The organism is Actinacidiphila bryophytorum (assembly GCF_016916835.1).
Taxonomy (GTDB): domain Bacteria; phylum Actinomycetota; class Actinomycetes; order Streptomycetales; family Streptomycetaceae; genus Actinacidiphila; species Actinacidiphila bryophytorum.
This window is the reverse complement of the sequence record NZ_JAFFIX010000040.1, coordinates 1-41,764: the sequence shown is the minus strand read 5'-3', so window position 1 is coordinate 41,764 and position 41,764 is coordinate 1. Positions and strand designations below refer to the sequence as shown.

Sequence of the window (41,764 nt, the reverse complement as noted above, 5' to 3'; positions counted from 1 at the left end):
CAAGACGAAAGCACGACAGGAGCACCGCCGTGACCACCACAGCAGAGGGACCGGTCGGCCGACTCGGCCGGACCGCGGCCGTCGTCGAGTCCACCCGCCAGGTCGGTTCGTACCTGGCGCTGACCTTCGACGACGGGCCGCACCCGGTCCACACCCCCCACCTGCTGTCCGTGCTGCGCGAGCACGGGGTCACGGCGGTCTTCTGCCTCTGGGGCGCGCATGCGCTCGACCACCCGGAGACCGTCAGGGCGATCGTCGCTGACGGCCACCAGCTGGGCAACCACGGCATGCACCACGACGACATGACCGACTGGCCGGCCGAGCGGGTGCGGGCCGACCTGGAGGAGACCACCGCGGCGATCAGGGCCGCGGTGCCGGGGGTGCCGATCCCGTACTTCCGCGCCCCCTTCGGCCGCTGGGGGTGCACCCCGGAGGTCGCCCGCGGGCTCGGCATGGTTCCGCTGGGCTGGCGGGTCGCGGCCGAGGACTGGGAGCCGCCCGGCACCGCGGAACTCGTCCACCGGGTGGAGAGCAGGCTGACCCCCGGTTCCGTGGTGCTGCTGCACGACGGCGGCGGCGACCGCTCGCAGACAGTCGAGGCGGTCGAGGCCCTGCTCCCCCGGCTGACCGCCCGCGGCTGGCACTTCACCGGGCCTGCCCGGCGTGCCTGAGCCGCGGCACGCGGGACGAAACCGCAGGTCACGTCGGCTTCCTTCACCCGGATGGCCCCCGGCGGCTGTCGTGCCGCCCGCATCGGGCCGAGGGTGGGGGGCATGCGACCGCACAGCGTCAAGCTGGTGTCGTCGCTTCTGTCGCTGGCCTTTCTGGGGGCCTGCTCGGCCCCTGATCACCCGGTGCAGAGGCCACGGCACACCCGCGCCGTCCTGCACACGGCGGTGCTGCGGCCGGTGGTCATCGGGCGTACGGCCTGGCACGCCGACGAGGTGTCGGTGCGCAAGGGCCTGGTCTACGACCACTCGGTCAAGGCGGTGTTCGTGCACCACACGGACAACCCCAACGACTACGACTGCACCAAGGACGTCCCGGCGATGCTGCTCGCGCTGGAGCAGCAGCACATCGCGATGGGCTGGGACGACCTCGGCTACAACTTCGTCGTGGACCGCTGCGGCGGCATCTACGAGGGCCGCACCGGCAGCGCGGAGCGCGACACCCGCGGGGCGCACACCGAGGGCTTCAACACCGACACCATCGGCATAGCGGCGCTCGGCAACTTCGGCCGGGGCCGCAAGGTGCCGCGCGCGATGCTGCAGGCCATCGCGGAGATAGCCGCATGGAAGCTGGACCCGTCGGTGGACCCGATGGGCAAGGTCGAGCTGGTCTCCAGCAACGGCGGCAGCCGCTACCCCAAGGGCGCGACCGCCACCCTCAACGTCATCTCGGGCCACCGCGACGTCTACTCGACGACCTGCCCGGGCCAGGCCCTCTACGACGCCCTGCCGTGGATACGCAAGACCGCCGCAGCGCTGCGGCAGAAGGCGACCTGGGCGGGCTGACGGCGCGCAGGCCCCGTACGCCGCCAGGCCGGCCCGCGGCGGTGCGGACCGGCCTGACAGGGGCTTACGCGGCTACCGCAGGGCGATGGAGTAGAGCCCGCGGCCGTGCGTGGCCGCGTAGATCCGCCCGTCGGGACCCGACTTGAGCTGGAGCACGGCGACGGCCGGCAGGTTGCCGACCCGGCTCCACCCGGTGCGGTGCGGGGCGCGGTAGACCACGCCGAGGTCGGTGGCCAGCGCCAGGCCGCCGCCGGGCAGCGCGAGCAGCGCGTCGGTGGGCACGTCCGGCAGGTTCGCCGAGATGTCCCGCCAGGTGGTGCCGCCGTCACGCGACTCGAAGACGTGGCCGATGCCGGCGCCGGGACCCTCGGTCCAGTGCCGGGAGAAGCCGTTGACCGCGAGGTAGACGTGGTCGGAGTTCGCCGGGTCGATCGCGAAGCCCGACAGGTAGCGGTTCGGCACGGTGCCGTCGACGGGCAGCGTGACCTGGTGCCAGCCGGTGCCGTCGGCGTTGCCGACCGCGATGCCGCGGGTGAAGCCCTGGTTGTTGCAGGGCCCGCACCATGCCGCGTAGACCTTGCCGCCCTGGGCGGCGACGGCGGTCGCGGTGTGGCCCTCGCCGAGGTCGAAGGCGTCCGTCCATTCGTCGCCGCTGCGGATGGCGTAGCCGTGGGTCTGCACCCACACGTGCCGGCCGCCCGCGATCCAGGTGTCGGCGTCGCGGGTGTCGGCGGTCAGCGGGGCGATGAAGCGGGCTTCCGCGGTCTCGTTGTCGGGCGGCGCCACGTCGTAGCTGGTGATCTTCGTCGGGTCCTCGACCCATGCCCCGTCGTTGACGGCGCAGTTCTGGGTCACGTTGACCGCGAGGTAGACGTACTCCTGGGCGATGTTGCAGCCGTCGGCGGGGTCGGTGAGGGTGTCGCCGCCGTCGCCGCCGAAGTTGGAGCCCATCACCTTGTCGCCCGCGCGCAGGATGGACTGGCCGTTGTCCTGCAGGCCGCCGTTGACGGCGAGGCCGTGGCCGGCCGGGTCGCGGCCGATGCCCACCGAGTAGTACTGCAGGGTGTCGATGGTGCCGTCGTTGGTGGACACCCAGTCGGTGCCGTGCCCTGCCGCGTCCTTGCTGCCGCTCAGCGGGCGCTTGTAGACGCCGCCGTCGTCGCCGACGTAGACGTAGGGCTTGCCGTGGTAGCTGCCGACGGCGACCGCGTGCTGGTCGGCGTGCACGGTCTGGTGGCAGTCGCCGGTCTGCTTGGCCGGGTCGATGCTCCAGCAGTCGAAGCCGAAGTTCCAGTAGGGGCCGACGGCCGACCAGTTCGCGCCCGCGTCCCCGGTCTCGAAGACCTCTTCCAGGCCCGCGTAGACGTGGTCGGGGTTCGTCGGGTCGACCTGGAGGAACTCGTTGTACCAGGCCTGCACGCCCGGCATGAAGCCCGGCTCGTCGAGCGCGGAACCGGCCGCGGCCAGCGCCTCGGTGTCCGCGGTCTTGGTCCAACTGCCGAACGGGTCCCCGTTCTTGGAGACGTAGATTCCGTCGAGGTTGCTGTCGGGGTCGGTGTTCAGCGCGGTCGGCGACTGGTTGATCGCGTAGTAGCGCGAGCCGTCGGCGGAGCGGGCGAAGGTGACGTTGCCGACGGTGCCGGCGTCGGTCGGCAGCGCGCCGAGCGAGGTGACCCGGGTCCAGGTGCCGTGCACCTTGCGGTAGAAGCCGTTGTAGTCGTCGCCGCTGCGCCAGCCCACCGCCAGCATCACGTCGGCCGGGTTGCGCGGGTCGATAGCCACGTCGTTGGCGATGTTCTTGTACGGCGCGTCCGGGTCGGAGGCCTGCGAACCGCCGGGCAGGAAGTCCGGGTTGGGTGCGAACTCCAGCTTCCACGGGCCGCGCAGGTCCTTCGTGGAGTGGCTCCACACGCCCTTGCTGGTGGACGCCCACACCGTGCTGCCGCCGAAGCGCAGCGTGTGGATGGTCGTCGAGTCCAGTTCGCTGCCGCCGACCCGGTCGCGCGCGGTGAAGGTGCCGTTGCGGGGGTGCGCGAGCACGTAGACGCCGCTGCCGAGGTAGGCGTCGGCGTTGGTGGTGGCCTCGCCGGTGCCCAGCCACAGCCGGCCGCCGCCGTCCAGCGCGAGGGCGCCGGTCGCCTGCGTCGGCAGCGCGTCGCTGATCGGCGTCCAGTGCCCGCCGCCGGTCGCCGAGCGCCACACACCGCCGCCGGCGCTGCCCTCGTAGACGTAGCCGCCGTCGTCCGCGGCGAGCGCGGCGGCCCGCCCGGTCACCAGGCCCGCCCCGCCGCTGGAGTTGGAGTCGAAGTCGCGGTAGCGCGGGTCGTCGGAGTTGTACGGCAGCCCCGTCAGGTGCTGCCACTTGCCGCCGGTGGACGGCAGGTTGTTCAGCTGGTCCCATGCCGCGGCGAACGCCCCGGGGGCGATCGTGCCGGGCGAGGTGCGCGCCTCGGCGAACTGGTCGGCGCCCTCGGCGATCTCGTCGGCCTCGCCGCCGCCGTCGTCGTCCCCGCCGCCGTCCCGGTCCTGCGCGGTGACGGCGGTGAAGGCGTGCGGCCTGGCCTGCGGGTGGCCGGGGGCGGCGCCCGCGGGCATCGAGACGAGTGCGGCAAGTGCGGTGAAGGCTGAGATCGTCAGCCAGTGTCTTTTGCGGGTGGACACGTGCACGGAACCTCCCGGGACGAACCTGGATGGGGGTCGTTCGGAGGTCAACCGATCATGCGGGCGGCCGCCCGGTCCCAGGTGGCACGAAGTCTTGGTCAAGATTTTGACCAGGACCTGCCACCAATGGCCGGGGTGTCAGCTTTCCGCCGCCACGTAGTGCGACCAGATCGCCGCCGGATAGCTGCTGCCGGTCCCCTCCGGGACCCGGCTGCCGGTGGTGCCGGTGAGCGGCTCCAGCTGCTGGGACCTGGGCTCGACGCGGAAGAGGGCCACCGACGTCGAGACCTCGCGGGTGTAACCGACGTACCAGGCCGAGGTGTTGTCGACGGCGGTGCCCGCGGTGCCGGCCCGGCCCGGCGCCTTGGTCAGCGCGTCGGTCACCTCACCCGCCACCTCGGCGGTGAAGGGGCGGGTGACGGCCGGGGGCTCCAGGGGGACGCGGTCGCCGTCGCGGGTGATCCGCAGCACCGAGTAGGGGTCGGTGTGGACGCCGCCCGCGGCGAAGGTGGCGTACGCGCCGGCCATCCTGATCGGGCTCGGCGTGGCGGTGCCCAGCGAGAAGTCCGGGGTCTGCGAACCGAAGGCGGTGTCCGGCAGCAGCCCCGCGTCGATCGACGCGCGCCGCACCCGGTCCAGGCCGACGTCCATCCCGAGCTGCTCGACCGGCCCGTTCACCGACGACGCGACCGCCTCCCGCAGGGTGATCTGCCCGTACGAGCGGTGGCCGTCGTTGGCCACCTTCACGATCTTCCCGTCCCGGTTCCAGTACGGTCCCTCGGGGGTGCGCACCGGCGCCTTGTCGTCGCCGTCGTAGAGGGTGCCGGGCGTGACGGGGGTACGGGGCGCGTCGCGGGTCAGCAGGACGCCGTCCCGCAGGCCCGCCGCGTACACCAGCGGGGCGAAGGCCGTACCCACCGGGACGATGCCGATGTTGGCGTCGTCGAAGCCCTGCGTGACGTAGTCGGGGCCGCCGTACAGGGCGAGGATCCGGCCGTCGGTGCCGACCGAGGCGGCGCCGACCCGCACATCGCGGTCCGCGGGCCGCTGCTTGGGCCGCAGGTCGGCCAACTGCCCCTGCACCGCGGTGGCCAGAGCCGTCACGCGGGGCCGCTCGAAGGTGGTGTAGATCTGGTAGCCGCCCCGGTCGAACTCCTCGTCCGAGATGCCGCTGTGCGCGGACACGTACGCCCTCGCGGTGTCCACCAGGTAGCCGGTCTGGCCGCTCAGCCCCGCCGGGCGCGGCGGCGGCTTCGGCTCCGGGAAGACCGTGTACGTGGCGCGCTGCGCGGGCGAGAGCCGGCCGATCGCCACCATCCGGTCCAGCACCCACTTCCAACGGGCCACCGCCCGCGCGTGGTTGGCGGGACCGACAGCCGGGTCGTAGAGCCCGGCGCCTTTGAGCAGCGTGGCCAGGAAGGCGCCCTCGCTCGCGTCGAGCTGCCAGACGTCCTTGCCGTAGTAGGCCTTGGCCGCCCGCTCCACCCCGTAGGCGCCGCGCCCGAACCAGCTGGTGTTGAGGTAGCCGTCGAGTATCTGCTGCTTGCTCATCTTGCGGTCCAGCTTGACCGCGATGAACATCTCGGTGACCTTGCGCGAGAGCGTACGGCTCTGGCTGAGGTAGACGTTCTTCACGTACTGCTGGGTGATCGTCGAACCGCCCTGCGTGTCACCGCCGGTGGCCATGTCCTTGACCGCGCGGGCGATGCCCTTGAAGGAGATGCCGGAGTCGGAGTAGAACGACGCGTTCTCGGCGGCCAGCACGGACCACTGGACGGACACGGGGATCCGGTCCAGCGGTACGGACTGGCGGTCGACCGGGCCGACCCGGGCCATTTCCGTGCCGTCGGCCCAGTAGTAGACGTTGTCCTGCTGCGTGGCGAATTCGTTGAGGTCGGAAGGGATGCGGGTTCGCTCGTACGCGAACCCGATCAGGCCGATCAGCAAGGTCAGCGTCCACCCGAGGGCCAGGGTGGCCCTCCACCACCCGCGCCTGCGCGGCCGCAGCCCCGGCAGGTCCCGGCCCCCCGGCTCTCGACGGCCGTGGTGTGGGGACGGCCGCCACCACCCCGGGGGCGCGGGGAACTGGGCGCGCAACCCACCACCCGCCGGTGGTCCGGATGCGACAGAAACAGCCCCTTTCGGCCGGTGGCGACGTGCAGGCCGTCGACGGCTGGGCGCGCAGTTCCGCCCCCAGAGCTTCGCCTGGGGGTACCCCCAGCGCCTCCTGATGGGCGCCCACCGACGCAGTTGCACCATGCTCGACCCCCTCCCGCGGGGGCTGTGCCCCGGCGACGGCCACCGTAGGGAGGGGAATGGGGCGGGATCGGGATCGGACTGCGACAGGTGTGTAACAGCGGTGAAGCCAGGGGCAGTTGCTGTTCTGTGACAGATTGGGCCAACGGCCGTCACGTGGGGATCCCAGGGTCGAGGCCATGAGCGCTGCCCGGATACGACGCCTCCTGCCCGCCGCCGGCGGCCGGCGCCGACGCAGAATCGCCCTGGTCTGCGGTGTGGTGAGCACCGCACTGGTCGGTACGGTCGCCGTCGTGGCCGTCGCGAGCCGCGGCGGCGGCACCGCCGCCCGCGCCGTGCCGGCGCAGGAGCGGGCGGCGCTGACGCCGCCCCCGAAGGCGCCGCAGAAGAAGGCGGCCACTCCCGAGTGGGACGGCAAGGTGCGGGTGATCGGCGACGGCTCGACGTCGTACACCGGGCCGCAGCCGCACCAGCCGGTGCCGCACAAGCTCAAGCCGGGTGAGAAGCCGCCGCAGTTCGTGGTCTTCTCCTGGGACGGCGCCCTGGAGAACGACGACCACCTCTTCTCGCGCTTCCGCAAGCTCGCCGAGCAGAACAACGCGCACATGACGTTCTTCCTGTCCGGCATCTACCTGCTGCCCGACGGCAAGCGCAGCCTGTACAAGCCGCCGCAGCACTCGCCGGGCGCGTCCGCGATCGACTTCCCCACCGACGAGCACATCAAGTGGACGCTGGCCGAGCTGCGCAAGGCCTGGGAGGACGGGGACGAGATCGGCACCCACTTCAACGGGCACTTCTGCGCGCCCGACCCCGGCGGCGGCGGGAACTGGAGCACCGCGGACTGGGACAGCGAGATCGCCCAGGCCTACTCGTTCGTGGAGCACTGGAAGACCAACACCGGCTTCACCGGCATCCCGCCGCTGCCCTTCGACTACTCCCAGGAGCTGGCCGGCGGGCGCGCCCCCTGCCTGGAGGGGCAGAAGAACCTGCTGCCGGCCGAGAAGGCCAACGGGTGGCGCTACGACGCCAGTTCGCCGGGCGACTTCCAGATCTGGCCGGCGAAGAAGGACGGGGTGTGGGACTTCCCGCTGCAGCTGATGCCGTACCCGCAGAAGGACTTCCAGGTGCTGTCGATGGACTTCAACTTCCTCTACAACCAGTCCGGCGGCGACGTCACCGAGGGCGACCCGGCCAAGTACCCGGCGTGGGAGAAGCAGGCCAGGCAGGGCTACCTCAACGGCTTCGAGCGGGTCTACAACGGCAGCCGCGCCCCGCTCTTCGTCGGCAACCACTTCGAGACCTGGAACGGCGGCATCTACATGCAGGCCGTCGAGGACGTCGTCAAGGACGTGTGCCACCGCAAGGGCGTGCAGTGCGTGTCCTTCAAGGAGCTGAGCGACTGGCTCGACGTGCAGGACCCGGACGTGCTGGCCAAGCTGCGCACCCTGGACCCGGCCGAGTCGCCCGACTGGTCCACGTTCGTGAAGTGATCACCTCGCGCAACCCCGACCGCGGTTATGTGATCGTCCCGTAACAATTCTCCGGGTCCCGGCCGAGCGTGCGGATACTGAGGTCATGCCACGACTGCTGCTCATCGAGGACGACCGCGCGGTCCGCGAGGGCGTCGAGCTGGCACTGCGCAGGCAGGGCCACGACGTCGCCGCGGTCGCCACCGGCGAGGACGGGCTCGACCGGCTGCGGTCCTTCCGGCCCGACGTGGTCGTGCTGGACCTCATGCTGCCCGGGATGACCGGTCTCGACGTCTGCCGCCGCATCCGGGCCGACAGCCAGGTGCCGATCATCATGGCCACCGCCAGGGGCGACGACGTCGACATCGTCGTCGGCCTCGAAGCCGGCGCCGACGACTACGTCGTCAAGCCGGTGCAGGCCAGGGTGCTGGACGCCCGGATACGTGCGGTGCTGCGCCGGGTCGGGGGACCCGACGGGAGCGAGGGGCTGCCGCAGCCCGAGACGCACGGCGACCTCACCATCGACCGGGCGGGCCTGACCGTGGCCCGGCAGGGCGTTCCGGTGCCGCTCGCACCCTCGGAGCTGCGGCTGCTGCTGCTCCTGTCGGCGGCGCCCGGCCGGGTCTTCAGCCGCCAGCAGCTGCTGGAGGCGGTGTGGGAGCACAGCTACCACGGCGACTCGCGGCTGGTGGACGCCTGTGTCAAGCGGCTGCGCACCAAGCTGGGCGAGCCGCCGGGGCAGCCGCGCTTCATCCGTACCGTGCGCGGTTTCGGCTACCAGTTCAGCAGGTCCACCGAGCCCGCGCGGCCGGCGGCGCCGTGAGGCGTCTCCCGCTGCTGCGCGGCGGCCTGCGGATGCGGCTGGTGGTGGCCTTCGCGCTGGTCGCCGTCGTCGCGACCGTCACGACCGGCGCGCTGACCTTCAGGGCCGCCCGCACCGACCTGCTCCAGCAGGGCCAGGACACGGTGATCACGCAGTTCAGGGACGAGGTGGACGGCGCGGCCCCCGCGGTGTCCTTCCCGCCGAGCCGCACCGACCTGGTGGCCTTCGCGAGCTCGGTCTCACACTCCCAGCGCACCGCCAACTGGCGGGTCATGGCCACCTACGGCGACCTGACCGGCACCTCGCGGCCCGGCGACACCTTCGCCGAGCTGACCCGTGAGATGCGCGACTCGGTGCGCACCAAGGCCGCCACCGTCTTCCAGCGGGTCTCCACCGACCACGGCCCGGCCCTCGTCGTCGGCATCCCGGTCCGCTTCGGCAGCACCGCCTTCGACGGCTCCGCGGGCTCCTCGGGCCTGGCGGTCTTCCTGACCGTCTCGCAGGACAGCGAGCAGGGCTACGTGGACGCGCTGGTCGCCGCCGTCGAGCGGGCCACCGTACCGGCGCTGGCCGTCGCGGTGCTGCTGGCGCTGCTCGCGGCCCGCGGGGTGCTGCGCCCTGTACGGGCGCTCCGCCGGGCCACCCGGCGGATCGCCGAGGGCCACCTGGAGACCCGGCTCGCCGTGCACGGCTCCGACGAGCTGGCCGACCTGTCCCACACCTTCAACGACACCGCCGCCGCCCTGGAGGAGTCCGTCGCCGAGTTGCGCCGCATGGAGGCCCGCGCCCGGCGCTTCGCCGCCGACGTCTCGCACGAGCTGCGCACCCCGCTGGCCGCGATGGCCGCGGTCACCGACGTGCTGGACGAGGACGCCGCGCAGCTGGACCCGGACACGGCCACCGCGGTACGGCTGATCAGCGAGGAGACCGTGAAGCTCGCCCGGCTCGTGGACGACCTGATGGAGATGTCCCGCTTCGACGCGGGCGCCGCGGGGCTGCACCTGGACGAGGTCGACCTCGCCGAGTCGGTCCGCCGCTCGCTGGCCGCCCGCGGCTGGCAGGACACCATCGGCACCCGCCTGCCGCCGCCCGACACGGCCCGCGGCCGGGTCGACCCGCGGCGGCTCGACGTGATCGTGGCGAACCTGGCGGGCAACGCGCTCAAGCACGGCGGGGAGCCGGTGAGCGTCGCGATGTCCGTACAGGAAGCGCCGGGCTCCGGTCCTGTGGCCGTCATCGAGGTCATGGACAGCGGTCCCGGCATACCCGAGGACGTCCTGCCGCACGTCTTCGACCGGTTCTACAAGTCCGACACCTCCCGCACCAGGACCGAGGGCAGCGGCCTGGGCCTGTCCATCACCGCGGAGAACGTCCACCTGCACGGCGGCACCGTCACCGCGGGCAACCGCCCCGGGGGCGGCGCCGTCTTCACCGTGGCGCTGCCGCTGCGGAGGGACGCGTGAGCGCCCGCGCCGCCCGGGCGGCGGCCGTCGCGGCACTGCTGGCGGGCTGCCTCGCGGCCTGCGGCATACCGACCACCGGCGTGGTCGAGGCGGGCGAACCGGCAGCGGGCATCCACCAGCAGGTGACCCTGTACTTCGTCCGTGCCGAGGACGGGGCGCTGGCCACCGTCTACCGCACCGCCGACACGCATGTCGACGCGGGCGTGGCCGTCGGGATGCTGCTCAAGGGCGTGGGCGTCCCCGAGGCGAAGGTCCTGGGGGTGACCACGGACCTGCCGCCGGCCGGCGCGACCGTGCGCACCCGGGGCAACACCGTGACCGTGGACCTGGCGGCCTCGGCCGGCGTGGTCAGCAGGACGGCCGTCGACCAGATCGTCTGCACCGTGCGGGCCAACCCCGACACCACCGGCCCCGCCGAAGCCGACCCCCCGCAGGTCGTCGTGACCGCGCAGGGCGCCCCGGTCCCCTGGCGCCCCGGCGGCGTGGACTGCTCGACCGCGGCCGACCCCTGGCCCGACAAGCCGGGGCGGCCGAGCGCCGCCGTGACCGGGGGACGCGTCACCGGCGGGTGAACAGGGAGATCATCAGCTCCCGCTCCTCCTCGGTGAACGGCGGGTCCTGCGGCGGCTCCGGGTGCCCGGGGTAGAGCACCGAAGCGAGCACGTCGGGCCGCAGCAGCGCGGCCTGCCCGGCCGACAGGCTCAGCACGTCGAGCAGCGCGCGGGCCGGGCGGCCTCGGTGGGTGGCCGCGTGCATCAGCCGGTCGGTGTAGCCGGTCATGAGGCCGCCGAGCGGTCCGGGGCTGCGACCCTCGGCCCCGGGGTAGCGCAGGTCCTGCGTGCCGGCCAGCACCCATGCCGCGTCGGTGGCGCGGGCCGCGGCGCGCTGCACCCGGCGGGCGAGCCCGGGTCCTGTGCCCCGCTCGGCCTGCCGGCGCAGCGCCAGCGCGTGCCGGGCGGCGACCGACATGCCGTGCCCGTACAGCGGGTTGTACGTGGCCAGGGCGTCGCCGAGGACCACCAGGCCGTCGGGCCAGACCCGCATCCGCTCGTAGCGGCGGCGCCGGTTGGCGGTGCTGTGCGAGACGGTGACCTCGGTGAGCGGGGTGGCCCGGGTGACCAGGTCGCCGATGACGGGGTGGCGCAGGCTGCGCGCGAAGTCCTCGAAGTCCGCGGTCTCGCCGGTGGGCTGCCCGCCCCTGGTGCCGGACAGGGTGACCAGCCAGCGGCCGTCCTCGACCGGCAGGATCGTGCCGTTGAGCCCCGGCACGTGCTGCCGCGGGTCGGCCTGCACGTTGACGGCGGGGAAGCCGGCGGTGCCGGGCGGGGCGTGGAAGAGCCGGCTGGCGTAGCCGAGTCCCGAGTCCACGACGTCGGTGCGCACCGCGGGCAGCCCGAGCCGGTCCAGCCAGCGCGGCATCGCCGAGGCCCGCCCGCCGGCGTCGACCACCAGGTCGGCCTCCAGCGTCTCCTCGCGCCGGCCGCCGTGCACCAGCACCCCGGTGACCTGCGTGGTGGTGCCGCGCAGGCCCAGTGCCGCGTGCCCCGGCAGCACACGGACCCTGGGCCCCGCGGCGACCATGTCGCGTACGACCCAGTCGAGCAGGTCGCGGGTGCAGGACAGGAAGTGCTGCTGCTCGGGGAAGCGGGTGAGCCAGCCGCCGGAGGTCAGCACGACCAGGTCCCTGGGTACGGCGATGTGCCGGGCGCCGGCCGCGAGCAGCCGTTCCGTGGCCCCGGGCACCAGCTCCTCGATCGCCCGGGCGCCGCCGGACCACAGCAGGTGCGCGTGCCGTGCCTGCGGTACGCCCTGCCGCGGCAGCGGGCCGTGCGGGAGCGCGTACCGTTCGAGGACGGTGACCTGCATCGTGTCGGCCAGGGCGGCTGCGGCGAGCATCCCGGTGAGGCTGCCGCCGATCACCAGTGCCTTGCCGCGCGGACCGCGGTCCACCCCCATCCGGCCTCCCCCTCCTCGTGCCTCCCGCCTGCCCCAACGTTCGCACCCGCGGCCCTCGGGCGGCAACCCTGGGGCGGGCGCGGCCCGGTGTCCCGGCCGGGGACGCGGACCGGCCCGGCGGAGGTGGACTCCGCCGGGCCGGGGTGGTGCGGGTGCGGGCAGGGTTACCTGCGGCCGCCCGTCAGGTACGACAGGGTCGGCGTGCCGAGGCCCGTCGCGTCGTCGTAGCCGCGGACCGCGTTGAGCGAGGTGTCCTGGCCGAAGGCGACCAGGCGCGCGGTCAGCGCACCGTTGATCTCGCCGAAGTCCACGATGCTGCTCAGCGGGGTCTTGGCGTGGTGGGCGGCGTTCTCGTCCACCACGTCGCGCAGCCGGCCGGGGTTGGCGTACAGCAGCGGGTTGGCGAAGCCCAGGGCGTGGTGCCTGGCCTGGATCGCGTCGGCCTGCACCGCCGCGAACTCCGGGGACGACACGCTGGTGCCGCCGTAGCCGGCCTCGCTGTAGTCGGCGCCGTCGGAGATGCCGACCAGGACCGAGGTGTAGAGGTCGCCGACCATCGACACGTCGGGCGTGACGCGCTTGGCCGTCCGGCTGTGCGCACCCGTCATCAGGGTGTGCGACAGCGAACTGGGGACCGCACGCCGCTGGTACGCCGGCTGCGCGAAGTCCTCGCTGGTGCCGCCGCCACCGCCGAAGTAGAACGGCGCCGGGACCGCGGGGACCCAACTGGTGCCGTCCGCCGACAGGTTGGAGCGCAGGGTGCCCATGTCGGTCTCGAAGCCGTAGCTGCCCGACTTGCTGCTGATGCCCAGCGCCGTACCGCCGACCGAGGTCACCCACGGGTCGGAGTCGGGCCAGTTGGCCTGCGCGCGGGCCGTGTCGGCCTGGCAGTTGGCGCCGGTCGCGGCGGCCAGCGGGCTGCTGTCACCGCAGTCGCCCGCGGAGAAGCCGATGCCGATGCCCTCGGCCGCGGCCTGCTTGAACACCTGCTCGTAGGCGGCGATCTCGGACGCGGAGACGTCCAGGTTGTCCGTGGTGTGCATGATCTCGCCCCACGAGTTGGAGACGACATCCGCCAGGTGCTGGTCGACGATCGTGGTGATCGCGCTCAACAGGTCGTCGTCGTTGCAGGAGTTGGCCCCCACGTAGACGACGTCGGCGTCGGGTGCGAGCCCGTGCGCCATCTCGACGTCGAGCGCCTCCTCGGGCGCCCAGCCCTCGGGGCCGCCGCACAGGTCCTGGTCGCGCCACTGCGTGGCGTCGACGTGCTCGGTGTACTGGCCGCTCCTGAAGGCCTTGTCACCGTGGTTGACCGCGTACTGGTTGGCGTCGGCGAGCATGGTGGAGCTGCCGTACGCGTCCACGATCGCGATCGTCGCGCCCTTGCCGGTCAGTCCGGAGGCGGTGATGCCGTAGGCCTTGCGCAGTTGCGAGGGGTAGAACGAGCACTGGTCGAACGGCGTCGCGCCCTTGGCGTAGCCCGCGGGGCCTGCCGTCGTGGTCTTCTGGCCCCAGTAGTCGGAGCAGGTCGCCGTGGTCGGCAGGGTGCCCTGGTCCTTGGCCGGCTGGACGCCCTTGGGACCCTTGGTGACCACGCCGGAGGCGTCGTCGACCCGGATCGAGTCGGGGGTGGCCCTGGTGGCGGCCGAGCTGAGGCCGTTGACGCCGAGGATCGCGGAGGACACCGACGCGGGGACGGTCACGTCGCGGGCCGGGGCGTGCCGCAGCTGCCCGCCCACCCGGTACTGGTGGATCGCGGTGCCGAAGGCCTTGGTGATGGCCGCGTCGGTGCCGCGGACGGTGATCGCGTGGTCGGTGCTGCCGACCACCTTCAGGCCCGCGCCGGTCGCCCAGTCGGTGACCGCGCGGATCTGGGCCGCGGTGGCGCCGAACTGCGCCTTGTACTGGGCGGGGCTGAGGAAGTGCCCGTATGCGGCGTTCGCCGGGTCGGAGACGGCGGTCGCGTAGGCGGTCAGGCCCGCCGGGTCCTGGCCCGCCAGGTACACGGTGCCGGTGATCTCGGTGCTCGCCGGTACCGCGCCGGCGTCGCCCGCCGGGGTCGCCCACGCGGGGTGGGTGCCTGCGATGGTCTTCGCGGTCGGCGCCGCGGCACCGGCGGCCGCCTGCGAGGGACCTGCGGCCAGCAGTGCGCCGGACGCCAGGGCGAGTGAGGCCGCCGCGACGACGGCGGCCCGCACTGCACGGGGTTTTTGTATGTCGGTGATGACTACTCCAACGTGTGGCTCGGTACGGGACTTGACCGTTCATGACCGTTTACGGGTCACCGGGCTGTAGTGTGCACGCCACACGAAGGCGGAGGGAACCACAGAACGTGGTCCTTAGCTGGACCTTTACCTGCAAGCCTTACTTGTAGACCTTCCCCGGCTGCGGAGTGCCGGGCGCCAGCAGCTGCTTGACGGTGACGAAGGTGTAACCGCGGGCCTGGAGGGTGGAGATGACCGCAGGAACGGCCGCGATCGTCCCGTTGTAGCCCTTGTCCGTCGGGTCGACCAGGTCGTGCAGCAAGATGATGCCGTCCCGTTTGGTCTTGTCGAGGATCCGCTGCGCTATCAGCTTCGGGTCGGTGGTCCGGTAGTCGGCGCCGTCCGCGCTCCACACGACCTCGGACATGCCGAGGTCCTTCACGATCGCGGTGACCGTGCTGCTGGTGCGGCCCTGCGGCGGGCGCAGCAGCGTCGGGCGCACGCCGATGACCTTCTCGACCGCGTCCCGGCCCTCGGTGATCTCCTTGCGGACCTCGTCCTTGCTGATCTTCGTCAGGATCTGGTGCGACCAGGTGAGCGTCTCGACCTCGTCGCCCTGCGCGGCCATCGCCCTGACCATCTCGGGGTGCTTCATCACGTGGTTCTTGCCGAGCGTGAAGAAGGTCGCGCGGATGTGGTACTTCTCCAGCAGGGCCAGGATCTGCGGGGTGCGCACGCTGGGACCTGCGTCGAAGGTCAAAGCCACGCACTTGGCCTTGCGGCAGTCGACCGTGCCGCCGCCGGCTCCCGGGGCGAAGGCGGCGGCGCCGGTTGCCGCGACGTGCTCGCGCGCCTTCGCCGGGGACGTGGCGTCGTATCCGTTGCAGCCGGTCAGCGCGGCGGCCAGCACCGCCGTGGTCAGCAGCGCGGCCGCCGTACGGACCCGGCGCGCGGTGGTGGTGCTCCGCATGCCCAACTCGCCCCTCCTCGTGGTCGATCGCCCGTTCGGGCAGACCGCGAGGAACTATACACATCGCGTATAGCTCGCCCGCTCGGGGGGGGGACCCGCACGCGGGCGGACCTCAGACCGCGTCCAGCTCGGCGACCGCGTCGGCGGGCAGGACCAGGTCCGCGGCGGCGATGTTCTCCCGCAGGTGCGCCACCGAGGACGTACCGGGGATCAGCACCATCGCGGGGGAACGCTGCAGCAGCCAGGCCAGCGCGGTGGCCTGCGGCGACGCGCCGACCCTGGCGGCGACCGCCTCAAGCGTCGCGGACTGCAGCGGGGTGAAGCCGCCCAGCGGGAAGAAGGCCGCGAAGGCGATGTTCTCGGCGGTGCAGCGGTCGACCAGGGCGTCGTCGGCGCGGTTCGCGATGTTGTACAGGTTCTGCACCGTCACCACAGGGGCGACGGCCTGCGCCTCGGTCAGCTGCTGCGAGGTGACGTTGCTCAGGCCCAGGTGCCGGATCAGGCCCTGCTCGCGCAGCTCGGCCAGCACACCGAACTCCTCGGCCAGCGGTACGTCGCTGGGTCCCTCGGCATGGCCGACCCGCAGGTTGACCACGTCGAGCGCGTCCAGGCCGAGCCGCTGCAGGTTGTCCTTGACCTGCTGCCGCAGCGACTCCGGCTCCAGCGACGGCAGCCAGGCGCCCTTGTCGTCGCGGCGGGCGCCGACCTTGGTGACCAGGTGCAGGTCGTCGGGGTACGGGTACAGCGCCTTCCTGATCAGCTCGTTGACCACGTGCGGGCCGTAGAAGTCGCTGGTGTCGATGTGCGTCACGCCCAGCTCGACGGCCGTGCGCAGCACCGCGACCGCCTCGTCCGGGTCCTTCGGCGGCCCGAACACACCGGGTCCCGCAAGCTGCATGGCGCCGTATCCCATACGGCTGAGGGTCAGGCCGGGAGCGGGGGTGAAGTCCCCGCCGGAAATGGTGCCGGTCATGGGTACTGCCTTTCGTGGTGTCCCGGGCGTCTCCCCGGACCCCTCCACTCTCACGCGCCCGCGATCGGCGGGGCAGTACCCCGCCGATCCTGGGAGTGGCAGTCCCCCCTTCGGGTGCCCCCGGCCGGCAGCCCGCGTCAGTCCCGGTGGTGCAGCACGAAGCGCAGGGCGTCGCCGCGGATCCGGCGGCGCACGGTCAGCCGGTTGACGCCGTGATGCGCGGCCGGCTCGGGCTCGCTCGGCAGGGGGGAGGCCGCGGGGTCAGCCGAACGGTACGGCCCCGCGGCGCGGCAGCCGCTGCTCCACCCAGATGATCTTCCCGGCCTTGGTGTAGCGGGTGCCCCAGCGCTCGCCGAGCTGGGCGACCAGGAAGAGGCCGCGGCCGCCCTCGTCGGTGGTGGCCGCGTACCGCAGGTGCGGGGAGGTGCTGGAGGTGTCGGCGACCTCGCAGATCAGGCTGCGGTCCAGCAGCAGGCGTACGTCGATCGGCCCTGTGGCGTAGCGGATCGCGTTGGTGACCAGCTCGCTGAGGATCAGCTCGGTGGTGAAGGACAGCTCGTCGAGACCCCATGCGGCCAGCTGGTCGTTGGCGCCGTTGCGCACGGTGCCGACGGCCGCCGGGTCGGTGGGCACGTCCCAGCGGGCGATGTGGTCGTCGGGCAGCGCGCGGGTCTCGGCCACCAGCAGCGCGATGTCGTCCTTGGGGGCGGCCGGCATCATCGCGGCGATGACCGCGTCGCAGGTCTCCTCGGTCGTACGCCCTGGCGGCCCGGTCAGCGCGGACCGCAGCAGGTCGAGGCCCACGTCGATGTCCCTGGTGCGGTCCTCGACCAGGCCGTCGGTGTAGAGGACCAGCCGGCTGCCCTCGGCCAGCTGGTGCTCGGCCGCCTCGAAGGGCAGCCCGCCCAGCCCCAGCGGCGGCCCGGCCGGCACGTCCAGCAGTTCCACGCTGCCGTCGGGTGCGACCAGCGCGGGCGGCAGGTGCCCGGCCCTGGCCAGCTGGCAGCAGCGGGTGACCGGGTCGTAGATCGCGTACAGGCAGGTCGCCCCGGCGATGGGGGCGCCGGCGCCGGGCTCGCCCGCCCCGCCGGGCGCCGCCTCGTCCTTGTCGATCCTGCCGACCAGGTCGTCCAGGTGCGCCAGCAGGTCGTCGGGCGGCAGGTCGAGCATCGAGAAGTTGAAGACGGCCGTCCGCAGCCGCCCCATGGTGGCCGCCGCGTGCATGCCGTGCCCGACGATGTCGCCGACGACCACCGCGACCCGGGCGCCCGCCAGCGGGATGACGTCGAACCAGTCGCCGCCGACCCCGGCCTGCGCCGGCAGGTAGCGGAAGGCGACGTCCAGCGCGTTCTGCTCGGGCGGGCCGTGCGGCAGCAGGCTCTGCTGGAGGTTGACGGCCATCGCCGTGTTGCCGGTGATGGCCGCGTCGATCTGCTCCTGGGTGCTGTACTTGGTGTCGAACAGGCCGGTGTTGCGGCCGACCCGCAGCACCGCCATCCGGTCGGCGACCGCCCGCACCTCGTCCATCTCGGGGCTGACCAGCAGCACCCCCAGGTGCTGGTCGCGCAGCCGCTGCACCAGCTCGAGCACCCGGGCGGCCTGGGTCGGCCCGAGTGCGGCGGTCGGCTCGTCGAGGATGATCAGCTGCGGCTCGCCGATGAGCGCCCTGGCGATGGCCACCCCCTGCCGCTGGGCGCCGGACAGCGAGGCGACCGGCACGCGCAGGCTCTCGATGTTGATGGACAGCCCGTCCAGCAGGGCGCGGGCGCGCTTTTCCATCTTGATCTCGCTGAGCATGCCCAGGGTGCGCAGCTCGCGGCCGAGGTAGAGGTTCTCGACGGTGTCGAGGTTGTCGCACAGGGCCAGGTCCTGGTGGATCGTGGCGATGCCCAGTTTCAGGGCGTCCTGGGGTCTTCGCAGGTCGACGGGCCTGCCGCGCCACTCGATGACGCCCTCGTCAGGCTGTGTCACCCCGGCGATGACCTTGACCAGCGTGGACTTGCCCGCGCCGTTGCTGCCGACCAGGCCCAGCGCCTCGCCCTCGTTGACGGTCAGGTCGACGTCGCTGAGCGCCTGCACCGCGCCGAACCGTTTGGAGACGCCGCGCACGGTCAGCAGCGGACTGCCGCTCACGCAAACCACCTCCTGCCCCCGGGCGGACGCTGCCCCGGTTACCGAGTCTGCCCGGCGTACCGCCCCGCCGCGATACGGCGGACGGCCCGGGATACGGCGGACGGCCCCGGGCGGTCGGGCGCGAGCGCCTCAGGCGGTCGGGTGCTGGTGGTCGTGCGCAGCGGGCTGACCGTACTGCGGCTGGGGCTGCGGCTGCTGCACACCGGCCAGCAGCTGGTCGGCCTGCTCCTTGGACAGCTGCTGCGCGGCACCGCAGAAGGTGCACTGCGTCGTGTACTTGGTGTTGATCGGGAAGAGCGGCACGAAGAACAGCGAGAACTTGGTGACGCGCTTCTTGAGCGAGTGCGCTGCCGGGTTGCCGCAGCGCCCGCAGACCAGCGTGATCATCGCGAGCGTGTAGAGATAGCCCTTGGTACCGAATATGATCATGCGTTTTCCCCCTCGGCTCTGTGTGCTGTCCGTGGAGAGTGTGCCGCATGGAAACACCGCGCCGGTATCCGGGTGCGGCACCCGGATACCGGCGCGGCAGGGCGGTTCCGCCCGGCTACTCCGTGCGCAGGCTCACCGCCGTGGACGTACGCGCCGCCCACATCGCCGGAAGCAGCGCCCCGGCCACCGCGATGACCAGCCCCGACAGGGCCAGCAGCAGCACCGGCAGCGGGTGGTAGACGTGCAGGTCGACCGGCGGGATGTGGGTGCCGGCCGCGTTGCCCATCGCCGGGATCACGTAGCCGTGCAGCGCGACCCCCAGCGGGACCCCGGCCAGGCCCGCGACGGCGCCGATCCCGGCGACCGACGTCACGACCATCGCCACGGTCTGCCGCGGCGCCATGCCCAGCGCCTTCATCACGCCCAGGTCGTGGACCCGCTCCCGGGTGTCGAGCACCACGGTGTTGAGCACCCCGAGCCCCGCGACGGCCACCAGCATCACCGTCAGCATGGCGATCATCGTGTCCATGGCGATCACCGTGGCGCTCAGCTCGCTGTCCTGCGCGAAGGCCTCGACACCCAGCGGCTGCAGCGCGCTGTTGAGCGCCCGCAGGTAGTCGCCCCGGTCCGTGCCGGGGGCCAGCTCGACCGCGAAGGAGTCAGGCCGCACCGCGACGCCCACCGCGGTCAGCGCCCCGGCGTCGGCCGCGACCTCCATCCCGCTGTCGCCGACCGTCAGCGCCTCGCCGACGATACGGACCGCGGCGCTGCGCCCGTCCCCTTCGAGGGTGACGCTGTCCCCGACGTGCTTGCCCGTCGCCTCCAGGAAGCGCCGGCCGACGACGATCTGCCGCGGCCCGTCCAGCCAGTGGCCCGACACCATCTGAAGGCCGCCCCACGACGAGTCGCCCTGGTAGGCGGTGACGCTCACCGCCCCCGGGACACCGGCGAAGGCCAGCTCCTTCTGCATGGTGCCGAAGGAGCCCGCGGTGCCGGGCTGCGCCGCGACGGCCCGGGCGACGGCCGCCGTGTCGGCCTGCGCGGGCCGGCCCGGCTGCGGTGCGGCGCCCGGCCCCGCCTCCATGCCCGCGCCCGTGCCGTCGCCGGGGCCGGGCGGCGGGGCGAAGGTGTTGACGGTGACCTGGCCGGGAGAGTCCTGGTTCAGGCCGTCCTGGATCGCCGAGAGCGACGAGCCGAGCCCGAAGGCGAAGGTCACCCCGACCGCGCCGAAGGCGACCGCCGCCCAGATCGTCGCCGAGCGGGCCGGCCGGGCGAAGGGTCCCGCAAGGCCCAGCGTCACCGCCCGGGACAGCGGCAGCCGGGCCGCCGCCCTGGCCGCGAAGCGGCCCCTGCCCACCTGCGGGGTGCGGCCGATCGCGAGCGCCTGGACCGTACGCAGCCGGGCCGCCCGCAGCGCCGGCGCCAGCGCGCTGGCCACCACCAGCGCCAGCACCCCGGCGGGCACCGCCAGGTCCAGCCACCAGGCGACGGTCAGCGACGCGGTGCCGTACGCGTCCGAGGCCTGCGCGAGCAGCGGCACCGAGGCGATGTTGCCGAGCACCACGCCCAGCACGGTGCCCACCGACGCGGGGATCAGCGCCTGCCCGACGTAGGCCCTGCCGACCTGGCCCGGGGTCAGGCCCAGCGACTTGAGCACCCCGATCCGCCGGGTGCCCGCGCTGACCGCACCGCTGACCACGATGCCGATGATCAGCACCGACATCACCAGGCCCAGCACCCCGAAGGCCACGATGAAGGGCACGAAGGTCGCCGTCTCCTGGTCGGCGGTGTGCTTGGTGGCCAGGTACGACACGGTCCCGCTCAGCGCACCCGGCGGCACCGCGGCGGCCAGCGCGTCCTTGCCGCGGCCGAGGTCCGCGCTGCTGCGGGCCTGCGCGAAGCGGTAGAGCATCTCGTACGCCGGTGCCGCACCCGGCTTGGTCAGTGCGGCGATCTCGGCGGGCGCCACCCAGGCGTCCGCCGTCCTGCTGACCGAACGCGCGATGCCGACGATGGTCAGCGACGGGCTGCCCGGCAGCGCCGGGAAGCTCAGCGTCTGGCCGACCCCGCCGAACCGGGGGCCGTTGTCGGTGGCGGCCAGCACGATCTGCCCGGTGCCGGTCACCCAGTGGCCCTTCTCCAGGGTCACCGCGTCGACGGGGCCGCCGCGCTCGGCGCGGCCCGCGATCGTCAGCGGCGGCAGGCCGTTCATCACCACATGGCCGGAGCCGAGCTGCGGGCTCGCGGTGACCACCGCGAAGGGGCCGGCCGCCGCGGTCACCCCCGCGGTGTGCGCGGTCGCCGCGACCTGCGCCGCGGTGGCCCTGCCGCCGTCGAAACGGCCGGTCAGGTGCGCGCCGTGCTGCCGCGCGAAGGCGTGGTCGAAGGGCGCCTGCGAGGCCACGACCAGGCCGCCCGCCATGATCGAGGCGGTCACGGCCATCATCGTGGTCAGCACCATCACCACGGTCTGCACCCGGCGCCGCCCGACCCCGGCCCGCACCACCTTGCCCAGCGCGCTCATCGGGCCACCACCGAGCCGCCGGCCGTACCGCCCAGGTGGCCGCTCACGTCGCGCACGATGCGCCCGTCGACCAGCTCGATGGTGCGGGTCGCGCACGCCTCGGCGAGCGCCAGGTCATGGGTGACCAGCAGGATCGTCTGCCCGTCGGCGTTCAGCTCGGTGAGCAGCCTGCGCACCTCCGCGCCCGACGCGGTGTCCAGGGCGCCGGTCGGCTCGTCGGCCAGCAGCAGCGCGGGCCGGTTCATCAGCGCCCGCGCGACCGCGACCCGCTGCCGCTCGCCCCCCGACAGCCGCCCCGGGTAGGCGCGGGCGTGCCGGGCGATGCCCAGGTGGTCGAGCAGTTCCGCGGCCCGCGCCCTGGCCTGTGCCCGCCCGGCGCCGACCAGTTGCGAGGGCAGCAGGACGTTGTCGGTCACCGTCAGGTCGTCCAGCAGGTTGAAGAACTGGAAGACCATGCCGATGCGCTCCCGCCGGAAACGCGCCGAGCCGGTCTCGCTCAGCCCGTCGACGCGGACCCCGTCCACGGTGACGCTGCCCTCGGTCGGCCGGTCCAGGCCCGCGACCAGGTTCAGCAGCGTCGACTTGCCGCTGCCGGACGGGCCGAGCACCGCCAGCGCCTCGCCCGCCCGCACGGTCAGCGACAGGCCGTCGAGCGCGGCGGGTCCTTCGTCGTAGGTCTTGCGCACCTCGCGGATGTCGATGACGTTCGCGGTACTGCTCACGTGGGTCCTCCCCCGTAACGGGCCGGTTGTGCGGTACGCCGACGCTAGGGTCGGCGCGCCGGGCACCGCGTCGCCCGGCCTGTGGACCGCGGATACCGCAGCGGGCGGACGGCCGCAGGCGTCATCCCAGGGGTGTACGCGCATGGCGTACGCCGCCGCCCCCGCGCCGGTCGGCAGGGGGATGTACCAGGTCACGCCGGTTGTGCACACTGGGCCGGTGACCACCCCGACCCCCGCCGCCCGGATCAGGGCCGCCCTGGCACCCCTGTGGCGCCCGGCGCCGCCCGCACCCGGCAGCGACCCGCGGCGCCTGTCGCGCTGGGCCTGGGTGGCCGACGCGGTGCTCGCGGTCTTCCTCGCCGCGACCACCGTCTACGCCACCGCCCACGGCGTCGACGGCACACCCGACGGCCCGGTCGGAGGCGGCCGGTTCGGCCCGCCCTGGCCGCCCGCGCCGCCGGTTCCCCCGCTGCCACGGCCCGGCGCGGCCAAGTACCCCTTCAACGTGGTGCCCGACCACGCGGTGCTGGCCTCCGCGCCCCTGTGGCTGCTGGTGCTCGCCGCACTGACCGCGCTGCCGCTGGCACTGCGCCGCCGCTACCCGGTGGCCGCCTACACCGCGGTTCTGACCGCCACGCTGGTCTTCCACGGCGCCCAGCAGCACACCTGGCGGCTGCACGAAGCCGACACCCCCACCGTCTTCACCTTCACCGCCTGCGTCATCGCCGCCTACAGCGCCGCCCTCTACAGCCCCTACCGGCGGCTCACCGTCGTCGCGCTGATCGCCGGCGGCATCCTCATGGGCGCCTTCCACGACCTCACCGTCCCGGACATCGCCACCGGCTTCGTGCCCTTCGCGGTGCTCGTCCCCGTCGGCCTCGCCGCCAACACCGTCCACACCTGGCGGCAGCGGCTGCACGCCATGGAAGCCGAGAAGGAAGCCGCCACCCGGCTCGCCGTCGACCTGGAACGCGCCAGGATCGCCCGCGAACTGCACGACGTCGTCACGCACAACGTCAGCATGATGACCGTGCAGGCCGGGGCCGCCCGCACCGTGCTCACCGCGGAACCCGAACTCGCCCGGCAGGCGCTGCTCGCCGTGGAGTCCGCCGGCCGGGCCGCGATGGCGGAACTGCGGCACGTCATGGGCCTGCTCGCCATGACCTCCGACCCCGCCGACGCGCACACCGCGGACCTCGCACCGCAGCCGGGCCTCGGACAGGTCGGCGTCCTGGCAGAACGGGTCCGCAGCACCGGCGTCCCCGTCGACCTCGCCGTCACCGGCGCCCCCGTCCCGCTGCCCGCGGGCGTCGACCTCGCCGCCTACCGCGTCGCACAGGAAGCCCTCACCAACACCGTCAAACACGCCTCGGGCGCCAGCGTCACCATCCACGTCGACTACCTCCCCGGCGAGGTCCGCATCGAGGTCGCCGACACCGGCGGCACCCCCTCCCCCGCCGCCGCGTCCGGCAACGGCCGCGGCCTCATGGGCCTGCGCGAACGCCTCGCCGTCTACGGCGGCACCCTCGACGCGGGCCGCCGCATCACCGGCGGCTACCGGGTCCGGGCCGTCATCCCGGTAGGAGACGCATGAACCCCCCGCTGCGGGTCGTCATCGCCGACGACCAGGGCCTCGTACGCACCGGCTTCCGCATGATCCTCACCGCCGCGGGCATCGAGGTCGTCGCGGAAGCGTCCGACGGCGAACAGGCCGTGGAAGCGGTCCGCCGCACCCGGCCCGACCTCGTCCTCATGGACATCCGCATGCCGGGCCTCGACGGCCTCGAAGCCACCCGGCGCATCCTCACCGGCCGCGCGCCCGACGAGCCGCGCGTCGTCATCCTCACGACCTTCGACCTCGACCAGTACGTCTACGCTGCGCTGGCGGCGGGGGCGAGCGGGTTCCTGCTCAAGGACGTCACGCCGGAGTACCTCGTCGCCGCGGTGCGGCTCGTCCGCGCCGGCGACGCGCTCCTCGCCCCCGCGATCACCCGGCGCCTCGTCGAACGCTTCGCGGCCGGCGCAGCCGGCACCACGGTCCACCGCGACCTCGCCGCGCTCACCCCGCGCGAACTGGAGGTCCTCCGCCTGCTCGCGGGCGGCCTCAGCAATGCCGAGCTCGCGCGGGCGCTCGGGGTGAGCGAGGCGACGGTCAAGACGCACGTGACCCGGATCCTCTCCAAGCTCGGCCTTCGCGACCGCGCGCAAGCGGTGGTCGCCGCCTACGAGTCCGGCCTCGTCACCCCGGGTGCCGTGTAGAAAGCCGCCCACCTTCCCCCCGGCGGGGGGGTGCGCATTGCCCCTTGCGGTGAGCTTGCACCTTCCGGCGCGTCGTGGCTTGTCGCGCAGTTCCCCGCGCCCCCAGGTGATTGCCACCTGCGGTGAGCTTGCACCATCCGGCGCATCGTGATGGGGCGCGCAGTTCCCCGCGCCCCTTAAAAACGCTCACCCTCCTCCCCACAGGGCACCCCCCTGAAAAACGCTCCCCCTCGCAGGCCGGCGGCACCGCCTGACAGCGCTCACCTCTGCGCGAGAGGGCACCCCCAGGGGCGCGGGGAACTGCGCGCCCAGCCTGAGACGCGGGAAAGAAAGCAACGCCACGGCAAGTGGCACCCACCCAGGGGCGCGGGGAACTGCGCGCCCGATCACTCACGCACCCAAAGGTGCAAGCTCACCGCAGGTGGCAATCACCTGTGCACCCCCGAAGGGGAAAGCCGACCGCCTACTGCAAGGGGCAATCACCGAGCGTCAGCCCCCACCGGGGGAAGGTCGGGAGGGGCGCCGCAAGGGGCAATCGCCAGGCGCTCGGCCCCCGCCGGGGGGAAGGTCGGGAGGGTGCCGCATGGGGCAGGGGCTAGGCCGTGTTTTGGAAGTAGCGCCGTCCGCCCCCACAGGGCGGGCCCCGCGGCGTCTGGTGCGTGCGATCGCAAGGCGGAGGGTCGTCCTCGTAGTGGGCCTGCTCGGACGACTCCGACAACGCAGCGAGCGTGCGTGCCAGGCGTCGCGGGGCAGGCGGGACTTCCACAACACGGACTAGGTGGTCCCGGCGCGCCGGAGGCGGGCGGCGAGGACGGCCACGTCGTCTTCCGCGCGGGACGCGGCGACATGGGTGAGGATGAGGTCGAGGAGGTCCTGGGGCGCAGCCCCGGGCGGAACGCGCAGGGCTGCAAGGCGGGCGAGGGACACGTCGATGTCCTCGCCCCGCCGCTCGACCAGCCCGTCCGTGAAGAGCACCAGCGTGTCCCCCGGCACGAGCCGCTGCTCGGTGAGCGCGTACCCGCCGACCCCGGTGCCGAGCGGCGGCCCGACGGGCAGGTCGAGCAGCCGCCCGGCCCCGTCGGCGGAGAAGAGGACGGGCGGCAGGTGCCCGGCCGTGGCGATCGCCGCGTTGCCCCTGGCCGGGTCGACCCGGGCGAGCAGGCAGGTCGCGGGCCGCCGCGTACTGTCCTCGGCGACGGCCGCGTCGAGCTGCCGCAGCACCCGGTGCGGCGGCAGGTCCGTGGAGGCGACGTACCGCAGTGTGGAGCGGTAGGCGTTCATGTCGACGGCGGCGTCGAGGCCGTGCCCCATGACGTCGCCCATGACGAGCAGGGTGCGCCCGAAGTGCAGCCGTACGGTCTCGTACCAGTCGCCGCCGACGAGGGTGCCGCCGCCGACGGGCAGGTAGCGCGTGGCGATGTCGAGGTTGGGGTGCGGCCGGCCGGGTTCGGCCAGCAGCGCCCGCTGCAGGTTGAGCGCGGCGCTGTGGACCGCGGTGTGCTCGCGGTCGTGCCCGAGGTGGACGGCGGCGAGGCGGGCCACGTAGTGCAGCGTGGCGGTGTCGTACGCGCTGAAGGGCGCCCCGCTGCGTACGGCGAGCAGTGCGCCGTAGAGCCTGCCGTGGGCGAGCAGGGGGACGGTCATGACGCTGCGGGGCACCCCGCCGACGAGCTGGGTGTCCGCGGTGATGGGGTGCCCTTCGTCGAGTGCGTGCACTTCGAGTGCGCCGCCGCTGCGGGACATGCCGGTGTCCAGCAGGTCGGCGCGGCCTTCCGTGGCGGTGCGGGTGAGGGCGGCTGCGGGCGCGTCCCCGTCGGCGGGGGCTTCCTCGGCGAGCAGGTCGACGGCGGCGGCGTCGCATCCGTGCCGGCACAGGAAGCGGACGACTTCCGTGCACGTGGTGTGCTCGTCCAGCGTGGTGCCGATGGAGTCGACCGCGTCCTCGACGACCCCGTAGGGCGCCCTGACGACGTGGTGGCCCGCGGTACCCGCTTCGCCGTGCCCGCTCACCGCACCACCTCCGCCGCCGGGTCGCCGGGGACGCCGCCTGCTGCCGTCTGTCCATCGACGCATCCCGGCGGCGGTCCCGCCACCGTTGCGGGGCTCAGCGGGCGGCGTTCTCCAGGGCCTGGAACTCCTCGTCGGTCAGTTCGATGCCTGCCGCGGCGGTGTTCTCCTCCAGGTGCGCCACGGAGGAGGTGCCGGGGATGGGCAGCATGGCGTGCGAGCGGCGCAGCAGCCAGGCCAGGGCGAGCTGGGAGGGCGCGGCCCCGCGCTCCGCGGCGATCCGGGTGAGCGGGCTGTCGGGGCCTGCGAGGGCGCCGGTGGCCAGCGGGAACCAGGGGATGAAGGCGATGCCGTGGGCCTCGGCGTAGTCCAGGACGTCCTCGGAGGCGCGGTCGGCGAGGTTGAAGCGGTTCTGGACGGAGGCGATGGTCGCGGTGGCGCCGGCCTCCTCGATCTCGGCGACGGTGACCTCGCTGAGGCCGATGTGCCGGATCTTGCCCTCGCTCTGCAGTGCGGCCAGTTCGCCGACCTGCTCGGCGACGGGGACCTTGGGGTCGATGCGGTGCAGCTGGAGCAGGTCGATGCGCTCCAGGCCGAGGTGCCGCAGGCTCAGCTCGACCTGCTGGCGCAGGTACTCGGGCCGCCCGACGGGCACCCACTGGCCGGGCCCGGTGCGGGTGAAGCCGGCCTTGGTGGCGATGACCAGGTCGTCGGCGTAGGGGTGCAGGGCCTTGCGCAGCAGCAGGTCGGCGGTGAAGGGGCCGTAGGCGTCGGCGGTGTCGATGAAGTTGATACCGAGTTCCGCGGTGCGGCGCAGCACCCGCAGGGCCTCGTCGGGGTCGGCGGGGTCGCCCCAGACGCCCGGGCCGGTCAGCTGCATCGTGCCGTAGCCGAGCCGGGTGACGGGCAGGTCCCCGCCGAGCAGGTAGCTCCCGGAGGCGAGGGCCGCCGCGGCGGGGTGGGTGGTGCTTTCTGGCATGGGGGGCTCCCGGGGGTGACGCGGGTGGTGCGCTCTGACGAATACTGGGCAACCGCCTCGGTGCCCGCCGTATTTCCGGTCCGACCTGCGCGGTTACGCGCGCGGCCCCTCGAAGCGGTAGCGGGCGCGGTCCAGGACCGAGGTCAGGGCGACGCGCTGGCCGGGGGTGAGGTCGCCGGCGAGGGCGGTGTCGCGGATGCGGGCGTGCTGCAGGAAGTCGTGCGAGTCGAGCACGGTGATGCCCGGCAGGGCGCGTACGAGCCCGGAGACGGGGATGCCCGCCGCGTCGGTGTCGCCGGCCGCGGCCCTGCGCAGGACCCGGAAGAGCCCGTCGGGGCCTTCGGCGGCCACCTCGCTGAGCACCAGGGCACGCCGGTGCTCGGCGTCGGGGTCGGCGGCTTCCATGGGGTCCATGGGGTCCATGGCGTCCATGGGGTCCTGTACGGGTGGGCGCCGCGTTCCGAACCTCGTCATCGTCGCACCTCCGCCCGTTTTGCCCGGCTTTCGTACCACGTACGAGCGTACGCCCGCCCCCGGTGCCCGCAAACCGCCGCGGAACCGTCAAGAGCACGTCAATGGCCCGGGCGCCCGCGCCAGGGAAGCGTTAACGGACGCGGCCGCACGCGTGTGCGGGGTGACCGTATGGGACGGGGCCGCATCCGGCCCCGCTCCGTACATCACCACCTGGGGTGCCGCCGAAAATGTCCGATCTCGTGTTCATCGCCGTGACGATCGCGGTCTTCGCCGTGCTCGCACTCGTCGCCAAGGGGGTCGGGCGGCTGTGAGCGTGGAAAACGTCGTCGGCCTCGTCGTGGCCTGCTGCCTGCTCGGCTACCTCGTGCTGGCCCTGATCTTCCCCGAGAGGTTCTGAGGTGAACGACACCCTCGCGGGCTGGCTCCAGATCACCGTACTGATCGCGGCGCTGGCACTGACCTACCGCCCGCTGGGCGACTACATGGCCCGCATCCTGACCGCGACCCGGCACCTGGCGGTCGAGAAGGGCCTGTACAGGCTCGGCGGCGTGGACGCCGAGGCCGACCAGCAGTGGGGCGCGTACCTGCGCAGCGTGCTGGCCTTCTCGGCCGTCTCGGTGCTCTTCCTCTACGGCTTCCAGCGGCTGCAGAACCACCTGCTGCTCTCGCTTGGCTTCGCGCCGGTCAAGCCCGACCAGGCCTTCAACACCGCCGCCTCGTTCGTGACCAACACCAACTGGCAGTCCTACAGCGGTGAGGTCACGATGGGCCACCTGGTCCAAATGGCCGGCCTGGCGGTGCAGAACTTCGTCTCGGCGGCCGTGGGCATCGCCGTGGTCGCCGCCCTGATCCGCGGCTTCACCCGCAGGCGCACCGACCGGGTCGGGAACTTCTGGGTCGACCTGACCCGCATCGTGGTGCGGCTGCTGGTCCCCATGGCGTTCGTCTTCGCGATCGTGCTGGTCGCCATGGGTGCGGTGCAGAACTTCCACGGCATCCACGAGATCGGCACCCTGGTCGGCGACAAGCAGTCGCTCACCGGCGGCCCGGTCGCCTCGCAGGAGGCCATCAAGGAGCTGGGCACCAACGGCGGCGGCTTCTACAACGCCAACGCCGCCCACCCCTTCGAGAACCCCAACGGCATCAGCAACATCCTGGAGATCTACCTGCTGCTGGTGATCTCCTTCTCGCTGCCGCGCACCTTCGGCAAGATGGTCGGCGACCACCGCCAGGGCTACGCGATCCTTGCCGTGATGGGCCTGATCTGGGCCGCCTCGGTCGCCCTGATCACCGTCAACGAGCTGCACAGCGTCAGCAGCACCGCGGGCCACAGCGCCGGCGGGATGCTGGAGGGCAAGGAGCAGCGCTTCGGGATCTGGGCCTCTGCCCTTTTCGCCGCGTCCACGACGCTGACCTCCACCGGCGCGGTCAACTCCTTCCACGACTCCTTCTCGCCCGGCGGCGGCGGGATGACGATCTTCAACATGATGCTGGGCGAGATCGCGCCCGGCGGCACCGGCTCGGGCCTGTACGGCATCCTGATCCTGGCGGTCATCGCGGTGTTCGTGGCCGGCCTGATGGTCGGACGCACCCCCGAGTACCTGGGCAAGAAGCTCGGCGCCCGGGAGATGAAGTTCGCCTCCCTCTACATCCTGGCGACCCCCGCGATCGTGCTCATCGGCACGGGCGCCGCGATGTCGCTCAAGGGCGAGCGCGCCGCGATGCTCAACTCCGGGCCGCACGGCTTCTCCGAGGTGCTGTACGCCTTCACCTCCGCCGCCAACAACAACGGCTCGGCCTTCGCCGGCATCGGCGTCAACACCCACTGGTACAACACCGCGCTGGGCCTGGCGATGCTCTTCGGCCGCTTCCTGCCGATGATCTTCGTCCTGGCACTGGCCGGCTCGCTGGCCAGGCAGCAGCCCGTGCCCGTCACCGCGGGCACCCTGCCCACCCACCGGCCGCAGTTCGTCGGCCTGCTCACCGGCGTCATCGTGATCGTCGTCGGCCTCACCTACTTCCCCGCCCTCGCGCTGGGTCCGCTCGCGGAAGGTCTGCACTGATGTCCCTGACCACCGACCGCCCCCCGGTTCCGACCGGGCCCGGCGTCCCCGCACCGGAACCGCACCGGGTCTCCGGTGGGCTGCTCGACCCCAGGCAGCTGCTCACCTCCTTCCCCGACGCGTGCCGCAAGCTCGACCCGCGGGTCATGGCCAGGAACCCGGTCATGTTCGTGGTCGAGGTCGGCGCGGTGCTGACCACGCTGTCCGCGGCCAAGGACCCCAGCGTCTTCGCCTGGGTGATCACCGTGTGGCTGTGGCTGACCGTGGTCTTCGCCAACCTCGCCGAGGCCGTCGCCGAGGGCCGCGGCAAGGCGCAGGCCGAGACCCTGCGCAAGACCAGGACCGAGACCGTCGCCCGCCGCCTGACCGGCTGGCGGCACGGGGACCGCGCGCCCGCCGAGGAGTCCGTACCGGCCGCGAACCTGCGGCTCGGCGACCATGTGGTGGTCGAGGCCGGGCAGGTCATCCCCGGCGACGGCGACGTCGTCGAGGGCATCGCCTCGGTGGACGAGTCGGCGATCACCGGCGAGTCCGCCCCGGTCATCCGCGAGTCCGGCGGCGACCGCTCGGCGGTCACCGGCGGCACGAAGGTGCTGTCCGACCGGATCGTCGTGAAGATCACCTCCAAGCCGGGCGAGACCTTCATCGACCGGATGATCGCCCTGGTCGAGGGCGCATCCCGGCAGAAGACGCCCAACGAGATCGCGCTGAACATCCTGCTGGCCTCACTGACCGTGGTCTTCCTGCTGGCCGTGGTGACCCTGCAGCCGATGGCGGTCTACGCGGGCGCCGAGCAGTCGCTGGTCGTCCTGGTGGCCCTGGTGGTCGCGCTGATCCCCACCACGATCGGCGCCCTGCTGTCCGCGATCGGCATCGCGGGGATGGACCGCCTGGTGCAGCGCAACGTGCTGGCCATGTCAGGGCGTGCGGTCGAGGCCGCGGGTGACGTCAACACCCTGCTGCTGGACAAGACCGGCACCATCACCCTGGGCAACCGGCAGGCCGCGGAGTTCCTACCGGTCAGCGGGATCGACGTCGGTGAACTCGCCGACGCCGCCCAGCTGTCGTCGCTGTCCGACGAGACCCCCGAGGGCCGCTCCGTCGTGGTGCTGGCCAAGGACAAGTACGGGCTGCGCGGCCGGGAGCTGGGCGGGCACGCCGAGTTCGTGCCCTTCACCGCCCAGAGCCGGATGAGCGGCGTCGACCTGACCGAGGACGGCGACCGGCGGGAGCTGCGTAAAGGCGCGGCCTCCGCGGTCATGCACTGGATCAGGGAGAACGGCGGCCACCCCACCGCCGAGGTCGGTCCGATGGCCGACGCGATCGCCGCGGGCGGCGGCACCCCGCTGGTCGTCGGCGAGGTCGTGCACCGCGACGGCGAGACGATCGCGACGGTGCTGGGCGTCATCCACCTCAAGGACGTCGTCAAGGCCGGTATGCGCGAGCGGTTCGCCGAACTGCGCCGGATGGGCATCCGCACCGTGATGATCACCGGCGACAACCCGCTGACGGCCAAGGCCATCGCGGAGGAGGCGGGCGTGGACGACTTCCTCGCCGAGGCCACCCCCGAGGACAAGATGGCCCTGATCAAACGCGAGCAGGCCGGCGGCAAGCTGGTCGCGATGACCGGCGACGGCACCAACGACGCCCCCGCGCTGGCCCAGGCGGACGTCGGCGTGGCCATGAACACCGGCACCTCGGCCGCCAAGGAGGCCGGGAACATGGTGGACCTGGACTCCAACCCGACCAAGCTCATCGAGATCGTCGAGATCGGCAAGCAACTCCTCATCACCCGGGGCGCGCTGACGACCTTCTCGATCGCCAACGACGTCGCCAAGTACTTCGCGATCATCCCGGCGATGTTCGCGGTGGCCTACCCGGGCCTGGACAAGCTCAACGTGATGGGCCTGCACAGCCCGACGTCGGCCATCGCCTCCGCGATCATCTTCAACGCGCTGATCATCGTGGTGCTGATCCCGCTGGCGCTGCGCGGGGTGCGCTACCGCCCCTCGTCGGCCTCGAAGCTGCTGAACCGCAACATCCGCGTCTACGGCGTCGGTGGGCTGATCCTGCCCTTCGTCGGCATCAAACTCATCGACCTGGTCATCCAGTTCATCCCAGGACTGCGCTGACCCCGGCGGACCTCCCGACCAGAACAGAAAGAAGGTGTTCGACATGGCCTCCTACCTCCCCCCGGCCGTCCGCCGTCATCTGTCGGCGCTGCGGATGCTGCTGGTGCTCACCGTGATCACCGGTGTGCTCTACCCGCTGGCCGTCACCGGCGTCGCCCAGGCGGCCTTCCATCACCAGGCCAACGGCTCGGTGGTGACCCAGAACGGCATGAGCGTCGGCTCCAGCCTGCTGGGCCAGAGCTTCGACCTGCCGAAGAAGAACCCGAACAACCCGGACGAGGCCGCCCGCCCCGACCCGAAGTTCTTCCAGCCGCGCCCCTCCGCGGGCTCCTACGACCCGCTGGCCTCCGGCGCGTCCAACCTCGGCCCCAACAGCCCCGACCTGGTCAAGGCGATCGACGACCGCAGGGCCGCGGTCGCCGCCTTCGACGGCGTGAGCCCCGAGGACGTGCCCGCCGACGCCCTGACCGCCTCCGGCTCAGGGCTCGACCCGGACATCTCCACCGCTTACGCCTACGAGCAGGTCGACCGGGTCGCCGCCGCCCGCGGCCTGTCCCCCCGGCAGGTGCACACCCTGGTCGCCGACCACGTCCACGGCCGCGACCTGGGCTTCCTCGGCGAGCCGCGGGTCAACGTCCTGGACCTGAACAGGGCGCTGAACGCACTGTCCGGCTGAGCCCGCTGCACCGTCACGCCCCCGGTCCTGCTCCCGCGCGGAGCGGGCCGGGGGCGTCGTAGCATCGGGCACATGGAACAGCGTGTACTGGGCAGGACCGGCCGTGCGGTGTCCGTCGTCGGTCTGGGGACGTGGCAGCTCGGCGCCGACTGGGGCGACGTGGAGGAGGCCGACGCGATCGCGGTGCTCGACGCCGCCGTCGAGTCCGGCGTCACCTTCTTCGACACCGCCGACGTCTACGGCGACGGGCGCAGCGAGCAGCTGATCGGCCGCTACCTCAAGGACCGGCCGGACGCCGGGATCTTCGTCGCCACCAAGATGGGCCGCCGCGCCGAGCAGCGGCCGGAGAACTACTCCCTCGACAACTTCCGCGCCTGGAACGACCGTTCGCGCGCCAACCTCGGCGTCGACACCCTCGACCTGGTGCAGCTGCACTGCCCGCCCACCGCCGTCTACGACTCGGACGCGCTCTACGACGCGCTCGACACGATGGTCGCGGAGCAGCGCATCGCCCACTACGCGGTCAGCGTCGAGACCTGCGACGAGGCGCTCACCGCCATCGCGCGGCCTGGCGTGGCCAGCGTGCAGATCATCCTCAACCCCTTCCGGCTCAAGCCGCTGGAGAAGGTGCTGCCCGCGGCGGCCGCGGCGGGCGTCGGCATCATCGCCCGGGTGCCGCTGGCCTCCGGGCTGCTCAGCGGCAAGTACACCCGCGAGACGGTCTTCGCCGCCGACGACCACCGCGCCTACAACCGGCACGGCGAGGCCTTCGACCAGGGCGAGACCTTCTCCGGTGTCGACTACGAGACCGGCCTCGAAGCCGCCGTCGAGTTCGCCGCACTGGCCCCCGAGGGCGCGACCCCCGCGCAGACCGCGCTGCGCTGGATCATCCAGCAGCCCGGGGTGACCTCGGTGATCCCCGGGGCCCGCTCGGTCGAGCAGGCCAGGGCCAACGCGGCCGCCGCGGCCCTTCCCGAGCTGCCGCCCGCGGTGCTCGACGGCGTACGCGACCTGTACGACCGGCGGATCCGGGCACAGGTGCACCACCGCTGGTGACGGCCCGATAGCGTCGGGGCGTGACGACTTACACCGACAGCCACCCCGAATTCCCCGGCGCCGCAGGCCCGTACGCCACCACCGAGGCAGAGCCGCGCGAGGTGGGCCGGGTGCGTACCGAGTACGCCCCGGCCCACGACGGCGACCCCGACCCCGGCGAGATCGTCTGGACCTGGGTGCCCTTCGAGGAGAACGACGGCCGCGGCAAGGACCGCCCGGTGCTGGTCGTGGCCCGCGAGGCGGCCGGCACGCTGCTGGCCGTCCAGCTCTCCAGCAAGCGCCACGACCACGACCACGAGTGGGTCGCGATCGGCGCGGGGCCCTGGGACCGCGAGGGCCGCGACTCCTGGGTCGACGTCGACCGGGTGCTGCGGCTGCACGAGCAGGGCATGCGCCGCGAGGCCTGCGCGCTGGACCGCGGCCGCTTCAACCTGGTGGTCAACCGGCTCAAGGAGCTGTACGGCTGGCGCTGAGCCCGTGTCCTGCACCGACGGAGGTGCGTACCCGTAAGCGGCGCGGGTGCGTACCCGTAAGAGAAGCGTCAGGACCGCGGGCGGCGGCGTCAGGGCGGTGTCAACGGGCGGCCGTACGGCGGCCGCGGTGCCTAGCGTCGGAAGTGTGCAGCGCGGATACTCCTCCCCACCGGTCCGCCGCCCCTCACGAGGGCGCGGTGCCGGGCCGGTGCGCGGCTCCGACCGCGACCGGCCCGCCCGGCTGCGGCTCGCCCTCGCCCTGCCCGGCGGCCTGCTCGCCGCGGCCCTGGCCCTGGACGCCGCCGCGGGCACCCTGACGGTGCTCCGCGCCCTGCTGTGGACGGGCCTGGCCGTCGCGCTCTCCGCCGTGCTGGTGCCGCCGCGCATCACCGCGGGCGGCGGCCGGCTCGCCGTCCGTACGCTGCTGCGCACCCGCCGGATACGCATCGACCGCCTGGTCGGCGCCCGCCTCGAAGGGCACACCGCCCGGCGCCTGCTGCTGCGCGACGCCGCGGGGCGCCGCATCGAGGTCGACGCCGCGGCCGTCGCCGCGAGCCCCCTCCTGCGGCACGAGCTGGACGCCGGCGCCCGCCACTCGCACACCGCGGGCCTGCTGGCCGACCCCTCCCCGGTGAGCGGCCCTGCCGCCGCGGCCGACACCGCGCAGGCCCGCGCCCTCTTCCGCGCCTGTGGCCTCGACTGAACGGGCCTCGGCGGGTGCGTCAGCCCACGTGGACCTTGGGCCTGCGCGCCCGGTTCGGCTCCGCCTCGCGCAGCACCTCGCGGGTGACCGGGGCGACCTCGCCGTGGCCGAAGAGGAAGAAGCCCAGGAAGTTCGCGAAGGGGCTGCCCTCGGTCCACTCGAAGTAGATGTGCGGCTTGCACCCGGTCAGGTCCCGTACGTGCAGCAGCAGCGCGGCCAGCGCGTTGGGCACCGACGCGCTCTCCAGCGACAGCACCCGGTATTTGCCGTGCAGCACCGTGCCCTGCACGGTCAGCGCCGACTCGAACTCCGACGCGTCGGGCACCGTGACCTCCACCAGGACCAGGTCGTCCTCCGGCGGGATGTCGTTGTCCATCCGGATCTGGTGCAGCTTGTCGCGGTATTCGGCGGCGTCCCGCAGCCCCGGCTCGTTCGCGACGAAGCGGACCTGGCGGGTGGCGATGTCCCGTACGAAGCGCTCGGCCATCGGGTCCAGCTGCACGCCGGTCACCCGCAGTTCGAAGGCCCTGGCCAGCCGGGACAGGAACGACACCAGCATGATCCCCGCGATGAAGCAGGCGCCGATCTTCACACCGTCGGGCCGCTCCAGCACGTTGACCACGGTCGTGTAGAGGAAGACCACGGCGATCACACCGAAAGCGACCGTCCACCGCCGCTGCCGCGCCTTGCGGGCCGCGATGGTCACCGCGATGGCCGCAGAACTCATCAGCACCAGCACACCGGTGGCGTACGCGCCGCCCTGCTTGTCGACGCTCGCGTCGAAGATCCACGTCACCAGGAAGGCGACCAGCGTGAAGACCAGCACCATCGGCCGCACCGCCCGCGCCCAGTGCGGCGCCATCCCGTACCGCGGCAGGTAGCGCGGCATCAGGTTGAGCAGACCCGCCATCGCCGAGGCGCCCGCGAACCACAGGATGGCGATGGTCGAGAAGTCGTAGACCGTGCCGAAGCCGGACCCCAGGTTCTCGTGCGCCAGATACGCCAGCGCGCGGCCGTTGGCGGGGCCGCCCGCCTTGAAGTCGTCCTTCGGAATCAGGACGGTGGTGATGAAGCTGGTCGTGATGAGGAAGACGCTCATGATCAGCGCCGCGGTCGTCAGCAGCTTCTTGGTGTCCCGGATACGCCCCGTCGGCCGCTCCTCCGTGTCGTCCTCGCCGCCCCGGACGTGCGGCATCACCGCGACCCCGGTCTCGAAGCCGGACATGCCGAGCGCGAGCTTGGGGAAGATCAGCAGCGAGACGCCGATCATCACGAAGACGTTGCCGCGCTCCGCGGTCAGCCCGTTCGTCCAGTCCGTGACCAGGTGCGCGGCAGTCAGCACGTGCCAGAGCCCGTTCACGACCACGACCACGTTCAGCGCCAGATAGATCCCCACCAGGACCACCGCCACGCCGACGGCCTCCAGGAAGCCCTTGAGGAAGACCGCGCCCAGCAGCGCGATCAGCCCCAGGGTGATGATCATCTGGTGCCCGCCGAGAGCCGAGGTGAAGTGCGGGTTCTCCACCAGGTGGGTCGAGGCGTCAGCGGCGGACAGCGTGATGGTGATCAGGAAGTCGGTCGCCGCGAAGCCCAGCAGCGCCAGGACGAACAGCTTGCCCTTCCAGAAGGACAGCAGCCGCTCCAGCATCGCGACCGAGCCCGCCCCGTGCGGGCTCTCCTCCGCCACCCGGCGGTAGACCGGCAGCGCGCCCGCGAGCGTCACGATCACCAGCACGACCGTCGCGATCGGCGAGAGCAGCCCGGCGGCCAGCGCCGCGATGCCCGGCTGGTAGCCGAGGGTGGAGAAGTAGTCGACACCGGTCAGGCACATCACCCGCCACCAGCGCTGCCCCTTGTGGGCGACCTGCTGCCCCTCGCTCCCCGGCTGCTGGTTCTGGTGCCTGGCCATGTCGGACAGGCCTTCGAGGAGCCATGAGCGGAACCTGCCGCGTTCTGCCCCGGCGGTGATGGACATGGACCGTGCTCCTGTCGTGCGGCGCCGTCGCCGGGCGACAAGGCGTGGTGAGGCAGGCCACCGCAACAGGATGGCCTGGTCAGCGTACGCAATCTGGTCGCCGTCGACCGTGCGCGCCACCGCACCCCCGCGGCCCGGTCGGGCCGCGGGTGATCAGGTGCGGGAGCCTCGGTCAGGGTGCGGCGCCCGGGGAGTCCATGGGGCGCCGCACGGTTTTTCCATACGCGTTCTTAACGCGAGCGGGCGAGTCTTGACGCCGTGCGGGCTACCGCGGCGGCGGTTTTCATGCGTCGGCGTCGGATTTGGCCTCGGCTTTGGCCTCCGCCTCGTCTTCGGCCTCGTCTTCGCCCTCGGTGCCGTCCTCGGCCTCGATCTTGTCCTCGGCCTCGGTGACGGCGTCCGGCTCGGGGTCGGCGGCCGCCTTGACGTCGGCCTTGGTGTCCTCGGCCTTGTCGTCCGGGTCCTCGAAGTGCTCGTCGAGTACGGCGTCGAGCTCGGCCGCCCACGTCTTGAGCAGGCCGCGGGACTTGGCCTCGACGTGCGCCTCGAACCAGCGGCGCGGACCGGTGTAGACGGTCACCGCGAACCGCTTGCCGAAGCGGGGCGTGTCGATCTCGACGGCGCCGATCTCGTCCCAGGTGAAGTCGGCCTCCTCGCCGTCCAGCCGGAAGACGATGCCGACGCGGTCGGCGAGGATCGTGGCGCGGCGGTCGGAGACCTCGAACAGCGGCTCGCCGCGGTCCTCGTCCTCTTCTTCCTCCGCGTCCGCTGCCACGTCCGCCTCGGCTTCGGGCGCCGCTACGGCCCCGGGGTCGGCTTGTGCGGCGTCGGCCGCTGTCGCGTCCGCGTCCTCCTCGGGCGGGGCGGCCTCGGCCGGGTCCGAGGCTTTCACCTCGTCCGCGGCAGGACGCGGGGGCAGGAGACCTGGCACGAATGCCGGATCGGTCCCTGCGGGGTGTATCGCCGGTGTGATCGAACCTGTGCGCTGCTCCACGGCGGGCAGTATGGCCGATAAACCTGTGCTGTCAACAGCCGACCCGCCCCCGTGGCTTCACCGGACCGGCACCTAGGCCGTGTTTTGGAGGTCCCGCCTGCCCCGCGACGCCTGGCACGCACGCTCGCTGCGTTGTCGGAGTCGTCCGAGCAGGCCCACTACGAGGACGACCCTCCGCCTTGCGATCGCACGCACCAGACGCCGCCGGGCCCCCGCCCTGTGGGCGGACGGCGCTACTTCCAAAACACGGCCTAGACGACCTTGCGCCGCACCAGGGCGCCGAGCGTCAGGGCCGCGGGCAGCAGCGGCAGCCACGCGGTGATGATCCGGTAGCCCAGAACCGCGCTGGTGGCCGCGCCCGCGGGCGCCCCGGCCGCGACCAGCGCCAGGCCGAGCGCCGCGTCGACCGAGCCGACGCCGCCGGGCGTCGGAACCCCCGCGGCCAGGCAGGTCGCGGCCAGGTAGGCGATGGCCACGTGCGCCGGCGGCACCGGAAGGGCGAGGGCGTGCGCCACCGCGACCAGGCCCGCGGCCTGCAGCGCGGGGAAGGCCAGCGAGCCGCCCCACAGGGCCAGCGCCCGTGCGGGCCGCATGTGCAGGGAGCGGGCGTCCGCCAGCGCCGTCGCGAGGAAGCCGCCCACCAGACGGCGGGCCGGGCGTACGGCCACGACCAGCACGGCGGCCCCGGCCGCCACGACCGCCAGCGCGGCGACCGCCACCTCGACGGTGCCGCGGTCAGGCACCAGCCCGTGCACCCGCAGGGCGTGCGGGAAGGCGAGCAGCATCACCACGAGCAGGGTGACCCGGCCGATCGACTCGGCGAGCGAGTACAGCGCGAGCGCGGCGGAGGTCCGCGCGAGCGGCAGCCCGCAGCCGCGCAGGAAGCGCAGGTTCACCGCCCCCGCGCCGATGCCCGCCGGGGTGAGCTGGTTGGCGGCCGTCGCCGCGAACTGCGTGGCCAGCAGCCGCCCCGCGGGCAGCGGCTCCAGCACGGTGCCCTGCCGGGCGACGGCGATCGCGACCCACCCGAGCGCGGTCGCCCCGAGCGCGGCCAGCAGCCAGGACCTGTCGGCCCCGAGCAGGTCCCGCCCCCCGGCCACCAGCAGCTCCCGGTGCCAGGCCCCCCACCCGACCACCACCGCCAGCGGCACGCCGGCCCCGACGACCCGCCACGTCTTCCCCACCCCCCGACCTTCCCCCACCGGCCGTACGCCCGGGCGTCCCCGAGGTGACGTCCCCGCTACCGCCGGACGGCGGCCGCGCTCAGCGGCTTCAGGAAGCCGGGTCGAAAAACCTCCAGCGGCCTTCGGAGACGACCTCGACGGCCCCGTCGACCACCGTGAGCGCCGTCTGGTCGTCGGTGGCGTACGCCCGGTGCCCGATCCCGGCGGCCCACTTCTCCGCGGCGGCCGTGGTGTTCTCGGGGCAGGCCGGATGGTCCAGGTGCGGGAAGATGCAGAAGTCCACGACCCCCAGCGTGCTGTCACCCCCGGAGGGCGGCCGCCAGCCCACGAAGTCCTCCCCGACGCGCGGGGCCATCACCATGCTCCCGGCGCTGAGCCCCACGTAGACCGTGTCGTGCAGCGACGGCAGGAGTGCGGCCAGCCCGGACTCCCGCATCCAGTGCGCCAGGTACAGCGGGTCCCCGCCGTTGACGAGCAGGACGTCGGCCTCCCGTACCCAGGAGACCCAGCGCTCCCGGTCGATGCCGGGCAGCGCGGTCAGCTCCAGCACGCCCACCGACTTCCACCCCAGGTCGGTCATGTGCAGCTCCGACCGCCCGCTGACGAACCGCCACGGCCCCCGCGGATCGGCCCCCGGCCCCCCGTACCCCGCGGTCGGAATGCACAGCGCGTCGGCCTCGGCGACGGGCTTGCCCAGCAGGCCGACCAGCGCGTCCTGGATGCTCGCGTTCTTCACACCCGAGTCGGTGAGCAGAAGCTTCATGATGTCCCTTCCCCGCCGGCACCCCACCCCGCCACGACGGCGCCGGCCCCGCCGGGCCGCGCCGTCGAGGATGGCCCCGCACCGGCCGCACTTCCACGGTCCTTGCCCCCCCCACCCTCCCAGAACCCCGCCCCCGCCGGGCCCCACCCCACCCGATCCACCCCGCAGCCCGGGCGGCGGGGCTTGCCATGGAGCGTGCTCCAAGGTGTTGGCTGGCGCGTATGAGATACACGCAGTTGGGACGGACGGGACTCAAGGTCGGGCGGCTGGTGCTCGGGACCATGAACTTCGGGTCGGAGACCGTGGAAGCCGACGCGCACAAGATCATGGACGCGGGGCTCGACGCGGGCGTCAACTTCTTCGACACCGCCAACATCTACGGGGGCGACAACCGCAAGGGGCTCACCGAGGAGGTGCTCGGGCGGTGGTTCGCGCAGGGGGGCGGGCGGCGGGACAAGGTCGTGCTGGCCACCAAGCTGTACGGGAACATGACCAATGACGGGACGCCGTGGCACGAGCAGTCGTGGCCCAACCACGACCACCTGTCGGCGCTGAACATCCGGCGGGAGGTGGAGGCGAGCCTGCGGCGGCTGGGGACGGACCACATCGACGTCTACCAGTTCCACCACATCGACCGGGCGACGCCCTGGGACGAGATCTGGCAGGCCATGGACGTGCTGGTCACGCAGGGGAAGATCCTCTACGCCGGGTCGAGCAACTTCGCCGGGTGGCACATCGCGCAGGCCAACGAGGCGGCGCGCAGGCGCGGTTCGCTCGGCCTGGTCAGCGAGCAGTGCTTCTACAACCTCGCGCAGCGCACCGCCGAGATGGACGTGATCCCGGCGGCGCAGGCGTACGGTCTCGGCGTGATCCCGTGGTCGCCGCTGAACCAGGGGCTGCTGGGCGGCGCCTTGCGCAAGGAGCGCGACGGCGGGGGGTCGCGTACGTCGATGGGGCGGTCGGCCGCCGGGCTGGCGGATCCGGCGATGCGCGCGAAGGTCCAGGCGTACGAGGAGCTGTGCGACGACCGCGGGCTGGAGCCGGGCGAGGTCGCGCTGGCGTGGCTGCTCACCCGGCCCGGGGTGACCGGTCCGATCGTCGGCCCGCGCACCGCGGAACACCTGGAGTCGGCGCTGCGCGCCCTGGACCTGGACCTGGACGCGGAGCTGCTGGCGGAGCTGGACGCGATCTTCCCGGGTCCGGGTCCCTCGCCCGAGGCCTTCGCCTGGTGAGAGCGCCCGTGCGCACGGCGGACACAGCGGCAGGGGCCGATATTCGGGGGCGGCGGGGCGCGGCGTCCCCGTAGCGTGGCCGCATGCTGCGTACCCTGCTGCCCTTCCTCGGCGCCTGCACGCTGATCGCCGCGTCGCCCGGGCCGAGCACCATGCTCATCGTGCGGCAGTCGCTGCGCAGCCGGCGGGCCGGCTTCCTGACCGTGCTGGGCAACGAGACCGGCGTCTTCGTGTGGGGTACGGTCGCCGCCCTCGGCCTGACCGCGCTGCTGGCGGCCTCCGAGGTGGCCTACGACGTGATGCGGGTCGTCGGCGCGGTCACGCTGATCGGCTTCGGCGTCAGGACGCTGCTGGACGCCCGGCACGGAAGGCAGCAGGAGGGGGAGGGGGACGGGCCGCAGGCCGTACGGACCGGCGCGGCCTCCTACCGCTCGGGGCTGCTGCTCAACCTCGCCAACCCCAAGGCCGCGGTCTTCGCGATGTCCTTCCTGCCGCAGTTCGTACCGGCGGGCGCACCGCGGCTGCCGGCGATGATCGGGCTCGCGGCGCTGTGGGCGGTCTTCGAGGTCGGCTACTACGGGCTGTACGTGTGGTTCGTCGGCCGGCTGCAGCACGTGATCTCGCGGGCGGCCGTACGCAGGCGGCTCGAACAGGTCTCGGGCGGCGTCCTGCTGCTGCTCGGGGCCCGGATGGCCGT

The 41,764-nt window shown here is 73.0% G+C and carries 33 protein-coding genes and 2 pseudogenes; 17 read left to right on the top strand and 18 right to left on the bottom strand.

Annotation, left to right across the window (positions count from 1 at the left end; genetic code table 11):
* Positions 1-29: 29 nt before the first annotated feature.
* Positions 30-671 carry a polysaccharide deacetylase family protein gene (locus JT723_RS33280; protein WP_205048616.1) on the top strand — a complete coding sequence of 214 codons (642 nt, stop codon included), beginning with the start codon at positions 30-32 and terminating at the stop codon, positions 669-671.
* A gap of 102 nt (positions 672-773) precedes the next feature.
* Positions 774-1,514 (top strand): N-acetylmuramoyl-L-alanine amidase, encoded by a 741-nt coding sequence (locus JT723_RS33275; protein WP_205048615.1) that lies wholly within the window; start codon positions 774-776, stop codon positions 1,512-1,514.
* A 72-nt stretch (positions 1,515-1,586) separates the two neighbouring features.
* Here JT723_RS33275 and JT723_RS33270 read toward each other — a convergent pair whose 3' ends face one another.
* Complete coding sequence (locus JT723_RS33270) at positions 1,587-4,181, bottom strand: beta propeller repeat protein (RefSeq protein WP_205048614.1); 2,595 nt, start codon at positions 4,179-4,181, stop codon at positions 1,587-1,589.
* 132 nt (positions 4,182-4,313) lie between these two features.
* On the bottom strand, positions 4,314-6,122 hold the full coding sequence (locus tag JT723_RS33265; RefSeq protein ID WP_307794008.1) for a transglycosylase domain-containing protein: 1,809 nt from the start codon (positions 6,120-6,122) through the stop codon (positions 4,314-4,316).
* A gap of 488 nt (positions 6,123-6,610) precedes the next feature.
* On the opposite strand from JT723_RS33265, the gene JT723_RS33260 reads away from it, so the two are divergent.
* The 4 genes from JT723_RS33260 to JT723_RS33245 all read left to right on the top strand — a co-directional run bounded on the left by JT723_RS33260 (position 6,611) and on the right by JT723_RS33245 (position 10,758).
* Positions 6,611-7,921 carry a polysaccharide deacetylase family protein gene (locus JT723_RS33260; RefSeq protein WP_240166581.1) on the top strand — a complete coding sequence of 437 codons (1,311 nt, stop codon included), beginning with the start codon at positions 6,611-6,613 and terminating at the stop codon, positions 7,919-7,921.
* Between the two features lie 85 nt (positions 7,922-8,006).
* Positions 8,007-8,723 carry a response regulator gene (locus JT723_RS33255; RefSeq protein WP_205048612.1) on the top strand — a complete coding sequence of 239 codons (717 nt, stop codon included), beginning with the start codon at positions 8,007-8,009 and terminating at the stop codon, positions 8,721-8,723.
* Between the two features lie 32 nt (positions 8,724-8,755).
* Positions 8,756-10,186, top strand: coding sequence for a sensor histidine kinase (locus JT723_RS33250; protein ID WP_205048618.1), 1,431 nt, complete (start codon positions 8,756-8,758; stop codon positions 10,184-10,186).
* Positions 10,183-10,758 (top strand): GerMN domain-containing protein, encoded by a 576-nt coding sequence (locus JT723_RS33245; RefSeq protein ID WP_205048611.1) that lies wholly within the window; start codon positions 10,183-10,185, stop codon positions 10,756-10,758. Before JT723_RS33250 ends, JT723_RS33245 begins: the two co-directional genes overlap by 4 nt.
* Here JT723_RS33245 and JT723_RS33240 read toward each other — a convergent pair.
* The 9 genes and pseudogenes from JT723_RS33240 to JT723_RS33205 form a co-directional block, all read right to left on the bottom strand.
* On the bottom strand, positions 10,745-12,142 hold the full coding sequence (locus JT723_RS33240; protein WP_205048610.1) for an FAD-dependent monooxygenase: 1,398 nt from the start codon (positions 12,140-12,142) through the stop codon (positions 10,745-10,747). The two genes, JT723_RS33245 and JT723_RS33240, sit on opposite strands and share 14 nt — an antisense overlap.
* A gap of 164 nt (positions 12,143-12,306) precedes the next feature.
* Positions 12,307-14,340 carry a S53 family peptidase gene (locus JT723_RS33235; RefSeq protein WP_205048609.1) on the bottom strand — a complete coding sequence of 678 codons (2,034 nt, stop codon included), beginning with the start codon at positions 14,338-14,340 and terminating at the stop codon, positions 12,307-12,309.
* A gap of 166 nt (positions 14,341-14,506) precedes the next feature.
* Complete coding sequence (locus JT723_RS33230; protein ID WP_205048608.1) at positions 14,507-15,316, bottom strand: polysaccharide deacetylase family protein; 810 nt, start codon at positions 15,314-15,316, stop codon at positions 14,507-14,509.
* Between the two features lie 112 nt (positions 15,317-15,428).
* The gene (locus JT723_RS33225; RefSeq protein ID WP_205048607.1) at positions 15,429-16,289 is read right to left on the bottom strand and encodes an oxidoreductase; all 861 of its coding nucleotides are present in this window, start codon (positions 16,287-16,289) and stop codon (positions 15,429-15,431) included.
* Between the two features lie 261 nt (positions 16,290-16,550).
* Positions 16,551-17,705: pseudogene (locus tag JT723_RS35650) on the bottom strand (ATP-binding SpoIIE family protein phosphatase); the annotation flags it as partial.
* A 213-nt stretch (positions 17,706-17,918) separates the two neighbouring features.
* A pseudogene (locus tag JT723_RS35645) lies at positions 17,919-18,368 on the bottom strand (ATP-binding cassette domain-containing protein); the annotation flags it as partial.
* A gap of 183 nt (positions 18,369-18,551) precedes the next feature.
* Positions 18,552-18,851 carry a zinc-ribbon domain-containing protein gene (locus tag JT723_RS33215; protein WP_205048605.1) on the bottom strand — a complete coding sequence of 100 codons (300 nt, stop codon included), beginning with the start codon at positions 18,849-18,851 and terminating at the stop codon, positions 18,552-18,554.
* Positions 18,852-18,966: 115 nt separating this feature from the next.
* A complete protein-coding gene (locus JT723_RS33210; protein WP_205048604.1) occupies positions 18,967-21,375 on the bottom strand; it encodes an ABC transporter permease in 2,409 nt (802 codons plus the stop codon).
* Positions 21,372-22,097, bottom strand: coding sequence for an ABC transporter ATP-binding protein (locus tag JT723_RS33205; RefSeq protein WP_251513329.1), 726 nt, complete (start codon positions 22,095-22,097; stop codon positions 21,372-21,374). Before JT723_RS33205 ends, JT723_RS33210 begins: the two co-directional genes overlap by 4 nt.
* Positions 22,098-22,314: 217 nt before the next feature.
* Between JT723_RS33205 and JT723_RS33200 the strand changes: the two genes are divergently transcribed.
* On the top strand, positions 22,315-23,691 hold the full coding sequence (locus JT723_RS33200; protein ID WP_251513328.1) for a sensor histidine kinase: 1,377 nt from the start codon (positions 22,315-22,317) through the stop codon (positions 23,689-23,691).
* Complete coding sequence (locus tag JT723_RS33195; RefSeq protein ID WP_205048602.1) at positions 23,688-24,356, top strand: response regulator; 669 nt, start codon at positions 23,688-23,690, stop codon at positions 24,354-24,356. Before JT723_RS33200 ends, JT723_RS33195 begins: the two co-directional genes overlap by 4 nt.
* Before the next feature lie 774 nt (positions 24,357-25,130).
* Here the strand turns inward: JT723_RS33195 and JT723_RS33190 are convergent.
* From JT723_RS33190 to JT723_RS33180, 3 genes are all read right to left on the bottom strand, one after another.
* Positions 25,131-26,366 (bottom strand): PP2C family protein-serine/threonine phosphatase, encoded by a 1,236-nt coding sequence (locus tag JT723_RS33190; protein ID WP_251513327.1) that lies wholly within the window; start codon positions 26,364-26,366, stop codon positions 25,131-25,133.
* Positions 26,367-26,460: 94 nt separating this feature from the next.
* Positions 26,461-27,342, bottom strand: coding sequence for an aldo/keto reductase (locus JT723_RS33185; RefSeq protein ID WP_205048600.1), 882 nt, complete (start codon positions 27,340-27,342; stop codon positions 26,461-26,463).
* Between the two features lie 93 nt (positions 27,343-27,435).
* Positions 27,436-27,816: a hypothetical protein gene (locus JT723_RS33180; protein WP_205048599.1), complete on the bottom strand. Its 381-nt coding sequence runs from the start codon at positions 27,814-27,816 to the stop codon at positions 27,436-27,438.
* A gap of 307 nt (positions 27,817-28,123) precedes the next feature.
* On the opposite strand from JT723_RS33180, the gene kdpF reads away from it, so the two are divergent.
* The 7 genes from kdpF (at position 28,124) to JT723_RS33145 (ending at position 34,919) form a co-directional block, all read left to right on the top strand.
* Positions 28,124-28,213: a K(+)-transporting ATPase subunit F gene (gene kdpF, locus JT723_RS33175; RefSeq protein ID WP_205048598.1), complete on the top strand. Its 90-nt coding sequence runs from the start codon at positions 28,124-28,126 to the stop codon at positions 28,211-28,213.
* Position 28,214: 1 nt separating this feature from the next.
* Entirely contained in the window at positions 28,215-29,879 is a 1,665-nt protein-coding gene (gene kdpA, locus JT723_RS33170) for a potassium-transporting ATPase subunit KdpA (protein ID WP_205048597.1), read from the top strand.
* Positions 29,879-32,011, top strand: coding sequence for a potassium-transporting ATPase subunit KdpB (gene kdpB, locus JT723_RS33165; RefSeq protein ID WP_205048596.1), 2,133 nt, complete (start codon positions 29,879-29,881; stop codon positions 32,009-32,011). The genes kdpA and kdpB overlap by 1 nt, the downstream gene beginning before the upstream one ends.
* A gap of 43 nt (positions 32,012-32,054) precedes the next feature.
* Entirely contained in the window at positions 32,055-32,687 is a 633-nt protein-coding gene (kdpC, locus tag JT723_RS33160; protein WP_205048595.1) for a potassium-transporting ATPase subunit KdpC, read from the top strand.
* Between the two features lie 72 nt (positions 32,688-32,759).
* A complete protein-coding gene (locus JT723_RS33155) occupies positions 32,760-33,743 on the top strand; it encodes an aldo/keto reductase (RefSeq protein WP_205048594.1) in 984 nt (327 codons plus the stop codon).
* A gap of 20 nt (positions 33,744-33,763) precedes the next feature.
* A complete protein-coding gene (locus tag JT723_RS33150) occupies positions 33,764-34,216 on the top strand; it encodes a type II toxin-antitoxin system PemK/MazF family toxin (RefSeq protein ID WP_205048593.1) in 453 nt (150 codons plus the stop codon).
* 208 nt (positions 34,217-34,424) lie between these two features.
* Complete coding sequence (locus tag JT723_RS33145; RefSeq protein WP_205048592.1) at positions 34,425-34,919, top strand: hypothetical protein; 495 nt, start codon at positions 34,425-34,427, stop codon at positions 34,917-34,919.
* Positions 34,920-34,938: 19 nt separating this feature from the next.
* Here the strand turns inward: JT723_RS33145 and JT723_RS33140 are convergent, their stop codons facing one another.
* From JT723_RS33140 to JT723_RS33125, 4 genes are all read right to left on the bottom strand, one after another.
* Positions 34,939-36,894: an APC family permease gene (locus JT723_RS33140; protein ID WP_205048591.1), complete on the bottom strand. Its 1,956-nt coding sequence runs from the start codon at positions 36,892-36,894 to the stop codon at positions 34,939-34,941.
* Between the two features lie 283 nt (positions 36,895-37,177).
* A complete protein-coding gene (locus JT723_RS33135; protein WP_251513326.1) occupies positions 37,178-37,825 on the bottom strand; it encodes a hypothetical protein in 648 nt (215 codons plus the stop codon).
* 314 nt (positions 37,826-38,139) lie between these two features.
* Entirely contained in the window at positions 38,140-39,072 is a 933-nt protein-coding gene (locus tag JT723_RS33130; protein WP_205048589.1) for a lysylphosphatidylglycerol synthase transmembrane domain-containing protein, read from the bottom strand.
* An 88-nt stretch (positions 39,073-39,160) separates the two neighbouring features.
* Positions 39,161-39,835 (bottom strand): Type 1 glutamine amidotransferase-like domain-containing protein, encoded by a 675-nt coding sequence (locus tag JT723_RS33125; RefSeq protein WP_205048588.1) that lies wholly within the window; start codon positions 39,833-39,835, stop codon positions 39,161-39,163.
* 221 nt (positions 39,836-40,056) lie between these two features.
* Between JT723_RS33125 and JT723_RS33120 the strand changes: the two genes are divergently transcribed.
* On the top strand, positions 40,057-41,067 hold the full coding sequence (locus JT723_RS33120; RefSeq protein WP_205048587.1) for an aldo/keto reductase: 1,011 nt from the start codon (positions 40,057-40,059) through the stop codon (positions 41,065-41,067).
* An 83-nt stretch (positions 41,068-41,150) separates the two neighbouring features.
* A partial coding sequence (locus JT723_RS33115; protein ID WP_205048586.1) for a LysE family translocator occupies positions 41,151-41,764 on the top strand: 614 nt, incomplete at its 3' end.

What these genes read in the sequence shown, in the direction of transcription:
- JT723_RS33230 (WP_205048608.1), bottom strand. Translation starts at nt 15,316, where the DNA reads ATGCGGAGCACCACCACCGCGCGCCGGGTCCGTACGGCGGCCGCGCTG.
- JT723_RS33125 (WP_205048588.1), bottom strand. Translation starts at nt 39,835, where the DNA reads ATGAAGCTTCTGCTCACCGACTCGGGTGTGAAGAACGCGAGCATCCAG.
- JT723_RS33120 (WP_205048587.1), top strand. Translation starts at nt 40,057, where the DNA reads ATGAGATACACGCAGTTGGGACGGACGGGACTCAAGGTCGGGCGGCTG.
- JT723_RS33260 (WP_240166581.1), top strand. Translation starts at nt 6,611, where the DNA reads ATGAGCGCTGCCCGGATACGACGCCTCCTGCCCGCCGCCGGCGGCCGG.
- JT723_RS33185 (WP_205048600.1), bottom strand. Translation starts at nt 27,342, where the DNA reads ATGCCAGAAAGCACCACCCACCCCGCCGCGGCGGCCCTCGCCTCCGGG.
- JT723_RS33275 (WP_205048615.1), top strand. Translation starts at nt 774, where the DNA reads ATGCGACCGCACAGCGTCAAGCTGGTGTCGTCGCTTCTGTCGCTGGCC.
- JT723_RS33215 (WP_205048605.1), bottom strand. Translation starts at nt 18,851, where the DNA reads ATGATCATATTCGGTACCAAGGGCTATCTCTACACGCTCGCGATGATC.
- JT723_RS33210 (WP_205048604.1), bottom strand. Translation starts at nt 21,375, where the DNA reads ATGAGCGCGCTGGGCAAGGTGGTGCGGGCCGGGGTCGGGCGGCGCCGG.
- JT723_RS33255 (WP_205048612.1), top strand. Translation starts at nt 8,007, where the DNA reads ATGCCACGACTGCTGCTCATCGAGGACGACCGCGCGGTCCGCGAGGGC.
- JT723_RS33180 (WP_205048599.1), bottom strand. Translation starts at nt 27,816, where the DNA reads ATGACGAGGTTCGGAACGCGGCGCCCACCCGTACAGGACCCCATGGAC.
- JT723_RS33240 (WP_205048610.1), bottom strand. Translation starts at nt 12,142, where the DNA reads ATGGGGGTGGACCGCGGTCCGCGCGGCAAGGCACTGGTGATCGGCGGC.
- JT723_RS33250 (WP_205048618.1), top strand. Translation starts at nt 8,756, where the DNA reads ATGCGGCTGGTGGTGGCCTTCGCGCTGGTCGCCGTCGTCGCGACCGTC.
- JT723_RS33225 (WP_205048607.1), bottom strand. Translation starts at nt 16,289, where the DNA reads ATGACCGGCACCATTTCCGGCGGGGACTTCACCCCCGCTCCCGGCCTG.
- kdpB (WP_205048596.1), top strand. Translation starts at nt 29,879, where the DNA reads ATGTCCCTGACCACCGACCGCCCCCCGGTTCCGACCGGGCCCGGCGTC.
- kdpC (WP_205048595.1), top strand. Translation starts at nt 32,055, where the DNA reads ATGGCCTCCTACCTCCCCCCGGCCGTCCGCCGTCATCTGTCGGCGCTG.
- JT723_RS33195 (WP_205048602.1), top strand. Translation starts at nt 23,688, where the DNA reads ATGAACCCCCCGCTGCGGGTCGTCATCGCCGACGACCAGGGCCTCGTA.
- JT723_RS33155 (WP_205048594.1), top strand. Translation starts at nt 32,760, where the DNA reads ATGGAACAGCGTGTACTGGGCAGGACCGGCCGTGCGGTGTCCGTCGTC.
- JT723_RS33140 (WP_205048591.1), bottom strand. Translation starts at nt 36,894, where the DNA reads ATGTCCATCACCGCCGGGGCAGAACGCGGCAGGTTCCGCTCATGGCTC.